This is a genomic window from Streptomyces sp. BoleA5 (assembly GCF_000373665.1).
Taxonomy (GTDB): domain Bacteria; phylum Actinomycetota; class Actinomycetes; order Streptomycetales; family Streptomycetaceae; genus Actinacidiphila.
Genome location: NZ_KB892117.1, coordinates 1 through 56,381 on the forward strand (window position 1 = coordinate 1; position 56,381 = coordinate 56,381).

Annotated in this window: 52 protein-coding genes, 2 pseudogenes and 1 riboswitch (1 of these 55 running past the window's edge); of the genes and pseudogenes, 14 read left to right on the forward strand and 40 right to left on the reverse strand. The window is 72.1% G+C overall.

The genetic code is table 11. The features are described 5' to 3' along the window. The 7 genes and pseudogenes from B085_RS0127540 to B085_RS0127570 form a co-directional block, all read right to left on the reverse strand. A pseudogene (locus tag B085_RS0127540) lies at nt 1–789 on the reverse strand (ATPase); the annotation flags it as partial. 35 nt (nt 790–824) lie between these two features. Beyond that, nucleotides 825–2,486, reverse strand: coding sequence for a potassium-transporting ATPase subunit KdpA (gene kdpA, locus B085_RS0127545; protein WP_018561839.1), 1,662 nt, complete (start codon nt 2,484–2,486; stop codon nt 825–827). A 9-nt stretch (nt 2,487–2,495) separates the two neighbouring features. Continuing rightward, a complete protein-coding gene (kdpF, locus tag B085_RS46285) occupies nt 2,496–2,585 on the reverse strand; it encodes a K(+)-transporting ATPase subunit F (RefSeq protein WP_018561840.1) in 90 nt (29 codons plus the stop codon). After that, a complete protein-coding gene (locus B085_RS48850; protein ID WP_106435051.1) occupies nt 2,582–2,791 on the reverse strand; it encodes a hypothetical protein in 210 nt (69 codons plus the stop codon). The genes kdpF and B085_RS48850 overlap by 4 nt, the downstream gene beginning before the upstream one ends. 91 nt (nt 2,792–2,882) lie before the next feature. Then, a complete protein-coding gene (locus tag B085_RS0127560; RefSeq protein WP_086020740.1) occupies nt 2,883–3,689 on the reverse strand; it encodes a DUF3710 domain-containing protein in 807 nt (268 codons plus the stop codon). After that, on the reverse strand, nt 3,649–4,182 hold the full coding sequence (gene dut, locus B085_RS0127565; RefSeq protein ID WP_018561843.1) for a dUTP diphosphatase: 534 nt from the start codon (nt 4,180–4,182) through the stop codon (nt 3,649–3,651). The genes B085_RS0127560 and dut overlap by 41 nt, the downstream gene beginning before the upstream one ends. Beyond that, nucleotides 4,179–4,784 (reverse strand): PaaI family thioesterase, encoded by a 606-nt coding sequence (locus B085_RS0127570; RefSeq protein ID WP_018561844.1) that lies wholly within the window; start codon nt 4,782–4,784, stop codon nt 4,179–4,181. The genes dut and B085_RS0127570 overlap by 4 nt, the downstream gene beginning before the upstream one ends. 105 nt (nt 4,785–4,889) lie before the next feature. Here B085_RS0127570 and B085_RS0127575 point away from each other — a divergent pair, with 105 nt between their 5' ends. Together B085_RS0127575 and B085_RS0127580 are read left to right on the forward strand one after the other, a co-directional pair. Next, nucleotides 4,890–5,774, forward strand: coding sequence for an SDR family oxidoreductase (locus B085_RS0127575; protein ID WP_018561845.1), 885 nt, complete (start codon nt 4,890–4,892; stop codon nt 5,772–5,774). 26 nt (nt 5,775–5,800) lie between these two features. Further along, complete coding sequence (locus B085_RS0127580; RefSeq protein WP_018561846.1) at nt 5,801–6,250, forward strand: DUF3093 domain-containing protein; 450 nt, start codon at nt 5,801–5,803, stop codon at nt 6,248–6,250. 42 nt (nt 6,251–6,292) lie between these two features. Here B085_RS0127580 and B085_RS0127585 read toward each other — a convergent pair whose 3' ends face one another. From B085_RS0127585 to B085_RS0127600, 4 genes are all read right to left on the reverse strand, one after another. Next, entirely contained in the window at nt 6,293–7,141 is an 849-nt protein-coding gene (locus B085_RS0127585; protein WP_086020741.1) for a hypothetical protein, read from the reverse strand. Continuing rightward, nucleotides 7,054–7,353, reverse strand: a complete 300-nt coding sequence (locus tag B085_RS0127590) for a DUF4193 domain-containing protein (RefSeq protein ID WP_018561848.1) — start codon at nt 7,351–7,353, stop codon at nt 7,054–7,056. The genes B085_RS0127585 and B085_RS0127590 overlap by 88 nt, the downstream gene beginning before the upstream one ends. A gap of 398 nt (nt 7,354–7,751) precedes the next feature. Further along, the gene (locus B085_RS0127595) at nt 7,752–9,014 is read right to left on the reverse strand and encodes a sensor histidine kinase (RefSeq protein ID WP_018561849.1); all 1,263 of its coding nucleotides are present in this window, start codon (nt 9,012–9,014) and stop codon (nt 7,752–7,754) included. A gap of 6 nt (nt 9,015–9,020) precedes the next feature. Beyond that, entirely contained in the window at nt 9,021–9,674 is a 654-nt protein-coding gene (locus tag B085_RS0127600; RefSeq protein WP_018561850.1) for a response regulator transcription factor, read from the reverse strand. Between the two features lie 331 nt (nt 9,675–10,005). Between B085_RS0127600 and B085_RS50160 the strand changes: the two genes are divergently transcribed. Then, nucleotides 10,006–10,179, forward strand: coding sequence for a hypothetical protein (locus B085_RS50160; RefSeq protein WP_018561851.1), 174 nt, complete (start codon nt 10,006–10,008; stop codon nt 10,177–10,179). A 135-nt stretch (nt 10,180–10,314) separates the two neighbouring features. On the opposite strand, the gene B085_RS0127610 is transcribed toward B085_RS50160, so the two are convergent. Next, a complete protein-coding gene (locus B085_RS0127610; protein WP_018561852.1) occupies nt 10,315–11,115 on the reverse strand; it encodes an inositol monophosphatase family protein in 801 nt (266 codons plus the stop codon). 37 nt (nt 11,116–11,152) lie between these two features. Next, nucleotides 11,153–12,286: a ferrochelatase gene (locus tag B085_RS0127615; protein ID WP_018561853.1), complete on the reverse strand. Its 1,134-nt coding sequence runs from the start codon at nt 12,284–12,286 to the stop codon at nt 11,153–11,155. Nucleotides 12,287–12,423: 137 nt separating this feature from the next. Between B085_RS0127615 and B085_RS0127620 the strand changes: the two genes are divergently transcribed. The 3 genes from B085_RS0127620 (at nt 12,424) to sepH (ending at nt 16,379) form a co-directional block, all read left to right on the forward strand. Continuing rightward, a complete protein-coding gene (locus B085_RS0127620; RefSeq protein WP_018561854.1) occupies nt 12,424–13,671 on the forward strand; it encodes an MFS transporter in 1,248 nt (415 codons plus the stop codon). Next, complete coding sequence (locus B085_RS0127625) at nt 13,628–14,950, forward strand: D-arabinono-1,4-lactone oxidase (protein WP_026251505.1); 1,323 nt, start codon at nt 13,628–13,630, stop codon at nt 14,948–14,950. The genes B085_RS0127620 and B085_RS0127625 overlap by 44 nt, the downstream gene beginning before the upstream one ends. A gap of 331 nt (nt 14,951–15,281) precedes the next feature. After that, complete coding sequence (sepH, locus tag B085_RS0127630; protein ID WP_026251506.1) at nt 15,282–16,379, forward strand: septation protein SepH; 1,098 nt, start codon at nt 15,282–15,284, stop codon at nt 16,377–16,379. A 73-nt stretch (nt 16,380–16,452) separates the two neighbouring features. On the opposite strand, the gene B085_RS0127635 is transcribed toward sepH, so the two are convergent. Next, nucleotides 16,453–17,292, reverse strand: coding sequence for a sulfurtransferase (locus B085_RS0127635; protein ID WP_026251507.1), 840 nt, complete (start codon nt 17,290–17,292; stop codon nt 16,453–16,455). 128 nt (nt 17,293–17,420) lie between these two features. On the opposite strand from B085_RS0127635, the gene B085_RS0127640 reads away from it, so the two are divergent. Next, on the forward strand, nt 17,421–18,215 hold the full coding sequence (locus tag B085_RS0127640) for a VOC family protein (protein ID WP_018561858.1): 795 nt from the start codon (nt 17,421–17,423) through the stop codon (nt 18,213–18,215). A 6-nt stretch (nt 18,216–18,221) separates the two neighbouring features. Here B085_RS0127640 and B085_RS0127645 read toward each other — a convergent pair whose 3' ends face one another. From B085_RS0127645 to B085_RS0127660, 4 genes are read right to left on the reverse strand one after another with little or no spacing between them, the layout of a single operon-like run. Further along, complete coding sequence (locus tag B085_RS0127645) at nt 18,222–18,866, reverse strand: thymidine kinase (protein WP_018561859.1); 645 nt, start codon at nt 18,864–18,866, stop codon at nt 18,222–18,224. A gap of 58 nt (nt 18,867–18,924) precedes the next feature. Further along, nucleotides 18,925–20,109: an alkaline phosphatase family protein gene (locus B085_RS0127650; RefSeq protein ID WP_018561860.1), complete on the reverse strand. Its 1,185-nt coding sequence runs from the start codon at nt 20,107–20,109 to the stop codon at nt 18,925–18,927. Continuing rightward, entirely contained in the window at nt 20,109–20,696 is a 588-nt protein-coding gene (locus B085_RS0127655) for a DUF5998 family protein (RefSeq protein ID WP_018561861.1), read from the reverse strand. The genes B085_RS0127650 and B085_RS0127655 overlap by 1 nt, the downstream gene beginning before the upstream one ends. 28 nt (nt 20,697–20,724) lie before the next feature. Further along, nucleotides 20,725–23,448, reverse strand: coding sequence for a bifunctional GNAT family N-acetyltransferase/acetate--CoA ligase family protein (locus tag B085_RS0127660; protein WP_018561862.1), 2,724 nt, complete (start codon nt 23,446–23,448; stop codon nt 20,725–20,727). A gap of 121 nt (nt 23,449–23,569) precedes the next feature. Between B085_RS0127660 and B085_RS0127665 the strand changes: the two genes are divergently transcribed. Further along, nucleotides 23,570–23,851: an HPr family phosphocarrier protein gene (locus tag B085_RS0127665; RefSeq protein ID WP_018561863.1), complete on the forward strand. Its 282-nt coding sequence runs from the start codon at nt 23,570–23,572 to the stop codon at nt 23,849–23,851. A gap of 217 nt (nt 23,852–24,068) precedes the next feature. Here the strand turns inward: B085_RS0127665 and B085_RS0127670 are convergent, their stop codons facing one another. From B085_RS0127670 to B085_RS0127685, 4 genes are all read right to left on the reverse strand, one after another. Further along, the gene (locus B085_RS0127670; RefSeq protein WP_018561864.1) at nt 24,069–24,761 is read right to left on the reverse strand and encodes a GntR family transcriptional regulator; all 693 of its coding nucleotides are present in this window, start codon (nt 24,759–24,761) and stop codon (nt 24,069–24,071) included. Nucleotides 24,762–24,991: 230 nt separating this feature from the next. Further along, nucleotides 24,992–25,756 (reverse strand): M23 family metallopeptidase, encoded by a 765-nt coding sequence (locus tag B085_RS0127675; RefSeq protein ID WP_018561865.1) that lies wholly within the window; start codon nt 25,754–25,756, stop codon nt 24,992–24,994. Nucleotides 25,757–25,771: 15 nt separating this feature from the next. After that, a riboswitch (cyclic di-AMP (ydaO/yuaA leader) is annotated at nt 25,772–25,928 on the reverse strand. Nucleotides 25,929–26,249: 321 nt separating this feature from the next. Next, entirely contained in the window at nt 26,250–27,617 is a 1,368-nt protein-coding gene (locus tag B085_RS0127680) for a M16 family metallopeptidase (protein ID WP_051102182.1), read from the reverse strand. 17 nt (nt 27,618–27,634) lie between these two features. Next, a complete protein-coding gene (locus B085_RS0127685) occupies nt 27,635–28,981 on the reverse strand; it encodes a M16 family metallopeptidase (protein WP_018561867.1) in 1,347 nt (448 codons plus the stop codon). Nucleotides 28,982–29,187: 206 nt separating this feature from the next. Between B085_RS0127685 and B085_RS0127690 the strand changes: the two genes are divergently transcribed. Continuing rightward, nucleotides 29,188–31,638, forward strand: a complete 2,451-nt coding sequence (locus B085_RS0127690) for a DNA gyrase/topoisomerase IV subunit A (protein WP_018561868.1) — start codon at nt 29,188–29,190, stop codon at nt 31,636–31,638. Nucleotides 31,639–31,731: 93 nt separating this feature from the next. Here the strand turns inward: B085_RS0127690 and B085_RS0127695 are convergent, their stop codons facing one another. From B085_RS0127695 to B085_RS0127715, 5 genes are all read right to left on the reverse strand, one after another. Further along, a complete protein-coding gene (locus B085_RS0127695) occupies nt 31,732–33,351 on the reverse strand; it encodes a glycoside hydrolase family 13 protein (RefSeq protein WP_018561869.1) in 1,620 nt (539 codons plus the stop codon). Nucleotides 33,352–33,449: 98 nt separating this feature from the next. Then, a complete protein-coding gene (locus B085_RS0127700; protein WP_018561870.1) occupies nt 33,450–34,331 on the reverse strand; it encodes a carbohydrate ABC transporter permease in 882 nt (293 codons plus the stop codon). A 14-nt stretch (nt 34,332–34,345) separates the two neighbouring features. Next, the gene (locus tag B085_RS0127705; protein WP_018561871.1) at nt 34,346–35,320 is read right to left on the reverse strand and encodes a carbohydrate ABC transporter permease; all 975 of its coding nucleotides are present in this window, start codon (nt 35,318–35,320) and stop codon (nt 34,346–34,348) included. A 38-nt stretch (nt 35,321–35,358) separates the two neighbouring features. Beyond that, nucleotides 35,359–36,771, reverse strand: coding sequence for an extracellular solute-binding protein (locus B085_RS0127710; RefSeq protein WP_018561872.1), 1,413 nt, complete (start codon nt 36,769–36,771; stop codon nt 35,359–35,361). 249 nt (nt 36,772–37,020) lie between these two features. Next, a complete protein-coding gene (locus tag B085_RS0127715; RefSeq protein WP_026251512.1) occupies nt 37,021–38,028 on the reverse strand; it encodes a LacI family DNA-binding transcriptional regulator in 1,008 nt (335 codons plus the stop codon). A gap of 244 nt (nt 38,029–38,272) precedes the next feature. Here B085_RS0127715 and B085_RS0127720 point away from each other — a divergent pair, with 244 nt between their 5' ends. After that, nucleotides 38,273–38,668 (forward strand): VOC family protein, encoded by a 396-nt coding sequence (locus B085_RS0127720; protein ID WP_018561874.1) that lies wholly within the window; start codon nt 38,273–38,275, stop codon nt 38,666–38,668. Nucleotides 38,669–38,780: 112 nt separating this feature from the next. After that, the gene (locus B085_RS0127725; protein ID WP_018561875.1) at nt 38,781–39,686 is read left to right on the forward strand and encodes a sucrase ferredoxin; all 906 of its coding nucleotides are present in this window, start codon (nt 38,781–38,783) and stop codon (nt 39,684–39,686) included. On the opposite strand, the gene B085_RS0127730 is transcribed toward B085_RS0127725, so the two are convergent. The 3 genes from B085_RS0127730 to B085_RS0127740 are packed head-to-tail and all read right to left on the reverse strand — an operon-like array spanning nt 39,653 to nt 42,426. Further along, the gene (locus tag B085_RS0127730; protein ID WP_018561876.1) at nt 39,653–40,684 is read right to left on the reverse strand and encodes an ABC transporter substrate-binding protein; all 1,032 of its coding nucleotides are present in this window, start codon (nt 40,682–40,684) and stop codon (nt 39,653–39,655) included. The two genes, B085_RS0127725 and B085_RS0127730, sit on opposite strands and share 34 nt — an antisense overlap. Nucleotides 40,685–40,730: 46 nt before the next feature. After that, nucleotides 40,731–41,621: an ABC transporter permease gene (locus B085_RS0127735; RefSeq protein WP_018561877.1), complete on the reverse strand. Its 891-nt coding sequence runs from the start codon at nt 41,619–41,621 to the stop codon at nt 40,731–40,733. After that, nucleotides 41,611–42,426 carry an ABC transporter ATP-binding protein gene (locus tag B085_RS0127740; protein WP_018561878.1) on the reverse strand — a complete coding sequence of 272 codons (816 nt, stop codon included), beginning with the start codon at nt 42,424–42,426 and terminating at the stop codon, nt 41,611–41,613. The genes B085_RS0127735 and B085_RS0127740 overlap by 11 nt, the downstream gene beginning before the upstream one ends. A gap of 231 nt (nt 42,427–42,657) precedes the next feature. On the opposite strand from B085_RS0127740, the gene B085_RS0127745 reads away from it, so the two are divergent. Next, nucleotides 42,658–44,295 (forward strand): ATP-binding protein, encoded by a 1,638-nt coding sequence (locus tag B085_RS0127745; protein WP_037732595.1) that lies wholly within the window; start codon nt 42,658–42,660, stop codon nt 44,293–44,295. Further along, nucleotides 44,292–44,984 (forward strand): response regulator, encoded by a 693-nt coding sequence (locus B085_RS0127750; protein ID WP_018561880.1) that lies wholly within the window; start codon nt 44,292–44,294, stop codon nt 44,982–44,984. Before B085_RS0127745 ends, B085_RS0127750 begins: the two co-directional genes overlap by 4 nt. On the opposite strand, the gene B085_RS43965 is transcribed toward B085_RS0127750, so the two are convergent. From B085_RS43965 to B085_RS0127780, 7 genes and pseudogenes are all read right to left on the reverse strand, one after another. Next, nucleotides 44,926–45,618: an IclR family transcriptional regulator gene (locus B085_RS43965; RefSeq protein WP_324603884.1), complete on the reverse strand. Its 693-nt coding sequence runs from the start codon at nt 45,616–45,618 to the stop codon at nt 44,926–44,928. The two genes, B085_RS0127750 and B085_RS43965, sit on opposite strands and share 59 nt — an antisense overlap. Further along, a pseudogene (locus B085_RS52005) lies at nt 45,619–45,666 on the reverse strand (hypothetical protein); the annotation flags it as partial. Nucleotides 45,667–45,756: 90 nt separating this feature from the next. Continuing rightward, nucleotides 45,757–47,394, reverse strand: coding sequence for a thiamine pyrophosphate-binding protein (locus tag B085_RS0127760; protein WP_018561881.1), 1,638 nt, complete (start codon nt 47,392–47,394; stop codon nt 45,757–45,759). Then, nucleotides 47,391–47,909 carry an SDR family oxidoreductase gene (locus B085_RS43970; RefSeq protein WP_018561882.1) on the reverse strand — a complete coding sequence of 173 codons (519 nt, stop codon included), beginning with the start codon at nt 47,907–47,909 and terminating at the stop codon, nt 47,391–47,393. The genes B085_RS0127760 and B085_RS43970 overlap by 4 nt, the downstream gene beginning before the upstream one ends. 108 nt (nt 47,910–48,017) lie before the next feature. Beyond that, nucleotides 48,018–49,625, reverse strand: a complete 1,608-nt coding sequence (locus tag B085_RS0127770) for a cation acetate symporter (RefSeq protein WP_018561883.1) — start codon at nt 49,623–49,625, stop codon at nt 48,018–48,020. Beyond that, complete coding sequence (locus B085_RS0127775; RefSeq protein ID WP_018561884.1) at nt 49,622–50,071, reverse strand: DUF485 domain-containing protein; 450 nt, start codon at nt 50,069–50,071, stop codon at nt 49,622–49,624. The genes B085_RS0127770 and B085_RS0127775 overlap by 4 nt, the downstream gene beginning before the upstream one ends. Nucleotides 50,072–50,263: 192 nt before the next feature. After that, nucleotides 50,264–52,393 (reverse strand): DNA gyrase/topoisomerase IV subunit B, encoded by a 2,130-nt coding sequence (locus B085_RS0127780; RefSeq protein WP_018561885.1) that lies wholly within the window; start codon nt 52,391–52,393, stop codon nt 50,264–50,266. A 423-nt stretch (nt 52,394–52,816) separates the two neighbouring features. Between B085_RS0127780 and B085_RS0127785 the strand changes: the two genes are divergently transcribed. Further along, nucleotides 52,817–53,047, forward strand: coding sequence for a DUF7455 domain-containing protein (locus B085_RS0127785; protein WP_018561886.1), 231 nt, complete (start codon nt 52,817–52,819; stop codon nt 53,045–53,047). A 75-nt stretch (nt 53,048–53,122) separates the two neighbouring features. On the opposite strand, the gene B085_RS0127790 is transcribed toward B085_RS0127785, so the two are convergent. The 3 genes from B085_RS0127790 to B085_RS0127800 all read right to left on the reverse strand — a co-directional run. Continuing rightward, complete coding sequence (locus B085_RS0127790) at nt 53,123–53,983, reverse strand: S1 family serine peptidase (RefSeq protein WP_018561887.1); 861 nt, start codon at nt 53,981–53,983, stop codon at nt 53,123–53,125. A gap of 142 nt (nt 53,984–54,125) precedes the next feature. Further along, on the reverse strand, nt 54,126–55,691 hold the full coding sequence (locus B085_RS0127795) for an RNA polymerase sigma factor (RefSeq protein WP_018561888.1): 1,566 nt from the start codon (nt 55,689–55,691) through the stop codon (nt 54,126–54,128). Nucleotides 55,692–56,014: 323 nt separating this feature from the next. Beyond that, nucleotides 56,015–56,381, reverse strand: the end of a protein-coding gene (locus B085_RS0127800) for a FadR/GntR family transcriptional regulator (protein WP_078620084.1). The gene runs 536 nt beyond the window's last position; only the last 367 of its 903 coding nucleotides appear in the window; its start codon lies beyond the right edge, outside the window; the stop codon is at nt 56,015–56,017.

Here is a 56,381-nt window from a genome sequence, read left to right on the forward strand (position 1 = left end):
CTGCTCGGCGCCCGCGTAGATCGCGAACGGCTGCAGGGTGACGACCGCCAGCAGGAAGACGATGGTCAGCGACGCCAGCAGGATGTTCAGCGCGATCTCGTTGGGCGTCTTCTGCCGGGCCGCGCCCTCCACCAGCGCGATCATGCGGTCGATGAACGTCTCACCCGGCCTGGNNGTGATGCGCACGACGATCCGGTCCGACAGCACCTTCGTGCCGCCCGTCACCGCGCTGCGGTCGCCACCGGACTCCCGGATGACCGGAGCCGACTCCCCCGTGATCGCCGACTCGTCGACCGACGCGACGCCCTCCACGACATCGCCGTCACCCGGGATGACATCGCCCGCCTCGCAGACCACGAGGTCGCCGACGCGCAGTCCGGTGCCGGGAACGCGCTCCTCGGCGCCGTCCACGAGCCGGCGGGCGACGGTGTCCGTCTTGGCCCGGCGCAGGGTCTCGGCCTGCGCCTTGCCGCGGCCCTCGGCGACGGCCTCCGCCAGGTTGGCGAAGACCACGGTGAGCCAGAGCCACGCGGTGATCGCCCAGCCGAACCAGTCGGCCGGGGAGAGCACCGCCAGCGCGGTCGTGAGCACCGAGCCGATCAGGACGACGAACATGACGGGCGTCCTGACCATCACCCGGGGGTCGAGCTTGCGCAGCGCGTCCGGGAGGGACCGCAGCAGCTGGCCCGGGTCGAAGAGCCCGCCCGAGATGCGGGCGCCGTGGCCCGCGTCGGGGGTGTGCGGTGCCGGTCCTCCCTCGCAGGCGCGCACCGGCGTGTCGGTGGACATGGTTCCCTCCGCGGGGGTGGGGGTGGTCGTGCGGCTCATGACAGGCCCTCCGCGAGCGGGCCGAGGGCGAGCGCCGGGAAGTAGGTCAGGGCGGTGATGATCAGGATCGCGCCGACGAGCAGACCGGCGAAGAGGGGCTTCTCGGTGCGCAGGGTGCCCGTGGTGGCGGGCACCGGCGTCTGCCGGGCGAGCGAGCCGGCCAGCGCCAGGACGAAGACCATCGGGACGAAGCGGCCGAGGAGCATCGCGAGGCCGAGCGTGGTGTTGTACCACTGCGTGTCCGCGTTCAGGCCGGCGAAGGCGGAGCCGTTGTTGTTGCCCGCCGAGGTGTAGGCGTACAGGACCTCGGAGAAGCCGTGCGGCCCGCTGTTGAGCATGGAGTGCGGCGGGGTAGGCAGCGCCATGGCCAGGGCGGTGAAGACCAGCACGACGGCCGGGGTGACCAGGATGTACAGGGCGGCGAGCTTGATCTCGCGGGTGCCGATCTTCTTGCCCAGGTACTCCGGGGTGCGCCCGACCATCAGGCCGGCGATGAACACCGCGATGACCGCCATGATCAGGATGCCGTAGAGACCGGAGCCGACGCCGCCGGGGGCGATCTCGCCCAGCATCATGCCCAGCAGGGCGATGCCTCCGCCGAGGCCGGTGAAGGAGGAGTGGAAGGAGTCCACCGCGCCGGTCGACGTCAGGGTGGTGCTCACCGCGAACAACGACGAGGCGCCGACGCCGAAACGCTGCTCCTTCCCCTCCAGGGCGGCGCCCGCGATCTGGTTCGCCGAGCCGGGGTGCGCGGTCTCGACCCAGGTCATCAGCGTCACGAAGCCGATCCAGATCAGGCCCATCGCGGAGAGGAGCGCGTAGCCCTGCTTGAGGTTGCCGGCCATCCTCCCGAAGGTGCGGGTGAGCGAGAACGGGACGACCAGGAGCAGGAAGACCTCGAAGAGGTTGGTGAACGCGTCCGGGTTCTCGAAGGGGTGGGCGGAGTTGGCGTTGTAGAAACCGCCTCCGTTGGTGCCGAGCTCCTTGATGGCCTCCTGGGACGCCACGGCGCCGCCGGTCAGCGTCTGGTGGCCGCCCGCGAGGGTGGTGATCTCGTGCCACCCGGCGAAGTTCTGGATCGCCCCGAAGCCCACCAGCACGATCGCGGCGACGAACGCGACGGGCAGCAGGATGCGAATGGTGCCGCGGACCATGTCGGCCCAGAAGTTGCCGAGCTCGCCGGTGCGGGAGCGGACGAAGCCGCGGACGAGCGCGATGGCCACGGCCATGCCGACCGCCGCCGAGACGAAGTTCTGCACGGCGAGGCCGGCGGTCTGGGCGGCGTGGCCCATGGTGTTCTCGCCCATGTAGGACTGCCAGTTCGTGTTGGTCACGAACGAGGCCGCCGTGTTGAACGCCTGGCCGGGCGGGATCGCGGCGAAGCCCAGGGAGAGCGGGAGATGGTTCTGGACCCGCAGGAACAGGTACAGGAACAGCACGCCCACCAGGGAGAAGGCCAGCACCGCCCTGAGGTAGGCCGGCCAGCGCATCCGGGCGTCCGGGTCGGCGCCGAGGCAGCGGTAGACCCACCGCTCGACCCGCAGGTGCCGGTCGGAGCTGTAGACGGCGGCCATGTAGTCGCCGAAGGGGCGGTACACCAGGGCCAGCGCCACGACGAGCGCGGTGACCTGGAGCACGTCAGCGGTGATGGGGCCCATGTCCGGACCTCAGAACCGCTCGGGCCGGACGAGCGCCGCGATCAGGTAGACCAGCAGGGCCGCGGCGACGACGAGGCCGGCGATGTTCTCGGCGCTCACAGCCTGGCCACCGCCTTGGCGATCAGGGCGACCAGTGCGAAGACCGCGATCGTGGTGACGACGAAGACGAGGTCGGTCATCGTGTGCTCCCAGCTCTGGACGACACGTCGACCAGGCCAGGGAAACTCCGTTCCAGCCGTGCGCGGACCCCGTTGACGGTTTCCGTACGGGCCCCGGCTGCGCCTTGACGGTCCTTTGACGTTCACCGGCGTGAGCTGCGAAAACGCCCGTGGGCCAACCTGTTCTCACAGGTCGGCCCACGGGCGTCGGGCGTGGTCGGGGCGCTGGGCCCCGGCTTCAGTGGACCTCGGTGATCTCCGGTCCGCGGCGCATCGGGTCGATGCCGTCGGAGAAGCGGCCGCTCTCGTCCTGGGCGATGCCCTCGGGCACCATCTGGGCGTCGTTGGGCAGCTTCAGCACGATCGGATCGCGCGGCGCCATCGGCGACTCGCCGCGGACGACGACGGTGTCGCGGAAGATCTGCTCCAGCAGGCCGGCGGTCTCGGGCTGGACGGCGCCCTGCCCGGAGATGACGCCCCGCAGGAACCAGCGCGGGCCGTCGCAGCCGACGAAGCGCACGACCTGGACGCCGTTGGCGCCGTTGGGCAGCTGCACCGGCACCTGAGCGCGCAGCTCCCAGCCCAGCGGACCCTCGACCTCGTCGACGATGCCGCCCTGCTTGGTGATGCCGGAGGCGATCTCGTCGCGGACCTCGCCCCAGATGCCCTCCGACTTGGGGGCGGCGAAGCCCTGCAACTGGACGGCGCTCTCCCGGAGCACCACGGTCGCGGCGACGATGGACTCCCCGGCCACCTCGACACGCAGTTCCATGCCCTGCACACCGGGTACGAAGATGCCGCCCAGGTCGACCCTGCCCTCGGCCGGGTCCCTGACCTCACTCACGTCCCACGGGCCGTCCGGCCTCGGGGCGGGCGGAAGGTTGTACCGACGGGACTCCATGGAGTCGTCCGACTCCTCGGCGTCTTCGGCCAGCTCGTCAGGGCCTTCGGCCGCGAGCTCGTCGAGGGCGTCTCCGCGCTCCTTGCGACGACGACGGAACACGTCACTGTCCTTCCCGGTCAGCGATGACCGATGCGTATCCATTGCCGGACGGACCGACCGGCGAGCCATCCACCGCGGCATGACCCCCCGTGGAGCCGAAGCCCCCTGCCGCCCGTACCGAACCGGGCAGTTCCGCCACCTCGTGGAAGCGGACCCGCTCGACCTGCTGGACGACCAGTTGGGCGATCCGGTCACCTGCTGCGAACCGTACGCTCTCGCGCGGGTCCAGGTTGACCACGATCACCTTGATCTCCCCACGGTACCCGGCATCAACCGTTCCCGGGGCATTCACGAGGGCCACTCCGCACCTCGCGGCGAGGCCCGAGCGCGGGTGCACGAAGGCCGCGTAGCCCTCCGGCAGCGCGATCGACACCCCCGTGGGCAGTACGGCGCGCTCACCGGGGGCCAGTTCGGCCGTCTCGGTGGTGACGAGGTCGGCTCCGGCGTCGCCCGGGTGCCCGTACGAAGGAATCGGGACGTCCTCGTGCAAACGGTGGATGAGGACGTCGACCGGGGGGCGAGCACCGCCGGTCACGGGTTCACCTCGAAGGCGCGCGCGACCTTGACCTGGTCGGGGTCGGACATCGCGGCGCGGATCTCCTCGGGGCGGCCGTTGTCGGTGAAGTGCTCCAGCTTGACCTCGATGAACAACGCGTCCGCGCGGACCGCGACCGGGCCGTCCGGGCCGCCGATCCGGCCCACCGCGGTGGAGTAGATCTTGCGCCCGGCCACGGCGGTGCAGCGGGCCTCCAGGTGGAGGGTGGCGCCGACCGGCACGGGCTGCACGAAGTCGGTCTCCAGGCGGCCGGTCACGGCGATGGTGCGCAGCAGCCAGGCGAGGGAGCCGAGCGTCTCGTCGAGCGCCGTGGCCAGCACACCGCCGTGCGCCAGGCCCGGGGCGCCCTGGTGAGCGGGCTGGACCGTGAACTCGGCGGTCACGCTGACGCCCTCACCGGCCGTGGCCTCCAGGTGCAGCCCGTGCGGCTGCGCCCCGCCACAGCCGAAGCAGTGGTCGTAGTGCGCGCCCAGCGGTTCACCGGGTGCGGGGGCGTCGGGGTGCCGCTCCGGCGCGACGGCGTCGCGCGGCGGTGTCAGGCCCGGGCGGTCCGGGCCGGCGTCGGTCGTAGCTCCACTCACGCGGGAGACCCTACCCTCCTGCGGGATCGATTCCCGCCGCCCGGCCGTTGTCCTTCCGGCCCCGCGGCCCGCCCATCACCGAAGCACCTTCCCTTGGAGCACCACATGACCCCCAGGTCCGTCGTCGTCACAGGAGCCGGGTGCGGGATCGGCCTCGCCACCACCCTCGAACTGGCCCACGCCGGCTTCGACGTCATCGGGACGGTACGGAGCGAGGAGAAGGCGCAGGCGCTGCGGGAGGCGGTGGACCGCACGGGCGCGTCGGTGCGCACCGTGCTCCTGGACGTCACGGACGCCACCTCGTCCGTCCGGGCGTTCACCGAGATCGCCACGATGACGGACGGCGGCCCCTGGGCGGTGGTGAACAACGCGGGGATCGCCCAGCCGGGCGCGATCGAGGACGTCGACGACGAGCAGGTGCGGCAGCAGCTGGAGACCAACCTGGTGGCCCCGGCGCGTATCGCCCGCCTGGTGCTGCCGACGATGCGCACCCGGCGGGCGGGGCGGATCGTCAACATCTCGTCGATCTCGGGGCGGGTGTCGATGCCGCTGCTCGGCTGGTACTGCGCCAGCAAGCAGGGCCTGGAGGCGGTGACGGACGCGCTGCGGATGGAGGCGGCCCCCTTCGGGGTCAAGGTCGTGCTGGTGGAGCCCGGCTCGTACGGCACGGACATCTGGCAGCGCGGCGCGAGCAGGCTGCCGCAGCGCCGCAACTCGGCCTACCGGCACCAGTACGAGGCCGCGGAGGAGATGATCAAGCGGGAGCTGCCCTCGCCGCGGCCGGTGGCGCGCACCGTCCTGAAGGCGCTCACGGCGCCACGGCCGCTCCCCCGCTACCTGGTGGGCACCGACGCGCGCTCCTCCGCGGTCCTGGACGCCGCCCTGCCGACCGCCGCGACCGACTGGGCCAAGCAGGTCGCCACGGGGCTGCGGCGCCCCCCTCGGGCCGCTCACGCGCTGAGCAGGCTGCGGTCCCGGGGCGGGCGCTGACGGTGCCGCATGACAAGCTTGGTGTCATGACCGTCATGAGCTATGAGGAGCGGCTGACCGCGCCGCGTTCCTGGTGGGGCCTCGCCGTCGGCGCGGGCGTCTCACTGGCGCTGATCCTGCTGCCCCTCGGGCCCCTGGCCCTGCTCGCGGGGCTGGTGGGCGGCACGGCCGCCGGTGCGGCCGTGGTCAGTGCGTACGGTTCGCCGCGGCTGCGGGTGGTCGCCGGCTCGCTGGTGGCCGGGGACGCGAAGATCCCGGTCGCGGCGCTCGGCGAAGCCACGGTGCTGGACCGGGACGAGGCCCTGGCCTGGCGGTCGTACAAGGCCGATCCGCGCGCCTTCATGCTGCTGCGCGCCTATGTGCCGACCGCCCTCAAGATCGAGGTCACCGACCCGGAGGACCCGACGCCGTACCTGTACCTGTCGACACGCTCGCCCGAGCGCCTCGCCGCGGTCCTGCGGGACGTACGCGTCTGAGCGGGCCGGCGCCCCGCCACGGGGCGCCCGGGGCCTGCCCGGTCACCCGCCGGGCCCGAGTGCGGGCGGAGGCTCCTCCTCGGCGGACAGCAGTCCCCAGGGCACCTGGCGGGCGCGCAGGTCCTTGCGGATCTGCTCCGCGAGCTTCTTGGTGTCCCGCCGGTTCATCACGGCGCCGACGGCCGCGCCGACCATGAACGGGGTCAGCGTCGGCAGATTGCGCATGGTGCGCTTCATCAGCTGCTGGCGCAGCTCGCGCTTCATCCTGCCGCCGAGGGCGATGTTCAGCGTGGACGGCTTGGAGAAGTCGATGCCGCGCCGCTCCGTCCACTCGGCGAGGTACATCGCCGACCGCTGCCGCAGCGTGCCCGGGGCGCGCAGCCCGTAGACCTCGTGCAGCTCGGCGATCAGCTTGTACTCGACCAGGGCGACCCCGAGGGTCTCCGAGGCCAGCTCCGCCGGCATGGCCGGCGGGGTGGGCAGCATGGCGGCGGCGCCGATGCCGGCGCCGACCGTCGCGGTGCCCATCGTGGCGGCGCTCACCAGCTTGTCGGCCAGCTCCTCGGGCCCGAGCCCGGGGAACTGGCGGCGAAGCGTCTCCAGGTCCCTGACGGGGACCCTCGGGGCCGTCTCGACGAGCCCGTCGACGAAGGTGTTCAGCGCCGCCTTGGCGCGTGCCCGTGCCCGTGAGGCACGGCCGGGGGGACGGGACGGGACGAGCTCGCCCGCCGGCCCCTCCGTCGCGCCCGCGAGCGAGGCCTCGTGGCCTCGCTCGTCGTCGCTCGCCACGGTCCGGCTGTCCGTCAGGCCGCGCAGTCGCGGCAGATCGGGTTGCCGTTCTTCTCCGTCGCCAGCTGGCTGCGGTGGTGCACGAGGAAGCAGCTCATGCAGGTGAACTCGTCCGCCTGCCGGGGCAGGACCCGGACCGACAGCTCCTCGTTGGAGAGGTCGGCTCCGGGCAGCTCGAGGGACTCGGCCTGGTCGAACTCGTCCACGTCGACCGTAGAAGTCGACTTGTCGTTCCGCCTGGCCTTCAGTTCTTCGATGCTGTCCTCGTTGACGTCATCGTCTGTCTTGCGTGGGGTGTCGTAATCAGTAGCCATGTATCGCTCTCCCCCTCTGGGTGTCTGCGGTGTCTCCAGCGCACGTAACGCATGGGAGGCCGGTCTTGTGCCCGGCCCGAAGCGGAGATTTTGCCTTACATCAAGTGCCGTTACTCAATCGACACCCAACCGCACCCCCGAAGAGGTGATCGCACCCGCTGCCGGTGATGACCGGAAACGGACCACTTGTCGCACCTTGCTCGCGCCTCCACGTGTACTTCCCGTGATCATGACCTGCGGAAACATGGATTTTTCCGCTCTTTTCCCGGAGGTCGCAATCACGGAGAGTACCCGGCGCCGGGATCGTATGTGTGATCGCTCACAGCATGCCCGCGAGGCGCGCAGACCGCAAAATTCAGCGCAAAGCGAACAAGCCCCCGGGGGTGTCGTGGTACAGGTCACACGGGGATGACAACCCGCATGACCAGGCCACCTCCCTCTCGGGGGACCGCGGAGATCGTGCCACCGTGGGCCCGGGCGACGGACTTGGCGATGGAGAGGCCGAGACCCGCTCCCTTGTCGCTGCCCGTGCGCTCGGTGCCCAGCCGGCGGAAGGGTTCGAACAGGTTGTCGATCTCATACGCGGGGACGACGGGCCCCGTGTTGGTGACCGTCAGGACCGCGGACCCCGGCTCCAGGGCCGTGCTGACCTCGACCCAGCCCGCCTCCGCGACGTTGTACCGGACGGCGTTCTGCACCAGGTTCAGCGCGATGCGCTCCAGCAGCACCCCGTTGCCCTGCACGACGGCCTCGCCCAGCGCGGCACGCAGCTCCACGCCCTTGGCGTCGGCCTCGTTGCGGGTCTGCTCCAGCGCCTGAGTGGCCGCCTCCGCGAGGTCCACCGGCTTGCGGTCGACGATCTCGTTGTCGCTGCGGGCGAGCAGCAGCAGGCCCTCCACCAGCTGCTCGCTGCGCGTGTTGGTGACGAGCAGGTTCTTGCCCAGCTGCTGCATGTCCGGGGAGGCGTTCGGATCGGCGAGCTGGACCTCCAGCAGCGTGCGGGTGATCGCCAGCGGCGTTCTCAGCTCGTGGGAGGCGTTGGAGACGAAGCGGCGCTGGGCGTCGAAGGACCGCTCCAGGCGCTCCAGCATGTCGTCGAAGGTGTCGGCCAGCTCCTTGAGCTCGTCGTCCGGGCCGGTCAGGTGGATCCGCTGGGTGAGGTCGGAGCTCGCCACGCCGCGCGCGGTGCGGGTGATCCGGCCGAGCGGCGCCAGCACACGGCCGGCCAGCAGGTAACCGAAGGCGAAGGCGAGCACGGCGAGGCCGACGAGCGCGAAGAGCGAGCGCTTGAGCAGGACGTTGAGGGCGGTCTCGCGCTGCACGGCCAGGCAGTGGACGTAGGCCTTGTTGAAGGCGTCCGGGTTGGTCGGGCCGGTGGGCAGCTCGGGGCACAGCCCGGTGAGCGAGAGCCGGCCCGCCTCGACGTGGAACTGCGCCTCGGTGCCCTGGCGGATGGCCTGGGCCGCCAGCATGTAGATGATCCACAGCAGTATCACCCCGGCGATCAGGAACATGCCGCCGTAGAGCAGGGTGAGCCTTATCCGGATCGTGGGGCGCAGCAGGGGCATCGGCCGCGCGGCGGGCTTGGGGTCCCAGGTGGGCTTGGGCGGGATGGCCTGCGACGCGGGCGGGGTCGTCGGCGAGGACGAGGGCGCGGGCACGGCGGATCAGATCCGGTATCCGGAGCCGGGGACGGTGACGATCACCGCGGGCTCCCCGAGCTTGCGGCGCAGGGTCATGACGGTGACCCGCACGACGTTGGTGAAGGGATCGGTGTTCTCGTCCCAGGCCTTCTCCAGCAGCTGCTCCGCGGACACCACGGCGCCCTCGCTGCGCAGCAGCACCTCCAGCACCGCGAACTCCTTCGGGGCCAGCTGGACCTGCCGGCCCTCCCTGGTCACCTCGCGGCGGTTGGGGTCGAGCTTGATCCCGGCACGCTCCAGCACGGGCGGCAGCGGCGCGGTCGTACGGCGGCCGAGGGCCCGTACGCGGGCGGTGAGTTCGGTGAAGGCGAAGGGCTTGGGGAGGTAGTCGTCGGCGCCCAGCTCCAGGCCCTCGACGCGGTCGCTGACGTCGCCGGCCGCGGTCAGCATCAGCACGCGGGTCGGCAGGCCCAGTTCCACCAGTTTGCGGCACACGTCGTCCCCGTGGACGACCGGCAGGTCGCGGTCGAGGACGACGACGTCGTAGTCGTTCACCCCGATCCGCTCCAGGGCGGCGCCGCCGTCGTAGACGACGTCGACCGCCATGGCCTCACGGCGCAGTCCGGTGGCTACCGCATCGGCGAGCAGTTGCTCGTCCTCGACGACCAGTACGCGCAAGGCGCTGTTCCTTCCCTAGGCACTTCTCAAAGAGCCGCGCCCAGCCCGCCTGTGCAGGCCGAACGCTCCTCCATCCTGCACCGGGCGGCCGTAAAACATGGGTAAGAGGACTCGGCGCCGAATTCCTCGCGTCCCGGAGGTTTCCCCTCCGGTGGGCCTGGGGAGGACGACTGCACACCCCCGATCACGCCCGCAGGGCGTCCGCAACTCCCGTGGCAGTAGCCGCTGTGCGGTCCGAGGGGTCCCCCGACAAGACCTGTGATCGACCCCGCACATCGCACGAAGACGAATATCCCTGTGTCAACCCACGACGACGAGGGGGCGCCACCTGATGGACGCATTCACCACTGGAATCCTGCAGCGCATACACAGCACCGAATCCGACCTACTGCGCGCCCGCGAGGACGGGGACGAGTTCCTGGCCGAGGTCGAGGAGGCCGAACTGGCCGATCTTCGCCGCCTCGCCGCAGAGCACGGCGTCCAGGTGCTGCCCAAGATCGCCTGAGATCGCCCAGGGCGGCACAGCCGAACGCCGCGCCCCGGAGACCTGGACAGGTGCCGGGGCGTTCGCGTGCCCGCCGCCGGTTCCGCACCGGGCGGCGGGCCTTCGCGTCGGGCGGCGGCGGTGGCGCCGGCGGCCTCAGTCGTGCCAGGCGCCGAGCTCGTCGAGCAGCCGCTGCAGGGGCTCGAACAGCCCCTGCGGGGCCGCGACGGTGAGCCCCGTGGACTCCGGCTCTCCCGGCCGGCCCCCGGTCAGGGCGCCGGCCTCCCGGGCGAACAGGGCACCCGCCGTGTAGTCCCACGGGTTGAGGCCGCGCTCGTAGTAGGCGTTCAGGCGGCCGCAGCCCACGTCGCACAGGTCGATGGCGGCGGATCCCCCGCGGCGTATGTCCCGCACCTGCGGCACCAGCTCGCGCAGCACCCTCGCCTGCCCCTCGCGGCGCTCCTTCAGGTAGCCGAAGCCGGTGCCGATCAGCGCCTGGTCAAGCGGCGGCGCAGGGCGCACGGCCGCCTCGCGCTCGTTGACCCAGGCACCCCGGCCCAGCACCGCGCGGTAGCTCTCGCCCCGCATCGGGGCCTCGACGACCCCGACGAGCGTCTCGCCGTCCAGCTCGGCCGCGATGCTCACGGCCCACGACGGCAGGCCGTAGAGATAGTTCACGGTGCCGTCCAGCGGGTCGATCACCCACCGGACCCCGCTGCTGCCCGGGATGCTGGCGCCCTCCTCGCCCAGGAGCCCGTCGTCGGGGCGGTGCTCGGTGATGAAGGAGGCGATCAGCTTCTCGGCGGCGATGTCCATCTCGGTGACGACGTCGATCGGGCTGCTCTTGGTGGCGGCCACTCCGAGGTCGGCCGGGCGGCCGTGTCGCAGCAGCTCGCCCGCCCTGCGGGCGGCCTCGAGGGCCACGGCCAGGAGTTCGTCCTTGAGGTGGTCGGTCATGGCACTCCTCGTGCGTTTCGGTGTCTCGGTCACTCGGTCACTCGGCGCCCGCGGCGGCCGGGCGGGGGCTGCGTGCCGGGCAGCAGCCCACGGGGCACACGTCGTGGCTGGGCCCGAGCGCGCCCAGCGCGCACCGCTCGGGGGCCAGGCCCCGCTCAGTGGCGGCGCGCTCCAGCACCAGCTCGCGGACGGCGGCGGCGAAGCGCGGGTCCGCGCCCACGGTGGCGGCGCGGGCGACGGGCAGGCCGAGTTCGGCGGCCTTGGCGGTCGCCTCGGTGTCGAGGTCGTACTTGACCTCCATGTGGTCGGAGACGAAGCCGATCGGCACCATGACGGCGGCGGGAACCCCGGAGTCGTGCAGCTCCTCCAGGTGGTCGCAGATGTCGGGCTCCAGCCACGGGATGTGGGGGGCGCCGCTGCGGGACTGGTAGACGAGCTTCCACGGGCGGTCGGTGCCGGTGGCCTCGCGCACCGCGTCGGCGATCAGCCGGGCGGTGTCCAGGTGCTCGGCGACGTAGGCCCCGCCGGCTCCGTCCTCGGTGTGGTCCTCGGGCCTGCCGGAGGTGTCGGCGGCCGCCGTGGGGATCGAGTGGGTGGTGAACGCCAGGTGCGCCCCCTCGCGGACGTCCTCGGGCAGCGTGGCGAGGGCGGTGAGCACCGCGTCGACCATGGGCCGGACGAAGCCGGGGTGGTTGAAGTAGTGCCGCAGCTTGTCCACGCGGGGGACGGTGCGGCCCTCGGCCTCCAGGGCGGCCAGGGAGTCGGCGAGGTTCTCCCGGTACTGCCGGCAGCCGGAGTAGGAGGCGTACGCGCTGGTGGCCAGGACCAGCACCCGGCGGTGGCCGTCCTCGGTCAGCTCGCGCAGGGTGTCCGTCAGGTAGGGCGCCCAGTTGCGGTTGCCCCAGTAGACGGGCAGGTCGAGACCGTGCCCGGCGAAGTCCTTGCGCAACGCCTCCAGCAGTTCGCGGTTCTGCGCGTTGATGGGGCTGACCCCGCCGAACAGGAAGTAGTGCTGCCCCACCTCCCTCAGGCGCTCACGGGGGATGCCGCGGCCGCGCGTGACGTTCTCCAGGAAGGGGACGACGTCATCGGGCCCCTCGGGCCCCCCGAAGGACAGCAGGAGCAGTGCGTCGTACGGAGCGGCGGTGCGGGCCTCGGTGTGATCGGACATGTTCCGATCCTGCCACCCGGCGGTGACGGCCGAGGAACCGGCGAAAATCGCTTGCGCTCCCTTTGTAAGCTGTGTGACACAGTCACATTCCTTACTTCAGCCCCTTGAGACGTCGGCGACGAAGCCGTGGAGCGCCCGTGTCCAGTCCCTATCGCGCGATCTTCTCCACTCCGGGGACCAGGGGTTTCTCGGCGGCGGGTTTCATCGGCCGGATGCCGCTGTCCATGCTCGGCATCGGCATCGTGACGATGATGTCCCAGGTCACCGGCCGCTACGGGATCGCCGGCGGGCTCGCGGCCACCCTGGCGCTGGCCGCGGCGGCCCTCGGCCCGCAGGTGTCGCGCCTGGTCGACCGGTACGGACAGCGCAGGGTGCTGCGCCCGGCCGCCGGGATCACGGTGCTGGCGGTCGCGGGCCTGCTGGTCTGCGTGCGGACCGGGGCCCCGGACTGGACGCTCTTCGCGTGCGTCGCGCTGGCGGGGACGACCCCGAGCCTGGGCGCCATGGTGCGGGCGCGCTGGACCATGATCCACCGGGGGTCGCCCGCGCTGCTGCACACCGCCTACTCCTTCGAGTCCGTCGTCGACGAGGTCTGCTTCATCGTGGGCCCGATCCTGTCGATCGGGCTCTGCACGATCTGGTTCCCGGAGGCGGGGCCGCTGCTGGCGGTGCTCTTCCTGGCGGCCGGGGTGGTGCTGCTGACCGCGCAGCGCGCCACCGAGCCGCCACCGCACCCGCGCGAGCAGCACACCCCGGGTTCCGCGCTGCGCTCCCGCGGGCTGCAGGTGCTGGTGCTGACCTTCGTCGCGACCGGGGCGATCTTCGGAGCCGTGGACGTGACCACCGTGGCCTTCGCCGAGGAGCAGGGCCAAAAGGCCGCGGCGAGCGTGGTGCTGGCGGTGTACGCGGCGGGATCCTGCCTCGCGGGGGTGCTTTTCGGCCTGATGAGGCCGAGGGGTACGGCCTCCCGCCGCTTCCTGCTGGGCGTGGCGGCCATGGGCGTGAGTATGATCCCGCCACTACTGGTCGGGAACTTGCCGTTCCTGGCCGTGGCGCTGTTCGTCGCGGGCCTGTCCATCGCACCGACGATGGTCACCACCATGGCGCTCGTCGAGCAGTTGGTACCGCGCGCGAAGCTGACCGAGGGCATGACGTGGACGAGCACGGGTCTCGCGGTCGGTGTGGCGCTCGGCGCCTCTCTGGCCGGGTGGGTCATCGACGCGGCGGGGGCCCGGGCCGCGTTCGCGGTGCCCGCCTCCGCCGCGGCGCTCGCCGTGGTGGCGGCGTTCCTGGGGTACCGCCGGCTGGAGCCGGCGCCGGACTTGGAGGGGACGCGAGCGCATGGCTACGACGAGCAGGACCGCCGGGAAGGCCACATGGCGTAACTGGGCGGGCAACGTACGGGCCCTGCCCGCGCGGACGGAGTCGCCCGCCTCGACGGACGAACTGGCGGCCGTGATCCGCAAGGCCGCGAAGGACGGCCTCCCGGCCAAGGCCGTGGGCACCGGGCACTCCTTCACCTCGGCGGCGGCCACCTCGGGCGTCCTGATCCGGCCCGAGCGGATGACCGCGGTGCGGGGCATCGACCGCGAGGCCGGCACGGTCACGGTGGAGGCGGGCGTCCAGCTCAAGCACCTCAACGCGCTGCTCGCCGCCGAGGGCCTGTCGCTCACGAACATGGGCGACATCATGGAGCAGACGGTGGCCGGTGCGACCAGCACCGGCACCCACGGCACGGGCCGGGACTCGGGCTCCATAGCCGCCCAGATCAAGGCGCTGGAACTGGTGCTCGCCGACGGGTCGGTGCTCACCTGCTCGGCGCAGGAGAACGCCGAGGTCTTCGCCGCCGCCAGGATCGGGCTCGGCGCGCTCGGCGTGGTCGGCTCGATCACCCTCGCGGTGGAGCCGCTCTTCCTGCTCACCGCGCGCGAGGAGCCCATGCGCTTCGACCGGGTGGTCGCGGAGTTCGACCAACTGGTCGAGGAGAACGAGCACTTCGAGTTCTACTGGTTCCCGCACACCGACGGCTGCAACACCAAGCGGAACAACCGCAGCCAGGGTCCCGCCGCCCCGGTCCCGGGGGTGCGCGGATGGATCGACGACGAGTTCCTGTCCAACGGGGTCTTCCAGGCGGCCTGCTCGGTGGGCCGGGCGGCGCCCTCCCTCATCCCGGGCATCGCCCAGGTCTCCAGCCGGGCGCTGTCGGCCCGCACCTACACCGACATCCCGTACCGGGTGTTCACCCACCCGCGCCGTGTGCGTTTCGTGGAGATGGAGTACGCGGTGCCGCGCGAGGCAGCGGTGGAGGTGCTGCGCGAACTGAAGTCCATGGTCGAGTCGTCGGAGTTCAGGATCAGTTTCCCCGTGGAGGTGCGGACCGCCCCGGCGGACGACATCGCCCTGTCGACGGCCTCGGGCCGGGACACCGCCTACGTCGCGGTGCACATGTACCGGGGCAGCCGGTACATGGAGTACTTCACCGCGGTGGAGCAGATCATGACCGCCCATCAGGGCCGCCCCCACTGGGGCAAGATCCACACCCGGGACGCGGACCACCTCGCCAAGGTCTACCCCCGCTTCGCGGAGTTCACCGCCCTGCGCGACCGGCTCGACCCGGACCGGCTGTTCCGGAACGACTACCTGCGGCGGGTGCTCGGGGAATAGTTCCACTTGTGGGGTTTTTGTGAAGATCCTGCCCCAACTCCCTTGGCGCGCGCGAAGTTCGACGGCGCGGCGCCCCACCGACGTGGCCCAAATGGAGTACTGTGACAAATCCTGGCTCCGGGGGGAGGCGGCGCACTCGTCCCGGGGTGCCGTCGATCGAACCGGAGACACTTGACGCCGAGTGGCGCGTTTGGTCACTCAGCGTTGCGAATAGGTAACCGTGCCATAACGGCGTGTCACGGCACATGCCCGACACGCCGGGAAACTCAGCAAGGTTGTGGCAGGCTGCACCCGGGCAGGTCACACTCGTCCATCGGGAGCAGCGACGCACGTGACGTCGGCAGGCACCACCCGGGAGGTAACCGTGCCCGAACTGCGTGTCGTGGCTGTCAGCAACGACGGCACACGACTGGTTCTCAAGGCTGCCGACAGCACCGAGTACACGCTTCCGATCGACGAGCGCCTTCGCGCCGCCATCCGCAACGACCGCGCGCGGCTGGGCCAGATCGAGATCGAGGTCGAGAGCCATCTGCGCCCGCGCGACATCCAGGCGCGGATACGAGCCGGTGCCACGGCGGAGGAGGTCGCGCAGCTCGCCGGGATCCCGGTGGAGCGCGTCCGGCGTTTCGAGGGCCCGGTGCTGGCCGAGCGCGCCTTCATGGCCGAAAGGGCCCGCAAGACCGCGGTGCGGCGCCAGGGCGAGAGCACCGGTCCGCAGCTCGGTGAGGCGGTCGCCGAGCGCCTGCTGCTGCGCGGCGCCGAGAAGGACAGCGTCCTGTGGGACTCCTGGCGCCGCGACGACGGCACCTGGGAGGTCCTCCTCGTCTACCGCGTAGCCGGCGAGCCGCATTCGGCGAGCTGGACGTACGACCCGCCGCGCCGCCTGGTCCAGGCCGTGGACGACGAGGCGCGCGCGCTCATCGGGGAGACGACCCAGGAGGCGGCGCAGGAGCCGAGCTACCCCTTCGTGCCCCGGATCGCCCGGCTCCCGCGCGACCGCGCGCTGGAGCGGCCCGACCGCGCCGAGCGGGCGGAACGCACGGCCGAGGAGCGGGCGGAGGAGGAGCGCGACTCCCTGACCAGCCTCCTGGAGGCGGTCCCCAGCTTCCGCGGCGACATGGTGGTGCCGGCCCAGGCGGGGCCGCCCTCCACCACGCCCGACACACCTGCCGCGGCGGCGGTCACCGAGGACGGCCCCGAAGTGCCCGTGGCCGAGGAGGAGGCACCGCCCGCCCCCGCCGCGAGCGCCGGCGCGGGATCCGCGTACGCCGACGTCCTGATGCCGCGTTCGGTCGGCGCCCACCGCGACCGGCTGGTCGGGTCCACCGACCGCCAGGCCGAGGCCGACGGGGTCCGCCCGGGGCGGCGGGCGACGGTGCCGAGCTGGGACGAGATCGTCTTCGGGAGCCGGCGCAAGAAGCAGGACTGACCGGGGCACGGCCCCTCGGGGGTGCCCCGGTGTCCTCCTCCGCGTGGGCCGGGCTCCGGGAGCCGGCGCCGCGTCAGCCCGGCTGTGGCCCGGTCGCCACGTCGCGGCCCGCCGCGGACCACTCGCTCCAGGAGCCGACGTAGAGCGCCGCGGGGATGCCGGCGACCGCCAGCGCCAGCACCTCGTGGGCGCCTGAGACGCCGGAGCCGCAGTAGACGCCGACCTCGCTCCCGGGCGTGGCCCCCGCCTTGGCGAAGCGCTCCGCCAGTTCGTCGGCGGCGAGGAGGACCCCGGTCCCCGGGACGACGTTCTCCGTGGTCGGGGCGTTGACCGCGCCGGGGATGTGACCGGCGACCGGGTCGATGGGCTCGGTGTCGCCCCGGTAGCGCTCCGCGGCCCGGGCGTCCAGGAGGACACCGCGGCGGGCCAGCGCCGCCGCCTCGTCGGCGGTGAGCACGCCGAGCGCGCCCGGAGCGGCGGTGAACTCGCCCTCCTCGTCGGCGGGGACGTCCGTGACGAGGGGCAGCCCCGCCGCCGTCCACGCGGCCAGCCCGCCGTCCAGGACGCGCACCCGCTCGTGCCCGGCCCACCGCAGCAGCCACCACGCGCGCGCCGCGCCCCAGCCGAGGCCGCCGTCGTAGACCACGACCTCGCGGTCCGGACCGACACCCGCGCGGCGCATGGCGGCCGTGAATACCGCGAGGTCCGGGAGGGGATGACGCCCCTGCGCACCGGGCGGCCCGGCGAGTTCGGTGTCCAGGTCGACGTAGTGCGCGCCGGGCAGGTGGCCGGCCTCGTAGGCGGGGCGGCCGGGCGGACCGCCCAGTTGCCACCGCACGTCCAGAAGTGCGGCGCCTGCGGGGACGCCCTTCGGCAATGCGGCCAATTCGGTTACGGTAATGACAGGATGCATAAGCCCATTGTGGTCACCGGCACGGAAAACCTGCGGCGCGGCCCCCGGTCCACGGCACACCCGGTGGTGCGAGCATCGCTGTGGCACTTCCCCTGCAAGCCCGAGCGCTGCTCCCCAGGAGAGAATCGATGACCGAGGTAGGGAACCGCCACCAGCACGGCAGCCCGTGCTGGGTCAGCCTGCTGGCCCACAGCGTCGAGGCCACGCAGGAGTTCTACAGCCGGCTGTTCGGCTGGGAGTTCCACCCCGGTCCGCATTCGCTGGGCCCGTACGTACGCGCCACACTGGGCGGGAAGAGCGTGGCGGGCATCGGCGAGCTGCCCGGGGACCGGCGCCTGCCGATCGCCTGGACGACCTACTTCGCCGCCGACGACGCCGACAAGACCGCCGAGCTGATCCGGATCTGCGGCGGCACGGTGGGCGTCGGCCCGCTGGACGCGGACGACGCGGGACGGCTGGCCGTCGCCTCGGACCCGATGGGCGCGGTGTTCGGGGTGTGGCAGGCACGGCACCACCGCGGGACCGAGGTCCGCGGCGAACCGGGCACGCCGGTGTGGAACGAGCTGATCACCCGCGACACGTCGCTGGTCGGCACCTTCTACTCGGTGGTCTTCGGGCTGGAGGCCGACGCGGTCGTCTCCACCGACATCGACTACGTCACGCTGAACCTCGCCGGCCGCCCGGTCGGCGGCGTCCACGGCGTCGGCCGGGCCGTGCCGCGCGACCGCGGGGCGCACTGGATGACGTACTTCGAGGTCTCCGACACCGACGCCGCCGCCCGCCGGGTGCTGGAGCTGGGCGGCAGCGTCATCCGCACACCGCGCGAGTCCGAGTACGGCCGGCTGGCGACCGTGGCGGACCCCGAGGGCGCGGTCTTCACCGTGATCCACTCCCGGCCGCAGCCGGTCGGCGGCACGCAGTAGCGCCGGCTAGTCGACCGGCAGGACGTCCGGCGAGATCGCCGCCGCACGGGCCGCGGCCGCGGTCATCCGCCGGATGTGGTGGCGGCGGCAGAGCACCTCGTAGCCGATCGCCGTGCCGGGACGGTTGACGTCGCCGACGACGACCTGCTCGCCCTCGACGACCATCTTCCCGTCCACCGTACGGGCGTTGTGGGTGGCCCGGGCACCGCACCAGCACAGGGCCTCGACCTGGAGCACCTCTATCCGGTCGGCCATCTCCACCAGACGCCGGGAGCCGGGGAAGAGCCTGGTGCGGAAGTCGGTGGTGATCCCGAAGGCGAAGACGTCCAGCCGCAGGTCGTCGACGATGCGCGCGAGCTGGTCGATCTGGTCGGGCGTGAAGAACTGCGCCTCGTCGACGATGACGTAGTCGGCGCGGGCGCCGCCCGACAGGTGTGTGACGAGGTAGCCGTAGAAGTCGAAGTCGTCGGCGGCCTCGACGGCCTTGGTCTCCAGGCCGAGCCGGGACGACAGGACGCCCTCGCCGGCCCGGTCGTTGCGGGTGAAGATCAGGCCCTCCAGGCCGCGTGCCGAGCGGTTGTGCTCGATCTGCAGGGCGAGGGTGCTCTTCCCGCAGTCCATCGTTCCGGAGAAGAACACGAGCTCAGGCATGAGGAGGCGGCGGCCTTTCGGGGGGCGGGGCGGAGGGCGGTGCGGTGGGCGCGGTGCGTCAGGTCCGTACTTCGAGCAGCGGCACCAGCTGCTCCACGGGGGTCATCGAGCCGTGCAGGCCGACCATGGTGGACTCCCCCGGCTCGGTGCGCGTGGCGACGATCGCGATGTCGTCCCGGGCGACGGCGACGACGTCGCCGATGCGGCCGCGCACCCGGTCCTCCACGACCGGGCCGAACCAGCCCGCGGCGATCGCCTCTTCGCGGGAGGCCACCCACATCTGCTCACCGAGCACCTCGCTCCACACCGCGTGGACGTCGGCTGCGGCGCCCGGCACGGCGTAGACGTGGCGGGCCCGGGCCTCGCCGCCGAGGACGGCGACGCCGGCGCGCAGCTCCCAGTCCTCGTCGAAGTCGATCCGGGACTCCGGGTCGAAGGGGATGTCGATCATGCCGTGGTCGGCGGTGACGTAGAGCGCGCTGCGCGGCGGCAGCTGTTCGGCCAGCCGCTGGGCGAGCCGGTCGGCCATCATCAGCTGGCCGCGCCAGGCGTCGGAGTCGACGCCGTGCCGGTGGCCCATGGAGTCCAGCTCGCTGTAGTACGTGTAGACCAGCGCGCGGTCGGACGCGGCGAGCCGCTCGGCGGTGAGGTCCATGCGCTCCTCGCCGGTGAGCCGTCCGAGGAAGGTGCCGCCGCTGAGGGCGATCTTGGTCAGCGGGGTGTGCTGGAAGGTGGGCGAGGTGACCTGGCAGGTCTCGATCCCGGCCTCCTGGGCGAGCCGGAAGACGGTGGGATACGGCTGCCACTCGGTCGGGGAGGTCCACGGCTGCCAGCGCAGCTGGTTCATCAGCTCGCCGGTGTCCGGGTTCAGCACGGTGTAGCCGGCCAGGCCGTGCGCGCCGGGCGGCAGCCCGGTGCCCACCGAGGCGAGCGAGGTCGCGGTGGTGGAGGGGAAGCCCGCGGTGATCGGACGGCCGCTGCCGGTGGCCGAGCCGGCCATCAGGGAGGTGAGGAACGGCGCCTCGTCGGGGTGCCGGCGGATCAGCTCCCAGCCCATGCCGTCGACGAGGAACACGCACACCCGGTCGGCCGGCGCGAGGTCGAGCGCGGTCCGTGCGACGCCGGGGATGCCGAGCCCCGCGGCGACCGCGGGCAGCAGGTCGCTCAGCGCGCCGGTGCCGTAGCGGGGGGCGGGCGCGGCGTACGGGTCGAGCGGTTCGTAGGACGGGGCGGGATGGACCATCAGGAGGCCGCGCCCGCGGTCGCCTCGGAGAGCGCCTGCGCGAAGGCGAGGGCCTGGCGGACGGTCTCGGGGCCGTCGCCGGCCTCGCTGACCCGCAGGCTGAGGTCGTCGGCGCTGGAGGAGCCGGTGTAGCCGTGGTCGGCGTCGCAGTTGGGGTCGCCGCAAGCGGCGGGCTCCAGGTCGATGCGGCTGACCGCGCCCCAGCCGATGGTCAGCACGACCTCGCGGGGCAGGGTGCCCGGGGTGTACGACTCGGGGTTGGCGACGACCCGGCTCATCACGACCGAAGAGATCCGCTCGAGCTTGACGGACTCGGTGGAGGTGGTGGCGTAGGGGCTCGGGGAGGTGTCGTCGGCGCTCTGCTCGTCGGTGTGGCTGACGATGAAGCGGGTGCTGGTCAGGACCAGGACGGTGACGTGCCGGCGGACCTCGTTGGCGTCGAAGGTGGTCTCCTGGTGGACCAGGTACGACGCGACCGGCTCCCCACCGACGGAGGCCTCCACGGCCTCGGCCACGAGGGCGGGGTAGTAGCCGCTGCGCTCGATCGCCGCGCGCAGCCCCTGGGTCGTCGTACCGGTCTTCGCCATGGCGACCATCCTAGTGCGGAGCATGTGTTCAGAAGGACGACAGTGCCCGAGGCCCGAGGTCCGTGCGGGCCGGGGGGCGCGCGAGGCGTACGGAGGCGCCGAGCACGGTGAGGCCGGCGGGGGCCACCACCACCGGTTCGAGGTCGACGCAGACCACCTCGGGCAGGGCGTCGACCAGCAGCGAGACCCGCAGCAGCAGCTCCTCCAGGGCGCCGGTGTCCACCGGCTCCGCGCCGCGCCAGCCGAACAGCAGCGGGGCCGCCTTGATGGAGCGCACCAGCTGGGCGACGTCCCGGTCGGTGGCCGGGACCAGCCGGTGAGCCATGTCGTCGAGCAGTTCGGAGGGGGCGCCGGCGATGCCGAAGGAGAGCACGGCGCCCGCGGCCGGGTCGACGGTGGCGCGTACGACCGTGTCGACCCCGCGCGGCGCCATGGCCTGCACGACCAGGTGCAGCTCCTCGGGCTTGCCCAGTCTGGCGGTCAGCTCAGCGAAGGCGCGGCTGAGGTCGTCGGGGTCGGCGATGTCCAGGCGTACGCCGCCGAGGTCGGCGCGGTGCCGCAGGTGCGGTGCGGTGGTCTTGAGGGCGACCGGGTAGCCGAGCCGGCGCGCGGCCTCCAGGGCCGCGTCGATCCCGGGGGCGGGCAGCGCGGGCCGCACCGCGATGCCGTAGCGGGCCAGCAGGTGGGCGGCCGCCGGGTCGTCGAGGGTGACGCCGTGGGTGACGACGGCGGGCTCGCCCGCCTCGTCGAGCAGCCGGGTGACGTCCTGGCAGGCGCCCGTCTCGTCGACGTCCTCGAATTCCGGCACCTTGCCCGGCACCTGGGCGTCCCTTCGCCACCGGGCGTAGGCGGCGGCGCGGGCCAGTGCCTTCACGGCGCGGTCGGCGGCGCCGTAGGCGGGGACGCGGACGGCCGCGAGGCGGGTGGCCATGGCCTCCAGGGCGGTGTGGACGACCACGACGGGCTTGCCGGATCCGCCCTCGTCCGCGGCGGCGTGGAGCGCCTCGGCCAGCGCGGGGTCGTCGCTGCTCGCGGGGGCCTCGGCGAGTTCCGTGCCGACGCGCGGGATGGCCGTGACGACGACGGCGTCGTGGGCCGGGTCGGCGAGGGCCGCGCTGAGGGCCGCCCCGAAGTCCGCCGGGCCGGCGGCGGTGGTGAGGTCGAGCGGGAGGCCGGGTTCCAGTCCCGCGGTCAGGCAGGCGTCGTAGGTGATCAGCCCGAGGGACTCGGAGTTGCCGAGGATCGCGACGCGCGGTCCCGCGGGCAGCGGGCGGCACGACAGGAGCAGTCCGGTGTCGAGGAGCTCGGTGACGGTGTCGGTGCGGATGACGCCGGCCTGCTGCAGCAGGGCGGAGACGGTGCTGTCGGGGATGCGGGCGGGGGGTACGGCGTGTCCGGGCGGGGCGGCCGCCGAGTGCCGGGCGCCCTTGACCGCGACGACCGGTTTGACGGCGGCGGTGCGCCGGGCCAGGCGGTAGAACTTCCGCGGGTTGCCGAGGGTTTCGAGATAGAGCAGGGCGACGTCGGTGGCCGGGTCGTCGTACCAGAACTGCAGGATGTCGTTGCCCGAGACGTCCGCCCGGTTGCCCGCGGAGACGAAGGACGACAGCCCGGCGCCGCGCCGCCGCAGTCCGGACAGCAGGGCGATGCCGATGGCTCCGGACTGGGTGAACAGCCCGAGCCGTCCGGCGTCCGGGGTCTCGGGCGACAGGGAGGCGTTGAGCCGGACGTCGTCCGCGGAGTTGAGCATGCCGAACGCGTTGGGGCCGATGACGCGCATGCCGTATGTGAGGGCCTGCCGGACCAGGGCGCGCTGCCTGCGGCGGCCCTCGGCGCCGGACTCGGCGTAGCCGGAGGAGATCACCAGCAGGCCGAGGACGCCGTGCCGGCCGCATGCGTCGACGGCCTCGGCGACGTCGTCGGCGGGCACGGCGATCACGGCGAGGTCGACGCTGTCGGGGATCTCGGCGACGGAGCGGTGGGCGGGGACGCCTTCGGGTTCGAGGGTGTGCAGGTCGGTGGGGAAGGAGCGGTTCACGGCGTGGACGCGGCCGGTGTAGCCGCCCGCGACGATGTTCCGGAGCACCCCGCGGCCGACGCCGCCCGGCCGGCGGCCGGCGCCGATGACGGCCACCGAGGCGGGCGCGAGCAGCCGCTGCACGGAGCGGGCCTCGGCGCGCTGTTCGCGGGCGCGCATGACGGCGAGGGACCGCTCGGTGGGCTCCAGGTCGAACTCGAGCCGGACGACGCCGTCGCTGAAGCTGCGCTGCTGGGTGTAGCCGGCGTCGGTGAAGACCTTGATCATCTTGCGGTTGGCGGGCAGCACCTCGGCGATGAAGCGGCGGATGCCCCGCTCCTGTGCCACGGCGGCGATGTGTTCCATCAGGGCGGAGGCCACGCCGCGGCCCTGGTGCGCGTCCTGGACGAGGAAGGCGACCTCGGCCTCGCCGTCGTCGGTGCGGTCGTAACGCACGGTCGCGATGAACTCGCCGCCGACCAGGGCCGCCAGGCCGACGCGGTCGCGGTAGTCGTGGTGGGTGAAGCGGTGCACGTCCCGGTCGGAGAGCCGGGGGTAGGGCGCGAAGAAGCGGTAGTACTTGGACTCGTCGGAGACCTTCTCGTAGAAGCTCACCAGCCGTCCCGCGTCGTCCGGCGCGATCGGCCGGACGTGCGCGATGCCCCCGTCGCGCAGGACCACGTCCGCCTCCCAGTGGACCGGGTAGTCGCGCTCTGCGTCGGACGGCGTCGTCATGGCCCAAGCGTACGGGCACCCGGCCGCCGTGGAAGCGGTGCGACGATGTGGGGACGGACCGGTGTCCGAGGCATGGCAGACTGGTCTAGACCTCTTTAGGAACGACCCGAAGGGCAACACCATGGCTGAGCGCCGCGTCACCATCGGCTGGGCCGAGGGCCTGCACGCACGTCCCGCTTCGATCTTCGTCCGCGCCGCCACCGCCTTGGGCGTCCCCGTCACCATCGCCAAGGCGGACGGTGCCCCCGTCAACGCCGCCTCGATGCTCGCCGTGCTGAGCCTGGGCGTGGCCGGCGGTGAGGAGGTCGTGCTCGCTTCGGACGCCGACGGTGCGGACGCCGCTCTGGACAGCCTGGCCAAGCTCGTCTCCGAGGGGCTGGACGAACTCCCCGAGACCGTCTGACGCCGCACGCGGCCGCCTTACGGCAAAAGGGGCGGGCCCCGGAACGAAATCCGGCCGGATTTCGCGGGGCCGCCCCTCTCTCCTTTTCCGCACGTTTTTCGGGCAGCGCGCAGCGCGATGCGGCACGGAAATATATCCGCGCACGATTACCCACTTTGTATACGGCCCTTTTGTTGCGCCCGGCCGCCCGAATTGTGTACGGCGTGTTTCCGTTTCCTCACCGCGCCGCGGCGCGGCGCCCCGTGCTCTCCGGACGGCGCAGCCGGTGCACCGCCGTCGCCCGCTCCACATGGGCCGCCATCAACTGCCGGGCCCGCTCCGCGTCTGCGCGCGCCACGGCGTCGACGACCGCGCCGTGCTCCTCCCAGGACTCCACCGCGCGCCCCGGGGTGTCCACCGCGTACACCCAGGCGATCTTGTGCCGCAGCTGGGTCAGCTGCGCCACCAGGGTCGGGCTGCCCGAGGCTTGGGCCAGCGTCTCGTGGAACCAGCCGTCCAGAGCGGGCAGATCCGACAACTGGCGCCGCAGGGAACGCTCCTGGCCCAGCCGGACGAGCCCGCGCAGCACCTTCACATGCGCCTCGGTGCGCCGCTGCGCCGCCCGCGCGGCGCCCAGCGGCTCCAGCAGGGCCCGGATGTCCAGCAGGTCGGCGGCCTCCTGCTCGGTGGGCTCGGCGACGGACGCCCCGGCGTGCCGGCGGGTCTGCACGAACCCCTCGGACTCCAGGGTGCGCAGCGCCTCGCGCACCGGAACCCTCGACACCCCGTAGCGCTTGGCGAGTTGCTCCTCGGTCAGCCGGCTCCCCGGCGCGAAGAACCCGCTGACGATGTCGTCGCGGATCGCCGTGCACACCGCCCGGGCCGAAATCCGCCGGCCGACGCCGCCGGCCCCGTTCACGTCCGACCCCACATCGCAGATTCCTTTCGGTGCGCGCCGACGTCCGCCCTTTCATCCCCGCGTAACGGAGAGTCGGCGTTTCTGGCGCGACTCTATTCCAGTACGGCGCCGATTCCGACGGCCGCCCTGAATTCATGGAGCGTTTTTGGACACACCGACGGCCGGTATGCGCGGCATGCCGAAGGCCCCGGCGGGGGAACCGGGGCCTTCGTGTGGGGGGAGGGAAATGGCTCGGATGCGGCTCAGATGCGGACGCCCTTGGAGCGCAGGTACCCCAGCGGGTCCACGTCGCTGCCGTAGGACGGGGCCGTACGGGCCTCGAAGTGCAGGTGCGGGCCGGTCACGTTGCCGGTGGCGCCCGACAGGCCGATCCGCTGGCCCGCGGAGACGGTCTGGCCGACGGACACGCCCAGCGACGACAGGTGGCCGTACTGGGTGTACATGCCGTCCGCGTGGCGGATCACGATGTTGTTGCCGTACGAGCCGCCCCAGCCCGACTCGACGACGGTGCCGGCGCCCGCGGCGTGCACCGGGGTGCCCACGGAGGCCACGAAGTCCACACCGGTGTGGTAGCCGGAGGACCACAGGCCGCTGGTCGCGTGGTACGGCGTGCCGATGGAGCCGGCGACGGGCAGCGCCCAGCCGCCGATCGCGGCGCGGCCGGCCGCGGCGCTGCGCGACGCGTGCGCGGTACCGCTCTCCCGGGCCGCCTTGGCCTTGGCGGCCTGGGCAGCGGCCACCTCGGCGGCGCGCTCACGGGCGGCGCGCTCGGCCCGCGCGACGCGGGCGGCGTGGTGCTTGCGGGCGATGGCGGCGGCCCGGTGCTGCGCGGACGCCTGGTCGGCGAGGCGGGTGGCCAGGTCCCCGGCCACGGCGGCGCAGCGGGCGAAGGCGGAACCCTCGGTCCGGGCGTCGGCGGCCGCGGCGGGCACGACGAACGCGCCGGTGGTGACGGTGGTCAGCGCGGCGGCCCCGGCCAGGGCGGAGCGTATGGAGAACGACGCCATGGGCAGGCGGAGATCCTTTCCTTCCTTCTCGCCTACCGGGTTAGCTGACGGGTTCGGAGCAGGAAGGTCTCCTACGGGCGGCGGCACGCCGCCCGATTCACCCCAGGGACATCCCAGGTGGGTCCCCGGCTCCCCAGGCTCACGCCCGACGGGGACTCGGCGATCGTTGCTCCGGTGCCGCGGGTGGCGGCTGATTCCGCCGGGCAACCCGAGGACGCTAACCGCGCGTTGCTCCCGGCTCCAAAAAAATCCGGCAATATGTGCGGGATGCCACACCCGCCGCCAACCGGTCCCAACCGTCCGCAATAGCGCGACACCGCAGCTCACCGGCGGTGCATGCCCCCGCGGAAGGGCCCCGGCGCGGCCCGCGGACGGCTTCCGTACGGCCTGCGGAGCCTCGTGGCACGGCCCCGCCCGGGCGGCCGCACGGGCGCGTACGCGCCGCGGCCCCGGGCGCCGCGAGGGCGCTCGGGGCCGCGGTGGGAGGTACCGGTCAGCCGCTGACGACCTCGACCGGGCCGATGCCCAGCTCGCGGATCGGGTCCGCGATGACGGAGGCGTCGCCGACGAGGACGACCACGAGCCGGTCCAGGGGGAAGGCGTTGACGGCGGCGGCCGTCGCCTCGACCGTGCCGGTGACGGCCAGCCGCTCGTAGAGCCGGGCCTGGAAGTCGTCCGGCAGGGACTGCTCGACCTGGTCGGCGAAGGTCCCCGCCACCGCCGAGGCCGTCTCGTAGCGCAGCGGGGCGACGCCCACGAGGTTCTGCACGGCGGCGTCGCGCTCGTCGTCGGTGAGCCCCTCCGCCGCCAGGGTGCGCAGCACCTGCCAGGTGTCGGCCAGCGCGGGCGCGGTGACGTCGGTCGCCACGGAACCGCTGATGCCGAGCAGGGAGACGCCGGTGCCCTCCGGAGTGGAGAGCAGCACCTGCCCGAAGGCCCGCACGCCGTAGGTGTAGCCCTTCTCCTCGCGCAGGACGCGGTCCAGGCGCGAAGTCAGCGTGCCGCCGAGGCAGTACGTGCCGAGCACCTGGGCGGCCCAGACGGGGTCGTGGCGGTCGGCGCCGGCACGGCCGATGAGCACCTGGGTCTGGACGGACCCGGGCCGGTCGACGATCACGACGCGTCCGGTGTCGTCCGCGGTGATCGCGGGCAGCGGGCGGCGCTCGGCGGGCTTGCCGCTCCACTCCCCCAGCGTGCTCTCCAGCAGCGCCTCCAGGTCGATCCCCGCGAGGTCCCCGACCACGACGACCGTCGAGGTGAACGGCCGAACGTACGTGTCGTAGAAGGCGCGGACCGCTGCCGCGTCGATGCGCGCCACCGTCTCCTCGGTGCCCTGGCGCGGCCGGGAGCAGCGCAGGTCGGCGGCGAAGAGCTCCTTGGACAGCGCCATGGCGGCACGTCGCGCGGGGTTGGCCAGCTCGTGCGGGATCTCGTCGAGGCGGTTGCGCACCAGCCGCTCGACCTCGCCGTCCGGGAACGCCGGGGCGCGCAGCGCGTCGGCGAGCAGCCCGAGGCCCTTGTCGAGCCGGGAGACGGGGACCTCCAGGGAGACCCGGACCCCGGGGTGGTCGGCGTGGGCGTCGAGGGTGGCCCCGCAGCGCTCCAGCTCGGCGGCGAACTCCTCGGCGCTGTGCTTGTCGGTGCCCTCGGACAGGGCCCGCGCCATGATCGTGGCGACACCGTCCAGGCCCTCGGGCTCGGCGTCGAGCGGCGCCGCGAGCAGCACCTCGACGGCGACGACCTTCTGCCCGGGCCGCCGGCTGCTCAGCACCGTCAGTCCGTTGGGCAGCGTGGAGCGCTCGGGGGCCGGGAAGGCCCAGGGCCTGGGCTGACCCGGCCGGGGCTGCGGGTGGAACGTCATGGTGGTGTGGACGTCGGTCACTGGTCCGCGCCCTCCTCGTCCTCGTCGGAGTCCTCGCCGGCCGCGGAGCCGGTGGGCTCGTAGACCAGCGCGGCGCGGTTGTCCGGCCGCAGGGTGGCCGCCGCGACGGCCCGCACCTCGTCGGCCGTGATGTCCAGGATGCGCTTGACGGCGGTCAGGGCCAGCTGCGGGTCGCCGAACAGCACGGCGTACCGGCACAGTTCGTCGGCGCGGCCGCCGACGGTGGCGAGCCGGTCCAGCCACTCGCGCTCGAGCTGGGCCTGGGCCCGCTCCATCTCCTCCGGGGTCGGGCCCTCCTCGGCGAAGCGGGCCAGTTCCTCGTCGACGGCCGCCTCGACGTCGGGCACCTCGACGCCGCTGGACGTCTTCACGTCGAGCCAGCCGAGCGACGGCGCCCCGGCCAGCCGCAGCAGGCCGAAACCGGCCGCGACGGCGCTGCGGTCCCGGCGCACCAGGCGGTTGTGCAGCCGCGAGGACTCCCCGCCGCCGAGCACGGTCAGCGCCAGGTCCGCGGCGTCGGCCTCGCGGGTGCCGTCGTGCGGCAGCCGGTAGGCGGCCATCAGCGCGCGCGAGGGGACGTCCTCCTCGACGACCTCGCGGAGCTGCCCGCCCATCACCCCGGGGAGTGAACCGTCACGGGGCGCCGGCTTGCCGTCGTGGGCCGGGATGGTGCCGAAGTACTTCTCGATCCAGGCCAGGGTCTGTTCCGGGTCGATGTCGCCGACGACCGCGAGGACTGCGTTGTTCGGCGCGTAGTACGTCCGGAAGAAGGCCCGGGCGTCCTCCAGGGAGGCGGCGTCCAGGTCCGCCATCGAGCCGATGGGGGTGTGGTGGTACGGGTGGCCGTCCGGGTACGCCATCGCCGTCAGGCGCTCGAAGGCGGTGCCGTAGGGAACGTTGTCGTACCGCTGGCGGCGCTCGTTCTTGACCACGTCGCGCTGGTTGTCCAGGCTCTGCAGATCCAGTGCGGACAGCAGACTGCCCATGCGGTCGGCCTCCAGCCAGAGCGCGAGCTCCAACTGGTGGGCCGGCATGGTCTCGAAGTAGTTGGTGCGCTCGAAGCTGGTGGTGCCGTTGAGGGAGCCGCCGGCGGACTGGACCAGTTCGAAGTGGCCGTTGCCCGTGACGTTCGCGGAGCCCTGGAACATCAAGTGCTCGAAGAGGTGGGCGAGTCCGGTACGGCCCTTCACCTCGTGGCGGGAACCGACGTCGTACCAGAGGCAGACCGCGGCGACCGGGGTGAGGTGGTCCTCGGAGAGCACGACGCGCAGGCCGTTGGCCAGGCGGTGCTCGGTCGCGGTGAGGCCGCCGGATTCTGCCTCCGGCGTGGCCGTGTGACCCATGGGCAAGCTGTCCTTCCGGTCGCGTACTCGTTGTTTTGTGCTGAGACCTGCCACTCTAGGCAGCGGACAAACGGCCCGCGAAGTTCCCGTCACCGCCAGGTATGAGCCGGGGGGGTGGTCCGGGCTGTCGGTGGGGCGGTCCACAATGGTCCGCGTCAGTCCCGTGTCCTTATCCGATGAGGTCCAGCCGAAGGAGCAGCGCCCTGATGGCCCGCCGCACCACGAAGACCCCGCCGCCGGACGATTTCGAGGAGCGCATCCTCGACATCGACGTCGTCGACGAGATGCAGGGGTCCTTCCTCGAGTACGCCTACTCGGTCATCTACTCGCGCGCGCTCCCGGACGCCCGCGACGGGCTCAAGCCGGTGCACCGCCGGATCGTGTACCAGATGAACGAGATGGGGCTGCGCCCCGAGCGCGGCTTCGTGAAGTGCGCCCGCGTCGTCGGCGAGGTGATGGGCAAGCTCCACCCGCACGGCGACGCCTCGATCTACGACGCGCTGGTGCGCATGGCCCAGCCGTTCTCGATGCGTGTGCCGCTGGTCGACGGCCACGGCAACTTCGGCTCGCTCGGCAACGACGACCCTCCGGCCGCGATGCGTTACACGGAGTGCCGCACCACTCCCGCCGCGGCGCTGATGGTCGAGTCGATCGACGAGGACACCGTCGACTTCACGCCGAACTACGACGGCCAGGAGCGGGAGCCGGTGGCCCTGCCGGCCGCCTACCCGAACCTGCTGGTCAACGGCGCCTCCGGCATCGCGGTCGGCATGGCCACCAACATGCCGCCGCACAACCTCGGCGAGGTCATCGCCGCCGCCCGCCACCTGATCCGCTACCCGAACGCGGACCTCGAGGCCCTGATGCGCCACGTCCCCGGCCCGGACCTGCCGACCGGCGGCCGGATCGTGGGCATGGACGGCGTCCGGGACGCGTACGAGACCGGCCGCGGCACCTTCAAGATCCGCGCCACGGTCTCCGTGGAGGACGTGACGGCCCGCCGCAAGGGCCTGGTGGTGACCGAGCTGCCGTTCACGGTCGGCCCGGAGAAGGTCATCTCCAAGATCAAGGACCTGGTCGGCTCGAAGAAGCTGCAGGGCATCGCGGACGTCAAGGACCTGACCGACCGCGAGCACGGGCTGCGGCTGGTGATCGAGGTGAAGAACGGCTTCCACCCCGAGGCCGTCCTGGAGCAGCTCTACAAGCTGACCCCCATGGAGGAGTCCTTCGGCATCAACAACGTGGCGCTGGTCGACGGCCAGCCGCTCACGCTGGGCCTGAAGGAACTGCTGGAGGTCTACCTCGACCACCGCTTCGAGGTCGTCCGGCGGCGCAGTGAGTTCCGCCGCGGCAAGCGCCGCGACCGCCTCCACCTGGTGGAGGGCCTGCTGGTCGCCCTGGTCGACATCGACGAGGTCATCTCGATCATCCGCTCCAGCGACAACGCCGCCCAGGCCAAGGAGCGGCTCATCGAGCGCTTCGCGCTGTCGGAGATCCAGACCCAGTACATCCTCGACACCCCGCTGCGCCGGCTGACCCGCTTCGACCGGATGGAACTGGAGTCCGAGCGGGACCGGCTGACCGCGGAGATCGAGGAGCTGACGCGGATCCTGGAGTCCGACGCCGAGCTGCGCAAGCTGGTCAGCGCCGAGCTGGCGGTGGTCGCCAAGAAGTACGCGACCGAGCGCCGCACCCTGCTGATGGAACCGGGTGTGGCGCCCGTCGCGGCCGTGCCGCTGGAGGTCGCCGACGACCCGTGCCGTGTGCTGATCTCCTCGACCGGGCTGCTGGCCCGTACGGCGAACGGCGAGGCCCTGACGCCGGGCGACGGCAAGCGGGTCAAGCACGACGTGATCGTCTCGGCGGTCCCGACGACGGCCCGGGCCGACGTCGGCCTGGTCACCTCGACCGGGCGCCTGCTGCGGATCGCCGTCATCGACCTGCCGATCCTGCCGGAGGCCTCCGGCGCGCCGAACCTGGCGGGCGGGGCGCCGCTCGCGGAGTTCCTGACGCTGGAGCCGGACGAGCAGGTGCTCTGCCTGACCACGCTCGACGAGTCCTCCCCGGGCCTGGCGCTCGGCACCGAGCAGGGTGTGGTCAAGCGCGTCGTGCCGGACTACCCGGCGAACAAGGACGACCTGGAGGTCATCGCGCTCAAGGAGGGCGACCGCATCGTCGGCGCCGTCGAGCTGCGCACCGGTGAGGAGGACCTGGTCTTCATCACCGACGACGCCCAGCTGCTGCGCTACCCGGCGGGCCAGGTGCGCCCGCAGGGCCGCCCGGCGGGCGGTATGGCCGGCGTCAAGCTGACGGACGGCGCGAAGGTGATCTCCTTCACCGCGGTCGACCCGTCGGCCGACGCGGTGGTGTTCACCCTCGCCGGGGCCCGGGAGACGCTCGCCGGGGCCGAGGAGGGCACGGCCAAGCTCACGCCGTTCGACCAGTACCCGCGCAAGGGACGGGCGACCGGCGGTGTGCGCTGCCAGCGCTTCCTGAAGGGCGAGGACATGCTGCTGCTCGCCTGGGCCGGTGGCACCCCCGCACGTGCCGCCACCTCGACGGGCGCGCCGGCCGACCTCCCGCCGAAGGACCCGCGCCGCGACGGCTCTGGCGTGGCCCTCACCAAGCGGGTCTCGGTGGTCGCCGGCCCGGTGTGACCGGCGGGCCCACAGCGATGAGGGGCGCGGCACCCGGTGCGGGTGCCGCGCCCCTCGGCGTACGCGGGACGCCTACGTCTGCGTCCCGCCGGATCAGGCCGGGTCCTCCAGGCGCAGCCACACGCAGGTGTCCCCGGGCAGCCGGCCGTCCTCGGCGAGCGGGCCGCTGGCCAGCAGGAGCCGCAGGTGCGCGGGGAGGGCGACGGGGTCCGCGGACAGGTTGAGCACGCAGCCGAAGCCGCCCTCACGGCGGAAGGCGAGCACGTCCCCGGGGCCGTCGAGCCAGTCCATCGGGCCCTCGCCGAGGCCGGGTTCGGCGCGGCGGAGCTCCAGCGCCGTCCGGTACAGGCTCAGCATGGAGCCGGGGTCGCTCTCCTGCGTCTCGGCGGTGTAGCGCGCCCAGTCCGCCGGCTGCGGCAGCCAGGGACGGTCGCCCCCGAAGCCGTACGGCGGCGCCTCCCCCGACCAGGGCAGCGGCACCCTGCAGCCGTCACGGCCCGGGTCGGTGCCGCCGGAGCGGAAGTACATCGGGTCCTGCAGCCGCTCGGCCGGGATGTCCTCGACCTCGGGCAGCCCCAGCTCCTCGCCCTGGAAGAGGTAGACCGAACCGGGCAGGGCCAGGGTCAGCAGGGCGGCGGCGCGGGCCCGCCGGGTGCCGAGCTCCAGGTCCGTGGGGATGCCGTGCGCCTTGGCGGCGAAGGCGAAGCCGGTGTCGCTGCGTCCGTAGCGGGTGACGGTCCGGGTGACGTCGTGGTTGGCCAGCACCCAGGTGGCCGGCGCGCCGACCGGGGCGTGCGCGGCGAGGGTCCCGTCGATGGAGGCGCGCAGCCGCTCCGGTTCCCAGGGGCAGGCCAGGAAGTCGAAGTTGAAGGCGGTGTGCAGCTCGTCGGGACGCAGGTAGCGGGCGAAGCGCTCGGTGTCCGGCAGCCACACCTCGCCGATCAGCACGCCGTCGTACGGGTCGGCGACGGCCCGCCACGAGCGGTAGATGTCGTGCAGTTCGTCGCGGTCGATGTAGGGATGCGGGTCGGTGCCCTCCACGAAGTCGGGCAGGTCCGGGTCCTTGGCGACCATGGCGGCGGAGTCGATGCGCACCCCCGCCACGCCGCGGTCGAACCAGAATCGCAGCACGTCCTCGTGCTCCTGCCGCACAGCGGGGTGCGACCAGTTGAGGTCGGGCTGCTCCGGGGCGAACAGGTGCAGGTACCAGTCGCCGTCCGGGAGCCGGGTCCAGGCGGAGCCGCCGAACTGCGAACGCCAGCCGTTGGGCGGCAGTTCACCGTCCTCGCCGCGGCCGGTGCGGAAGTGGAACAGCTTGCGCTCGGCGCTGCCCGGCCCGGCTTCCAGCGCCGCCCGGAACCAGACGTGCCGGTCGGAGACGTGGTTGGGGACGATGTCGACGATGGTGCGGATGCCCAGGGCGCGTGCCTCGGCGATGAGCTTCTCGGCATCGGCCAGGGTGCCGAACGCCGGGTCGATGGCCCGGTAGTCGGCGACGTCGTAGCCGCCGTCGGCCATCGGCGAGGGGTACCAGGGGTTGAACCAGAGCGCGTCCACGCCCAGCGCGGCCAGGTACGGCAGTCTGGACCGCACCCCGGCGAGGTCGCCGGTGCCGTCCGCGTCTCCGTCGGCGAAGCTGCGTGCGTACACCTGGTAGATGGCGGCGCCGCGCCACCACGCGTCGGTGTCCTCGGCCGGGTGGGTGTCTGCCACGTGACTGGTCCTTTCGGGCAGCTGGGACCGCGCCGCCCGCCCCGTGGCGGGCGGCGTGGTACTGGACGGGTGCGGCCGGAGGCCGCCGGGGCCGGGTCTCAGCCCTTGAGGCCGCCGGCGGTGAGGCCGCTCATGATGTTGCGCTGGAAGATCAGGAAGATCAGCAGGGTGGGCACCGAGGCCATCGCGATGGCCGCGAGGAGCCAGTTCTCCGGCACCCCGCTGGCGAGCGAGTAGATGCCGACGTTGAGCGTCTGCTTCGTCGGGTCGGGCAGGGTGAGCATCGGCCAGAGGAAGTCCTTCCAGACCCCGACGATCGCGAAGATGGAGACCACTCCGAGGATCGGGCGGGAGATCGGCAGGACGATCGACCACAGGGTGCGCAGCGGGGAGGCTCCGTCGATGGCGGAGGCGTCCAGCAGTTCCTGCGGGACCGAGTCGAAGAACCGCTTCAGGAGGAAGATGTTGAAGGCGTTGGTGACCGACGGCAGCCAGATCACCCAGGGCGAGTTGAGCAGGTTGCGCTCAAAGATCGGCACGTCGTACACCGTCAGGTACTGCGGTACGACCAGGACAGTGGCCGGGATCATCAGCGTGGCCAGCATCATCCCCAGGATCACGTTGCCCAGCACCGGACGGAGTTTGGACAGCGAGTAGGCGGCCGCCACGTCGAACAGGAGCTGGAAGGCGAGCGCCCCGAAGGCGTACCAGAGGGTGTTGAGCAGCAGGTGGGACAGGTCCATCACGTCCCACGCGCTCTTGTAGTTCTCGGGGTGGATCGCGTGCGGGAAGGCGGTGGGCGGGATCTGCGCGAACTCCTGGGTGGACTTCAAGCCGTTGGAGGCCATCCAGTACAGCGGGCCGAGGAAGACGAGCGTGAAGCCGACCAGAACCAGGGCGAGGACGGTCCGGTAGACGATCTTGCCGCGGCGGCTCGCCAGCTGCGTCGGCGATATCAGCGTTCGGGTGCTGCTGCTCATCGGTGTGTCCCGTCCTACTCGTCCGCGGCGCGGCTGAGCCGCACGTAGCCGGCGGAGAAGATCGCCAGCAGTACGAGCAGCACCAGGCCGAGCGCCGCGGCACCGCCGTAGTTGTTGAAGCTGAAGGCGTACTGGTAGATCAGGTAGACGACGGTGGTCGTGGATCCCTCCGGGCCCGAGCCGCCGGTCAGCAGGAAGGGTTCGGTGAAGACCTGCATCGTGGCGATGATCTGCATCAGCAGCATCAGCGACAGGATGAGCCGGGTCTGCGGGATCGTCACGTGCCAGATCTTGCGCAGCAGTCCGGCGCCGTCGAGCTCGGCGGCCTCGTACAGCTCGCCGGGGATGCCCTGGAGGGCGGCCAGGTAGATCAGGGTGGCGCCGCCCATGTTCATCCAGGTGGAGGCGATGACCACCGAGAGCATGGCGGTGTCGGTGGACTGCAGCCACTGCTGGGTGGGCAGGTGCAGCGTCTCCAGGATGCGGTTGAACAGGCCGTACTCGGGGTTGTAGAAGTTCTTGAAGAGCAGCACCGAGGCCACCGGCGGCAGCATGACCGGCAGGTACACCAGCAGCCGCAGATAACCCCGCGTGTGCCGCATCTCGTTGAGCAGCAGTGCCACGAAGAAGGGCACCGCGAAGCCGAGCAGCAGGGCCAGGCCGGTGAAGAGCAGGGTGTTGCGCCAGGCCTGCCAGAACGCGGGGTCGTGGAGGACGTAGTTCAGGTTGGACCAGCCGACCCAGGTGGTCTGCCCGCCCTCGGTCTTCTGGAAGGCCAGCAGGAACTCCCGCACCATCGGGTACCACGAGAAGAACGCGAAGCACAGCACGGCGCCGATCAGGAACGCGTGCGCGGTGAGGTTGCGGCGCAGGGCGCGGCCGGCCCGCCCCGGACGTCGGCCGTCCGGGGCGGGGCGGCGCACCGTACGGCGCGACCGGCTCTTCGCGGGAGTGCTGGCGGGCAGGGTGGGGGCGCTGGGGGCCGACATCGTCGCTCCTGGGTGCCGGGGGGCCGAGGGGGCCTGGGCTACTGGTTGGCGAGGACCTGGTTGACCTGGGTCTCCGCGGTGGACAGCAGCTTGGCGGCGTCCGCGTTCTTGTTCGTCAGGACTCCGGACATCACGTTGTCCAGGACCTTGTAGATCTCCTGCGCCTTCGGCGGCTCGGCCTTGCCGGGGACCGGGTTGTCCATGAAGGCGCGGAAGTTCTCGACCGGCATGGTGGCGCTGGCGGCCTTCAGCTGGTCGTCCTTCGTCTTGCTGGCGCCGGTGAAGAAGGCCGGCTGCGGCAGGCCGACGGGGAGGCCGTCCGTCTTGCTGCGGGCGTAGTCGAACTGGCCCTTGCCGGGGGTGAGGGTCTTGAAGTTCAGCCAGGCGATGGCGGCCTTGATCTTGTCGGGCGAGCTGCCCTTCTTGATCATGTAGTCATTGCCGCCGAAGAGGGTGGCCTTGCCGCCGGGGATCGGGCCCATGCCGAAGTTGGCGTAGTCGGCGCCGAGCTGCTGGACCATGTACGTGATGTCGTCGGGCGCCGCCAGGAACATGCCGAGCTTGTCGGTGGCCATCTGCTTCTGCAGGTCGCCCCACTTCAGCAGCTGGGTCTGGCCCATGCTGTTGTCGGTCCAGCGCATGTCGTGCAGGTTCTGCACGATCTCCTTGCCGAGGTCGGTGTTGAAGGCCGCCTTGGTGCCGTCGGCGGACACGACGTCGCCGCCCAGGCCGTACATCGTCGCGGTGTAGTGCCAGCCGCCGGTGTTCTGCGCGCTGTACTCGCCGTAGCCCGACACGCCCTTGCCGACGCCCGCGACGGCCTTGGCCGCGGTACGCACATCGTCCCAGGTGGTCGGGGGCTTGTTGGGGTCCAGGCCGGCCTGGGTGAAGAGCTTGCGGTTGATCAGCAGGCCCATCCGGTAGTTGCTGGTGGGCAGGCCGTAGAGCTTGCCGTCCTTCTTCAGCACGTCGAGCACGTTGGAGTCGATGTCCGCCAGCGCCGGGACGGTCTTGTCGGTGACGTACGCGCTGATGTCCGCGGCGCCGTCGTTGTCGAGCACCTGCTGCAGGTCGGTGAAGTACGTGTAGAACACGTCCGGTTGCGACTTGGCCTTCAGCGCGGCCGTGAACCGGGCCGGCTCCTCGCACTGACCGGGCGTCGACTTACCGTCGATCGTCACGTTCGGGTACTTCTTGTTGAAGGTGGCGACGTCCTCCTTCCACTCCTTGAGCTCCGCCTTCTTCGCGGCCGGCGGCATGCAGTCGATGGTCAGCGTGACCTTGGCCTTGGGGTCCAGCGGGGCGGTGGGGTCGGACGAACCGCCGCCCGCGTTGTTGTCGTTGTCCGCGCTGCTGCTGGTACCGCAGGCGGTCAGGGCGGCCAGGGCCAGCGCGGAGACGAGCGTGGCCGCGGTGGCACGGCGGGCGGGGCGGAACCAGGAGCTTCTCATCGGTGGTCCCCTTCGGGCATGAGCGTGGAAGACCCCCGACCACACGCAGCGGGGGCGTCGCACACTCAAGCACCACAAACAGATGTCCGCAATATCTCGCGCAGATTTCGCAAAACATTGACCGCCTTGCGCAGCTCACCAACGAAGGCCGCGAACACCGGGCACGCGGCGGGAACCCCGAGGCCGCAAACGCGGACCGGGCGGTTCCGACGATGTCGGAACCGCCCGGTCCGCCGGACGCGGCGACGCTCAGCCGCGCACGGGCCCCGTCGTCCCGCGGACGACCAGCTCCGGCTCGTAGAGCAGTTCGTCGGAGGCCACCTGCTTGCCCGCGATCTTCAGCGCGAGCAGCTCCACGGCGGTACGGCCCATCGCCTCGATCGGCTGCCGCACCGTGGTCAGCGGCGGGTCCGTGCAGGTCATGAACGCCGAGTCGTCGTAGCCGACAACGGACACGTCACCGGGGACGGACAGCCCCAGCCGGCGCGCCGCCCGCACGGCGCCCAGCGCCATCGGGTCGTTGGCGCAGATGATCCCGGTGACCCCGCGCTCCCAGAGCTTGGCGGCCGCGGCCTGGCCGCCCTCCAGGGTGAACATCGCCCGCCCCACGTGCTCGTCCGGCAGCGACCCGCCGCCCGCGGCCGCGGCCGCGCGCGCCGCGATCAGCTTGCGCCGCGAGGGCATGTGGTCGGTGGGCCCGAGCAGCAGCCCGATCCGCTCGTGGCCGAGCGAGGACAGGTGCCGCCAGGCCTGCTCCACGGCGACCGCGTCGTCGCACGACACCCTGGGGAAGCCGAGGTCCTCGATGGCGGCGTTGATCAGCACCACCGGCAGGTTCCGCTCCGCCAGCAGGCGGTAGTGGTCGTGCGGCGCGTCCGCCTGCGCGTACAGGCCGCCGGCGAAGACCACGCCGGAGACGTGCTGCTGGAGCAGGAGCGAGACGTAGTCCGCCTCCGACACCCCGCCCGCGGTCTGGGTGCACAGCACCGGCGTCAGCCCCTGCTGGGCGAGGGCGGCGCCGACGATGTCGGCGAAGGCCGGGAAGATCGGGTTCTGCAGCTCCGGCAGCACCAGCCCGACCAGCCGGGCGCGGTTCCCCCGCAACTGCGTCGGCCGCTCGTACCCCAGCACGTCGAGGGCCGTGAGCACCGCCTGCCGGGTGCCCTCGGACACCCCCGGCTTCCCGTTCAGCACACGGCTGACGGTGGCCTCACTGACCCCGACCTTCTTCGCTACTTCGGCAAGCCGTCGCGTCATGAGCGCAAGCATACGACATGACCTGCAAGTGGTTTGCGCTCTTGCGCAAGTCCAGCGAGACGCAGGAGACGGGGCCGTACCGCCGGTGCCGGCGGGGCGAAAGCGCCGCTCCGCTGGTCGTCGGGGTCACCGCCGCCCTCGGGGCGGGTGGCACCGGCCTGCCGCGAACTTGCCAGTACGCCTGCCCGGTTGCACCGGCGGTGGACCATACTCTGTGGTCCCGTCCGAACGTTCTGGGAGAGTCATGACGAGCAGGTTCACGGAGCTCACCGTCGACTGCCACCATCCGGAGAGGCTCGCGGCCTTCTGGTGCGAGGTCCTGGGCTTCGAGGTCATCGACCGGAGCGAGGGCAAGGTCGAGATCGGCTCCTGGGTGCCGACCGTCGAGGAGGTCCGGGCCCGTCAGATGCCGCCGACCCTGCTGTTCGTCCGGGTGCCCGAGGGCAAGGCCGTGAAGAACCGCCTCCACCTCGACGTCAGCCCGATCGACGGCAGTACCGAGGACGAGGTGACCAGACTGCTCGGCCTGGGCGCCACCAGGACGGATGTGGGGCAGGGCCCGGACCGGAGCTGGGTGGTCATGGCGGACCCCGAGGGCAACGAGTTCGACGTCCTGCGCACCCTGGCACCGCAGCACTAGTCCGCGACCGGGCACTGGCACCCGCGCACCGGACCGCCTTCCGCACCACGCCTCGCGCAGTACGGGAGGGGCCGGAGGACCGCGGGCGATGCAGAAGGTTAGGCTTACCTTCATGAGCACCTGCACCTCCGCGTCCAGCTCGCTGGCGGAGCCCGTCGCCGCCACCGCGGCCACCGCGCGGACCTGGCTGCTGCTGGAGCAGCCGGGGCCGTGGGGCCCCAAGGCACTGACCGGGAGCCATCTGGATCCGCGGGTGGGCCGGGCGCTGGAACGCGCCGCGGCCGGCACCGGGGTGCGGGTCGGCCTGATCCGGCGGCCCGGGCGGCACGCGGACCGGCACGACGTACGGCGGCGCACCGCGTACGTGGCGCACACCGTGCCGGGCGGCACGTGGGTGCGGGAGGCGGTCGTCGAGGACCCGGGCGCGCTGCTGGGCCTCGACTTCGGGGCGCTGGGCCGCGGCGACCACCGCGGCTTCGGGATGCCGTACGAGGGGGACCCGCTCGCCCTCGTCTGCACCAACGGCAAGCGGGACCGCTGCTGCGCCCTCAAGGGCCGGCCGCTCGCCGCGGAGCTGGCCGCCTCGGGGCTCGGCGAGGTCTGGGAGGTGACCCACCTGGGCGGGCACCGGTTCTCGCCGACGATGCTGGTGCTGCCGTACGGCTACGCCTACGGCCGCGTCGACGCCGAGTTGGCCCGCCAGGTGCTGGCGGCCGCCCGCGAGGGCGACATGGTGCTGGAGGGCTGCCGCGGGCGTTCCGCGTGGGAGCGTCCGGGCCAGGCCGCCGAACTGGCGGTGCGGCGGCTGACCGGCGAAGTGCGCACCGAGGCGCTGACCGTGGACGGCGAGCACGGCACCCGCGTGCGTCACCTCGACGGCCGGGCCTGGGACGTCGAGGTCACCGCGGTCGCGGCGGAGCCGCCCCGGCCCGAGAGCTGCGGGGCGGCCCTGGGAGCGCCGCTGCGCATGGAGGTCAGCGGCATTCAGCCGGCGCTCTTGACGAACTCCGTGGTGTAGGTCCTGCCGAGGTCCACCTCGGCGTTCTGCAGGTTGGGGTTGAAAGCCTTGAGGACCCGCTCCACCGTCTCGGGTCCGCCCTCGGGCATCACTCCGTCCTTGGTGAACATCGGCAGCGTGCTCTCGATCGCCTTGACGTAGAGGTCCTGCCCGCCTCCCTGCGCGTAGTCGGAGGGCATCTTCGCGGCGATCTCCGCGGCGCTGTGCGTGGACATCCAGCGCAGCGTCTTCACGAAGGCGTTGGCGAGCTTCTGGACGGTCTCCTTGTGGCCGTTCACCCACTCCGTCTGCATGTAGAGGCTGGAGGACGGGTACAGCCCGCCGAGCGCTTGCCGGGAGCCCTCCGGGGTGCGCATGTCGATGAGCACCTTGCCGAGTCCCTTGTCCAGGATCGTGGCCACGGTCGGGTCCGTGGTCATGCCGCCCTGGATCGAGCCCTGCTCCATCGCGGAGATGAAGGTCTGGCCGGCGCCGACCGCGACCGGGGTGAACTCGCTGGTCTTCACGCCGTTGCTGACGGCGAGGTACTTGGTCAGGAAGTCCGTGGACGAGCCGATGCCGGTCACGCCCAACTTCCTGCCCTTGAAGTCCTTGGCGCTCGTGAGGTCGCCGGCCGCCGCGTCGGAGACGATCTCCACCTCGCCGGGCGCCTGCGAGAACTGCACGACGGACTCCACCTGCTTGCCCTTCACCTGAAGGTCGAGCGTGTGGTCGTAGAAGCCCACGGTGCCCTGCACGTCGCCGGAGACGAGCGCGGTCTCGGCCTGTACGCCGGCCGGCTCGGTGAGCAGTTCGACGTCCAGGCCCTCGGCCTTGAAGTAGCCGAGCCGCTCGGTGAGCATCGCGGGCAGGTAGATGACCTTGTCCAGGCCGCCGACCATGATCTTGACCTTGTCGCCGCCCGAGCCGGAGGCGGAGTCCCCGCCGCAGGCGGTGAGCGTGGTGAGGGCGAGGGCGGAGGCGGCGACCGCGGCCGCGGCCTTGAGGGGCGTGCGCATCTGGTTCACGTCCTTGTGAAGGGGAGGGAACGGCGGTGGGGGTGGGTCAGCGGTCGGAACCGGCCTCGGCCGGCTTCCAGCGGAACAGCCGCTTCTCCAGGAAGGTCAGCAGGCCCTCGGCGAGCAGCGCGACGACCGCGAGGATCGCCATCGCGGCGTACACGCCGGCGGAGTTGAAGGTGCCCTGCGAGGCGGCGACCAGCAGGCCGAGGCCCTTGGTGGCGCCGATGTACTCGCCGACGATGGCGCCGATGAGGGCGAACCCGAAGCTCACATGGAGGCTGGTGAAGATCCAGGAGGTGGCCGAGGGGATGACGACCTGGAAGGTGACCTGCCGGTCGCGGGCGCCCAGGATCCGGGAGTTGGCGACCAGGTTGCGGTCGACCTCGCGGGCGCCCTGGAAGGCGTTGAAGAAGACCGGGAAGAAGACCAGGACGACGGCGGAGGCCACCTTGGAGGCCGGACCGAGTCCGAACCAGATCAGGAAGATCGGCGCGAGCACGATCCGCGGCAGCGCGTTGAGCACCTTGATGTACGGGCCGAGCACATCGGCGAGGAAGCGGATCCGCCCGAGGGCGATGCCGAGCACCACGCCCGCGACGACGCCGATGACCCAGCCGAGCAGGGCCTCGTAGAGCGTGTACCAGATCTGCTCCCACAAGGTGCCCTGCGCGGTGCCGTCCACGGCCCAGGTGCGGATCTGCTCCCAGATCCTCGACGGCATCGAGAAGTGGAAGGGGTCGACGGCCCCGGCCCTGGCCAGCCACTCCCACAGCCCGAGGACGGCGACCAGCAGCAGCACGCGGCTGCCGTGGACGAGATGGCTCCGGTTGCGGGCGGCGCGGGCGCGGGTGCGCGCGCGGTCGGTGCTCGCGGGGTTTGTGGTGGCGGGGTCTGTGGTGGCGGCCGAGCCGGCCGCCACGGTCTCAGGCGACATCGGCCGCGCTCCTCTCGCGGGTGATACGGACCTCTTCGCCGAGCGAGGCCCAGATCTCCCGGTAGATCTCGATGAACCGCGGCTCCAGCCGCACGGACTCGACCCGGCGCGGGCGCGGCAGGTCGATCTCGAAGACCTCCTTGACCGTGGCGGGCCCGGCGGTCATGACGACGACCTTGTCGGCGAGCGCGATGGACTCCTCCAGGTCGTGGGTGACGAAGACGACCGAGGCGCCCGTGCCGGACCACAGCTCCAGCAGTTCGTCCGACATCAGCGCGCGGGTCTGCACGTCGAGCGCGGAGAAGGGCTCGTCCATGAGCAGGATCTCGGGGTCGTTGACGAAGGTGGCGGCGAGCGCGACGCGCTTGCGCTGGCCGCCCGACAGCTGGTGCGGATAGCGGTCCTCGAAGGCGGACAGGCCGACGCGGGCGAGCCACTCGCGGGCCCGCTCCCTGGCCTCGGTCTTGGGCACGCCGCGGAAGCGGGGGCCGGCCATCACGTTGGACAGCACCGTCCGCCAGGGGAAGACGGCGTCCTGCTGGAAGACGAAGCCGACCTTGTCGCCGATGCCGCGCACCGGCTCGCCGGCGACCAGCACCTCGCCCTCGGTGGGCTCCTCCAGCCCGCTGACCAGGGTCAGCGTCGTGGACTTGCCGCAACCGGTCGGGCCCACGACGGCCACGAACTCCCCGCGCCCGATGGTCAGGTCGAGGTCGCGGACGGCCGTGTGCAGGGCCCCGGACGGGGTCCGGAAGGCTTTGCCCGCACCCCGCAGTTCGATGGCGGGGCTGGTGTGTGTGCTCATGCGCCGGGACGGTAGGTGCGGCCCGGGTCACGACGGGACCCTTGCGGTCACAACTCCGCCTTGTGCCCACAACCGGCTGTTCTGCTCGTTTTGCTCGCGCTACAGCAACGAAAGGGCCACGGGGGCTGGGCAGCGGGCCCCGGCCGCGTTTACGTTGCGTTCACAGCCGGGCAAACGGACGAGCGAATTCCGCAAGGGCGCGGAACACCGGGAAGGGCGGGGGTGACGTCGATGCGGATCCGCTGGCCCCGCCGTGTCTTCGCCCAGGTGCTGCTCGTCCAGGTCGTCCTCACCACCGGTGTGATCACCCTGGCGACCGTGCTGTTCCTCGCCCCGCTCAGCTCCCAGCTCGACCAGCAGGCGATGCGGCAGGCGCTGTCGATCGCCCAGACCACCGCCGCGACCCCGGGGCTGGCCCAGGACCTGGTCAGCACCCGGCCGAGCGTCACCGGCCCGGTGCAGGAGGAGGCCGAGCGGATCCGCCGTGCCACCGGCGCCCTCTACATCGTCGTCATGGACACCCGCGGTGTCCGCTGGTCGCACACGGACGTCACCCAGATCGGCCGGCACGTCTCCACCGACCCCAGCGTGGCCCTCGCGGGGCGCGAGATCATGCAGATCGACCGGGGCACCCTCGGGCGCTCCGCGCGGGCCAAGGTGCCGCTGCACGGGCCCGACGGCAGGATCGTGGGCGCCGTGTCGGTGGGCATCGCGTACGACAGCGTGCGGGAGCGGCTGCTGGCCACGGTGCCCGTGCTGCTGCTGTCGGCGGGCGCCGCCCTCGGGGTCGGCGTCGTCGCGGCGCTGCTGGTGTCGCGGCGGCTGCAGCGCAGGACGCACGGTCTCGCCTTCGCCGACATCTCCGCGCTGCTCGACGAGCGCGAGGCGATGCTGCACGGCATCCGGGAGGGCGTCATCGCCCTGGACGCCCTGGGCAGGGTGCGGCTGCTCAACGACGAGGCGCAGCGGCTGCTGGGCCTCGGCCCGGACGCCTCGGGCCGCGCGCTGGACGAGGTGCTGCCGCCCGGGCGGACGACCGACGTGCTGACCGGGCGGGTCGCGGGCACCGACCTGCTCACCGTCAGCGGGTCGCGGGTGCTGGTCGCCAACCGTATGCCCACCGGGGACGGCGGGGCGGTGGCCACCCTGCGGGACCGCACCGAACTGGAGCGGCTGGGGCGCGAACTGGACAGTACGCACGGGCTGCTGGACGCGCTGCGCGCCCAGGACCACGAGCACGCCAACAGGCTGCACACCCTGCTCGGGCTGCTCGAACTCGGCCTGTACGACGAGGCGGTGGACTTCGTCGGCGAGGTCGCCGACGCCCATCGGGCCTCCGCGGAACAGGTCGCGGAACGGGTCAGGGACCCGCTGGTGTCCGCCCTGCTGGTCGGCAAGTCGGCGATCGCCGCGGAGCGGGGCGCGAGCCTGTCGGTCTCCGCCGCCACCTTGCTGCCCGACCGGGTCGTGGACCCGCGCGACCTGGTCACCGTGCTCGGCAACCTCATCGACAACGCCCTGGACGCGGCCCGTTCGCTCGTCGAGGTCGAGCTGCGCGCCGAGGGCACGACCGTCGTGCTGCGGGTGTCCGACGACGGTCCCGGGGTGCCGCCCGAGGCCCGTGAGCGGATCTTCGCCGAGGGCTGGACGACGAAGCGGTCCCCCGCGCACCGCGGCCGCGGGCTCGGTCTCGCCCTCGTACGGCGGCTCGCCGAACGGTACGGCGGCATGGCCCGGGTGACCGCCCGCGCGGGCGGCGGCGCGGTCTTCACCGTCGTCCTGCCGGAGGCGCTGGCGGGGGCGGAACTGACCACGGCGGTGTCCGCGGCCTCCGCGGCGTCCGCAGGATCCGCGGGGGGAGCACGATGATCGACGTCATGGTCGTGGACGACGATTTCCGCGTCGTCGAGATCAACGCGGCGTACGTCGCCAAGGTCCCCGGATTCCGGGTGACCGCCCGAGCCCACACCGCGGCCCAGGCGCTGGCGACGCTGGAGCGTATGCACGTCGACCTCGTCCTGCTCGACCACTACCTGCCGGACGAGACCGGCCTCACCCTGGTGCGGCGCATGCGCCAGCTCGGCCACACCGCGGACGTCATCATGGTGACGGCCGCCCGCGACGTGGCGACCGTGCAGGCGGCGATGCGCTTCGGCGCGCTGCAGTACCTGGTCAAGCCGTTCAGCTTCGCCGGTCTGCGGGGCAAGCTGGACGCCTACGCGGCGCTGCGCCGCACGCTCGACGGCGTCGGCGGGCGCGGCGAAGCCGGCCAGGAACAGGTGGACCGCATCTTCGGCGCGCTGCGCACCGCCGGTGCGGCGCCGGCGGAACTGCCCAAGGGGCACTCGGCGCCCACCGCCGACCTGGTGCGCAAGGTCCTCACCGAGGCCGCGCGGCCGCTCTCGGCCCACGAGGTCGCCGAACGCGCGGGCATCAGCCGCTCCACCGCGCAGCGCTACCTGAAGTTCCTGGAGCGCGAGGGCAGGATCAGCCTGACCCTCAAGTACGGCGACACCGGCCGCCCCGAGCACCGCTACGCGTGGGCGCGGAGCGGCTGATCGCCTTCACCGGCGGGCGAGTTCTAGGCTCAGCGCCCGTGCCGCCGCGCACACCACCGGCGCGACGCGGTCCGGCAGCACGCCCGCGTGGCGCCCGTGACGGAGACAGCGGCGACGGGGAAGCGGCGCGGGCCGAGCCGCGGCCCGTAGACGGGGCGGCGACGGCGGACACGCCGACCTCGGCCTCCTCCCAGTTCACGGCGTATCCGCGGGCGCGGGTGCGCACGAGGTCCGGCCGGAGCAGCCGCGGCACGACGATGGTGCGCGGGGTGCGGCGGCGCAGCCCCACACCGAGCACCGCGGCCAGGCCGGGCGGGGTCCGGTGGGCGAGCAGCGCCTTGCCGGTGGCGGTGCAGTACGAGGAAAGGCGGCCTCCGGCCCGGGCGGTGATCCGCGTCGAGCGGCGGCCGGTGAGCTTCTCCAGGACGACGGTGTCGGCGCCGTCGACGACGGCGAGGTGCACGTTCTCGTGGGTGGCCTCGTACAACTCCTCGATGAACGGCGGCGCCGCCTCGCACAGCCCCCGGTGCGGCACGCGCCGGCCCAGTTCGAAGAGGGCGAGGCCGAGCCGGTAGTCGTCCGTCCCCCGCTCGACGAGGCCGACGGCGGTCAGTTCGGCGAGCAGCAGGTGCACGGTCGACTTGGGCAGGCCCGTGCGGGCGGCGAGTTCGCCGAGCGGGATCCCGTCCTCGCCCCGCGCCGAAGGTGCCGAGCAGCGCGGCCCCGCGGGCCCGCATCGACCGGCTCCCCGGCACGGCGGCGTCCTCGGCGCTCACGAGTGCCCCCGCAGGGGCACCTCGACCAGCAGCGGACCGTCGAGGCCGCGTACCGCCGCGACGGTCCGCGCCAGTTCCTCCGTGCCGTCCACGCGGACGGCGGGGATGCCGAAGAACCGGGCGGCAAGGCGCCAGTCGAGCTCGCCGAGGTCGAGGCCGGGACGGGGGACGTCAGGGCCGCCGCCGCGGGCGCCGAGGGTGTCCTTCAGGGTGCGGTACTCACCGTTGGCCATCACGACGAACAGGACGGGCACCCGGTGGTGCGCCGCGCTCCACAGCCCCTGCAGCCCGAACATCGCGCAGCCGTCCCCCAGCACGGCCACCACCGGGCGTTCGGGCGCGCCGAGCCGGTGGCCGACGGCGGCACCGATCCCCCAGCCGAGGCCCCCGCCGACCGTGTGGACGAAACCGCCCGGCCGGTCCCGGCGCAGCACGCCGCGCAGGTGCACCCCGACGGTGATCGACTCCTCGACGAGCACCGCCTCGTCCGGCAGCGCACCGGCCAGGGCGTGCGCGGCGGCGAGCGCGTCCAGCGGGGCGCCGGCCCGGGCGGACCGCGCCCTCAGCTCCAGCCGCTCCCGTGCCTCGGCGTGCCGTGCGCCCGCCTCCCGTGTCCGTTCGCGTGCGGTCTCCTCGGGTACCAGCCGCGTCAGATGCCCGGCGAGCGCGGCCAGTGAGGAGTCCAATGCGCCGGTGAGGCCCAGGGCGACGGGGAAGTTGCGGCCCGGCTCGGCGGGATCGGTGTCGATCTGCACGACCGTCAGGTGTCCGGGCACGGGCGGGCCGGGGCTGTAGTGGTGCGGGGTGAAGGCGCGGCAGCCGGCTATGAGCAGCGCGTCGTGGCCCTTCAACCGCTCGTGGATGCGGGCGTTGACGGGCGGCAGCGGCCCCGCGTACAGCGGGTGGGAGCCGGGGAAGTCCAGATGGTCGTTCATCGGCTGGTGGTACGTGACCGCGCCGAGCGCCTCGGCGACCCGCACCAGCGCCGCCACCGCCCCGTCCCTGCCGACCCCGTCTCCGGCGACGACCGCGGGCCTTTCGGCGGCCCCGAGCAGGGCCGCCGCCCGGTCGAGCCCGCCGGCCGGTCCGGGCGGCGCGAGCGGCGAGCGCGCCGGGACCTCGACGGGCGCGGTGTCCTCGAGGACGTCCATCGGCACGGAGACGAACACCGGCCCCTGCGGCGGCTGCCGGGCCAGCGCGAAGGCGCGGCGCAGCACGAGCGGCAGATCCTCGGGGCGCTGCACCTCCTCGGCCCGTTTGGCCGCACCGGAGGCGAGGGCGACCAGGTCCCCGGCGAGCATGGGGTCCTGGAGCAGGTGGCGCCGGTCCTGCTGGCCCGCCATGACGACCAGCGGGGTGCGCGAGCGCCGGGCGTTGAGCATCCCGATCAGGCCGTTGGCGGTGCCCGCGGCGATGTGCAGGCTGGCGAAGGCCGGACGGCGGGTGGCCCGGGCGTAGCCGTCGGCCATGGCGACGACCGATCCCTCCTGGACGCCGAGGACGTACTCGGGCGCGGCTCCCGGTCCGGACAGCGCCTCGATGAGAGGCAGTTCGGTGGTGCCGGGGTTGCCGAAGACCCGGTCGACCCCCTCGTCGGCGAGGATCTCCAGCAGGGCCCGCAGGGCGGTCGTCATGACGGGGACGCCTCTCGTACGCTCGTGCCGCCGTCGACCGCGACGGTGGCTCCGGTGGTGGAGCTCGCGTCGTCGCCCGCGAGGTGGAGCACGGTGCGGGCGATCTCCTCGGGTGCCGCGTGCCGGCCGAGGGGGATCATCGCGTCGAACGCCCTGGCCGCGTGCTGGGAAGGCTGCCCGGTGGAGGCGGTCTCGATGCGCCGCGTGAACGGGGTGTCGGTGGGGCCCGGGTGGAGGGTGTTGACGCGGATGCCGGGATCGGCGGTGAGCCCGGCGACGCTGTAGTCGATGGACACGGAGGCACCGGCTCCCAGGTGCGGCAGCGTGTGCTCGACCAGGAGGAAGTCACCGACGACCCGGAAGACGGCGTGGTCCTGGGGCATCCCGCTGATCTGCCCGCCGTCGGCCAGGGCCAGGCCGATGCCGCGGCACAGCAAGGCGGTGGCGAGGGTGACGACGAACGTCGGCTCGGCGATGCCCACGCCGAGCACCGGCGGGACCAGGACCGCTGCCACGCCCGTCGTCGCGCAGCAGCCGACGCATACGGCTCGACGGTATGCCGCACAGCCTGGAGGCGCCGTGGGCCTGCGGCAGTCAGAGCGTTCCGCCAGACGGAACGGGTGTCACACCGCCCCGGCCCCGGTGAGCGAGCGGACCTCGACCTCGGCGAACTTGTCCTCGTCGGCACGCTCGCGGGACAGGACCGTGCCCAGCCAGCCCGCGGCGAAGCCCAGCGGGATGGAGACCAGGCCCGGGTTCTCCAGCGGGAAGTACTGGAAGTCCACCCCCGGGAAGAGCGACTGCGGGCTGCCCGACACCACCGGGGACAGCACCACCAGCGCGATCGCGGGGACGAGGCCGCCGTAGATCGCCCACACCGTGCCGCGGGTCGTGAACCTCCGCCAGAACAGCGTGAAGAGCAGCGCGGGCAGGTTGGCGGACGCCGCCACCGCGAACGCGAGCCCGACGAGGAAGGCCACGTTCTGGCCCTGCGCGAACAGGCTCAGCGCGATGGCCACGCCGCCGATGCAGACCGCGGCCACCCGGGCCACCCGTACGTCCTGGTTCTCCCGTCGTTTGCCGCCGGGTGCGTCCTTGCGACGGAGGAGTGTCGCGTGGAGGTCGTGCGCGACGGAGGCGGACGAGGCGAGGGTGATCCCGGCGACGACGGCCAGGATGGTGGCGAAGGCGACCGCCCCGACGACCGCGAACAGGACCGTTCCACCGGTGGAGCCCGCTCCGCCGCCCAGATCGAGGGCGAGCAGCGGCACCGCCGTGTTCCCGGCGGCGTTGGAGTCGCGCACGGTGTGGGAGCCGACCAACGCCGCGGCACCGAAGCCGAGCACGATCGTCATCAGGTAGAAGCCGCCGATGAGGCCGATCGCCCAGACCACCGACCGCCGCGCCGACCGCGCGGTGGGCACCGTGTAGAAGCGCGACAGGATGTGCGGCAGTCCGGCGGTGCCCAGGACGAGGGCCAGGCCGAGGCTGATGAAGTCCAGCCGGTCGGTCCAGCTCTGCCCGTAGAGCATGCCGGGGCCGAGGAACTCGCGGCCGTGGCCGCTGCCGTCGGCCGCCGAGCGCAGCAGTGCCCCGAGGTCGCCGTGGAATCGGACGAGCACCAGCACGGTCAGGGTGATGGTGCCGCCCATGAGCAGCACGGTCTTGACGATCTGGATCCAGGTCGTGGCGCGCATGCCGCCGAAGGCGACGTAGAAGACCATGAGCGCGCCGACGCCGATGACGGTCCAGGTGCGCGCGGCCGATCCCTGGCCGCCGAGCAGGAGGGAGACCAGGCTTCCGGCACCGACCATCTGCGCGACGAGGTAGAGCACGGAGACGATGACCGAGGAGGTGCCCGCCGCGATCCGGACCGGGCGCCGGCGCATGCGTGCGGTGAGGACGTCGGCGAGTGTGTAGCGGCCGCAGTTGCGGACCAGCTCGGCGACGAGCAGCAGCACGAGGAGCCAGGCGACGAGGAAGCCGACGGAGTAGAGCATGCCGTCGTAGCCGAAGAGCGCGATGAGCCCCGAGATGCCGAGGAAGGAGGCGGCGGACATGTAGTCGCCGGCGATGGCGAATCCGTTCTCCAGGGGGGAGAAGAGACGGCCGCCCGCGAAGAACTCCACGGACGAGCTGCGCCGCCGGCCCGCCCAGGCGGTGATCGCCAGGGTGACGGAGACGAAGAGGGTGAAGAGGACCAGCGCCAGGCCCTGGTGGTTGCCGGTCACCGCATCCGCTCCTGGGTGTCCCAGCGCAGGTCGAGGGCGGCCCGGTCCCGGCGGAGCCGGGCGTGCCGGGCGTAGGCCCAGGTCAGGAGGAAGGTCGAGGCGAACTGGGCGAGGCCGAGGACCATGGCCACGTTGAGCTCGCCGACCAGCGGCCGGGCCATCAGCCGCGGCGCGGCCGTCGCCAGGACGACGTAGAGCAGGTACCAGGCGAGGAAGGCGGCGGCCGCCGGGAAGACGAACCGCCGGTACCGGGAACGCACTTCCTGGAAGGGGCCGCTGGCCTGCACCTCCCGGTAGACCCGGGCGTGGTCGTCGGCCGGGCGGGCCTGCGACGGGAGGGAGACGGGCGGTGGCTCGGGACCCTCCCACTCCCCCGCGGCCAGGACGTCGTACCAGGGGTCGTCCACCCGCAGCCCTCCGGTTTCCGCCTGGTCGTGCTCGTTCACGAACTCTCCTCGCTTCACGGGCCGATCGGCCGTGCGCCCAAGCATGGACATTGCGGGAAGATCCGGGAGCCTCCAAGCAGAAACCTTCACCTCATCGGGTGATGGTGCCCCACTCCTGGGGGTGGGGAAGCGCCGGCGCCCTCCACGGGCGGGTGAGACCGCGGGAGGGCGCCGGTGCGGGAGCCCGGTCCGTCAGGCGTCGATCCGCGAACGGTCGAGCGTGGCGGCGGAGTTGGCGATGAACTCGCGGCGCGGCGCGACCTCGTTGCCCATCAGCAGGTCGAAGGCGAGCTCCGCGCCCTCCAGGTCGCTGATGTTGATCCGGCGCAGGGTGCGGTGGCGCGGGTCCATCGTGGTCTCGGCCAGCTGGTCGGCGTCCATCTCACCGAGGCCCTTGTAGCGCTGGATGGACTCCTTGTAGCGGATGCCCTTGCGCTCGAATTCCAGCAGAGTCTCACGCAGCTCCCGGTCGGAGTACGTGTAGACGTACTTGTCCTGGCCCTTGCGCGGGTTGCTGAGTTCGACCCGGTGCAGCGGCGGAACGGCGGCGAAGACCCGGCCGGCCTCGACCATGGGCCGCATGTAGCGCTGGAAGAGCGTCAGCAGCAGACAGCGGATGTGGCTGCCGTCGACGTCGGCGTCCGTCATCATGATGATCTTGCCGTAGCGGGCCTGGTCGATGTCGAAGGTGCGACCCGAGCCGGCTCCTATGACCTGGATGATGGCGCCGCACTCGGCGTTCTTCAGCATGTCCGTGACCGAGGACTTCTGGACGTTGAGGATCTTGCCCCGGATCGGGAGCAGCGCCTGGAACTCCGAGTTGCGCGCGAGCTTCGCGGTGCCCAGCGCCGAGTCGCCCTCGACGATGAAGAGTTCGCTGCGGTCGACGTCGTCGCTGCGGCAGTCGGCCAGCTTGGCGGGCAGCGACGACGACTCCAGCGCGGTCTTGCGGCGCTGCGCGTCCTTGTGCTGCCGGGCGGCGATCCGTGTGCGGGCCGCGGCGACGGCCTTCTCCAGGACGGCGCGGGCCTGCTGCTTGTCGTCCCGCTTGGTGGAGGTGAGGAACGCCTTGAGCTCGCGGGACACCACGTTGGCCACGATGCGGTTGGCCGCCGAGGTGCCCAGCACCTCCTTGGTCTGGCCCTCGAACTGCGGTTCGGCGAGCCGGACCGTGACGACCGCCGTCAGCCCCTCCAGGGCGTCGTCCTTGACGATGTCGTCCTCGGCGACGCGCAGCAGCTTGGTGGCGCGCAGCACCTCGTTGAACGTCCTTGTGACGGCGCCCTCGAACCCGCGCACATGGGTGCCGCCCTTGGGGGTGGCGATGATGTTCACGAAGGAGCGCAGCGTGCTGTCGTAGCCGGTGCCCCAGCGCAGGGCGACGTCGACACCGAGCTCACGGGTGACCTCGGTGGGGGTCATGTGGCCGCGGTCGTCGAGGACCGGGACGGTCTCCTTGAAGGTGCCGGTGCCGGTCAGCCGCAGCACGTCGCAGATCGGCTTGTCCGGGGTGAGGTACTCGGCGAACTCGCTGATGCCGCCGTCGAAGTGGAAGGTCTCCTCGACCGGCTTCCCGTCCTCGGAGCCGTTGTCCGGCCGCTCGTCGCGGACGACGATCGTCAGACCGGGCACCAGGAACGCGGTCTGACGGGCGCGCTGGTGCAGCGTCTCCAGGGCGAGCTTGGCGTCCTTGAGGAAGATCTGACGGTCCGCCCAGTAGCGGACGCGGGTGCCGGTGCGGGCCCGCGGCACCTTCTTGACCTTGTCCAGCCCGTTGCCCGGCTCGAACGGCGCCTCGGCGCCGGCCTTGGCGAAGCTGCCGGGAACGCCGCGGCGGAAGCTGATCGCGTGCGTGTGGCCGCCGCGGTCGACCTCGACGTCCAGCCGGGCGGAGAGCGCGTTGACGACGGAGGCGCCGACGCCGTGCAGACCGCCGGAGGCCGCGTAGGAGCCGCCGCCGAACTTGCCGCCGGCGTGCAGCTTGGTCATGACGACCTCGACGCCGGACAGGCCGGTCTTGGGCTCGACGTCGACGGGGATGCCGCGGCCGTTGTCCCGCACCTCGACGGAGGCGTCGTCGTGGAGGACGACCTCGATGTGGTCGCAGTGCCCGCCCAGGGCCTCGTCCACCGAGTTGTCGATGATCTCCCACAGGCAGTGCATGAGGCCGCGGCTGTCGGTGGAACCGATGTACATGCCGGGGCGCTTGCGGACCGCTTCGAGGCCCTCGAGCACCAGCAGGTGTCGCGCGGTGTAGTTGGAGCCGTCACGATCTGCACCGGTCAGCAACGCGGTGGACGGCACGGATGTTTCGGCGGTCACGCGAACGTCTCCTCATGAAGTTCTTCAGCCGTATCGGTGAGAGGGTACCGAGGTCACGCACGGCCGTTTCGCCGCGACCCGATATGGGCACCATGCTAGCCCGATTTCGAAGGCGTGTTCGATCCCTCGTTTGAGTGATACACATGTCACGTTCCCCTGGAGGCATGAACCATTTAGGCTCGGGGCACGTCCTCCTCAACAACCGGCCGCAGGGCCGGGGGGACACAACCGAACAATCTGACCAGATCTGCCAGAACGACCCGAAGCCGACAGATTAGACGCCAGAGGATCATTCGCCGCCAATCGGTAGCATCCGGCCGCTACAACGACAGTTTCCAAGGAAAAGACCTGCGCGGGAACAGTTTGGGCCTGGTTGGATGTTGACCCTGGTACGACAGCTCGTCGAGCTAGAGAAGAGGCGACGTGACTACAGTTCTGACCCCCGCGAGCCCGCTGACGGCGGCGGACCGCTGCGACCGTTGCGGCGCCCAGGCCTACCTGCGCGTCGTACTCATCAGTGGCGGCGAGCTGCTCTTCTGCGCGCACCACGGGCGTAAGTTCGAGCCCGAATTGAAGAAGATCGCTGCGGAAATACAGGACGAGACCGGTCGGCTCACCGCCGCCCCGACCGTCGCGGCCGATGACGAACGCTGACGCGTAGCACTGCGACGAGCTCACGACGGGCGGCCTCCCGCAGGGGACGCCGCCCGTCGGCTTGTCCGCGGCGCGTCACGAAGCGTGCTGGCCGACCAGTCCCGCGACCGCCGAGACCCGGGTGTACACACCGGGATGTCCCGCCTGGGCGCATCCCGCGCCCCATGACACCAGCCCTATCAGCCGCCCCTCCGCCACCAGCGGACCGCCGCTGTCCCCCTGGCACGAGTCGTGCCCGCCGGCGAGGTCGCCGGCACAGACCATGCCGTTCTTCTGGTACTTGCCTTCCGTACTGCCCGGATACGCCTGCTCACAGACCGAGTCGGCGAGCACCGAGACGTTCGCGGCCATGAGGACGTTCGAGTAGGTCCCCAGACCCGCCGTGTCCCCCCAGCCGAACACCTGCGCCGGCGTGCCCGCCTCGTAGGAGTTCACGTCCCCCGGTGCCGCCATGCGTATCGCGCTTCCCGCGGGAAACGGCTCCGCGGTCGTGACGACGGCCACGTCGCCGCTGTTCGTCGTGGGGTCGTACGCGGGGTTGACCCAGACCTTGCGAACCGCCACCTCCTTGCCGGCGGAACCGGCGAGATCCGTCCGCCCGGCGATGATGCGCAGGTCGGGCACCTGGTTCCAGTCCCCGCCGAGTGCGGTCGGACTGAAGCAGTGCGCCGCGCTGACCACGGTGTTCGGCCCGACCAGCGCTCCACCGCAGAACTGCCCCGAGCGGCCCGTTCCGTACCGGGACCGGCTCGACAGGACCACCGCCCACGGGTACTGCTCCGTGGTGACCGGCGTGCCCCCTATGACACCGTTGTCGGCGCCCGGGGCGCCGGGGGCGTACCCCACCGCGACGGCGGTGGTGGAAGCCGGCAGCGACAGCGCGAGCGCGGACCCGGCTATGAGCCCGCCGATCAGCGTGCGGATCGAGGAACGCATGCATTCTCCTCACCATCCGGAATGCCCTGAGCACCCACAGTGACCTGACGGGACCGGGGCCGCATCCGGAGAACTGTCCGGAAACGCCGACAGGCCCGCAGCCGCCGTGGCGGTCGCGGGCCCGTCGGGGCGTCCTGCCGGATCAGTCCAGGTAGTCGCGGAGCACCTGGGAACGCGACGGGTGACGCAGCTTGGACATGGTCTTGGACTCGATCTGGCGGATGCGCTCACGGGTGACCCCGTACACCTTGCCGATCTCGTCCAGCGTCTTCGGCTGGCCGTCGGTGAGGCCGAAGCGCATGGAGACCACGCCCGCCTCGCGCTCACTGAGCGTGTCGAGCACCGAGTGCAGCTGCTCCTGCAGCAGCGTGAAGCTGACCGCGTCGGCGGGCACGACCGCCTCGGAGTCCTCGATGAGGTCACCGAACTCGCTGTCGCCGTCCTCGCCGAGCGGGGTGTGCAGCGAGATGGGCTCGCGGCCGTACTTCTGGACCTCGATGACCTTCTCGGGGGTCATGTCGAGTTCCTTGGCCAGCTCCTCCGGGGTGGGCTCGCGGCCCAGGTCCTGGAGCATCTGGCGCTGGACGCGGGCCAGCTTGTTGATGACCTCGACCATGTGCACCGGGATGCGGATGGTGCGGGCCTGGTCGGCCATCGCGCGGGTGATCGCCTGGCGGATCCACCAGGTCGCGTACGTCGAGAACTTGAAGCCCTTGGTGTAGTCGAACTTCTCGACGGCACGGATCAGACCGAGGTTGCCCTCCTGGATCAGGTCCAGGAAGAGCATGCCGCGGCCGGTGTAGCGCTTGGCCAGCGAGACCACCAGACGGAGGTTGGCCTCCAGGAGGTGGTTCTTGGCCCAGCGGCCGTCCTCGGCGATGATCTCCAGCTCGCGCTTGAGCTTGGGGGCGAGCTTGTCGGCCTGGGCCAGCTTGTCCTCGGCGAACAGACCGGCCTCGATGCGCTTGGCGAGCTCCACCTCCTGCTCGGCGTTGAGCAGCGGGACCTTGCCGATCTGCTTGAGGTAGTCCTTCACCGGGTCGGCGGTGGCACCGGCCGCGGCGACCTGCTGCGCGGGCGCGTCGTCCTCGTCCTCGTCGGACAGCACAAAGCTCTCCGCCTCGGTCTCGGCGGCGGGGACGTCCTCGTCCTTGCCGGGGGCGGCGTCCTCGAGGAGCTCCTCGCCCTCGGCGAGTTCGTCGTCCTTCTTGCCCTTGGTGGCGGTGGTCTTCTTGGCGGCGGTCTTCTTGGCGGTCGCGGTGGTCTTCTTCGCCGCAGTCTTCTTGGCGACGGCCTTCTTCGCGGGTGCCACGACCTCGTCCTCCGACTCCGCCACGGGCTCCCCCCCGGTGGGGGCGGGGGCCGCGGTGGCCTTGGCGGCGACGGTCTTCTTGACCGGGGCGGCCTTGGTGGCGACGGTCTTGGTGGCAGTACGCTTCGCCGGGCTCTTGGCTGCGACGCTCTTACGGGTGCGCTTGGGCGCCTCGGCGGCACTCACCATCAGCGTCACACCCTCCTCGTCGAGGACCTGGTTGAGGCTGCGCAGAACGTTCTTCCACTGGGTTGCCGGGATCTGGTCCGCTTCGAAGGCTCGGCGCACGTCGTCGCCGGCGATCTGACCCTGAGCCTTACCCCGCTCGATGAGCGCCATCAGAGACTCGGACTCGGCGATCTCCGGCGGGAGCGTACGGGATGTGCTGGCCGACACGAACAACCTCTCGGAACGATGGAAAACGACTACGGTGGGACCCGCTCGGCAACTCAGCGTCATGTTCGTCGCGGATATTCCTCGCACGGCCGCCACCTCTAAGCACATCGCGCTGCCGCCGAGAGCGTTACGCCCGGCCGTACGTGGTCCGAGTCACACCCCGGATCGGCGCCAAACCGTCGATAGCGGGACATTCCCCGTGCACGCCTCGACCATGCCCGGTCGGGAGCGTGCGCCAAACATCGCGGACGGCTCCGCCGCCGGGCCCGGAGGGTGTGGGCCGGCGGCGGAAGTCGGTGCCGTCTCGTGCCGTGCGGGACCGGTCAGTGCTCGCGCGGGGCGGGGACGACGTGGTCCGGCGAGCCGCCGGTGTCCGCGTGGACGGCGAGGAGCTGACGCATCGCGGTCTCCGCCTCGGCACCGTCGGAGGCGGCCAGCGCCTCGACGACCCGCGTGTGCAGGGCCACCGAGTGCTCACCGGGGCGCTCGCAGCCGGTGACGGGGCCGCCGGAGACCTGCAGGGCGGAGGTGACGATGCCGGACAGGTGCTCCAGCATCCGGTTGCCCGCGACCTGCAGCAGCAGGGCGTGGAACTCCGCGTCCGCCCGGGAGAAGGTGAGGCCGTCACCCTGGCCCACGGCGTGGGTCATGATGTCGGTCATGTCGATGAGCCGCTGCTGGACGTCCTCG

Excerpts from the sequence above, each read along its gene's own strand:
- B085_RS0127720 (WP_018561874.1), top strand. The coding sequence starts at position 38,273 with ATGACGAGCAGGTTCACGGAGCTCACCGTCGACTGCCACCATCCGGAG.
- B085_RS0127725 (WP_018561875.1), top strand. The coding sequence starts at position 38,781 with ATGAGCACCTGCACCTCCGCGTCCAGCTCGCTGGCGGAGCCCGTCGCC.
- B085_RS0127645 (WP_018561859.1), bottom strand. The coding sequence starts at position 18,866 with ATGCCTGAGCTCGTGTTCTTCTCCGGAACGATGGACTGCGGGAAGAGC.
- B085_RS0127760 (WP_018561881.1), bottom strand. The coding sequence starts at position 47,394 with ATGACGACCGCCCTGCGGGCCCTGCTGGAGATCCTCGCCGACGAGGGG.
- B085_RS0127685 (WP_018561867.1), bottom strand. The coding sequence starts at position 28,981 with ATGGGTCACACGGCCACGCCGGAGGCAGAATCCGGCGGCCTCACCGCG.
- B085_RS0127735 (WP_018561877.1), bottom strand. The coding sequence starts at position 41,621 with ATGTCGCCTGAGACCGTGGCGGCCGGCTCGGCCGCCACCACAGACCCC.
- B085_RS0127615 (WP_018561853.1), bottom strand. The coding sequence starts at position 12,286 with ATGTCCGATCACACCGAGGCCCGCACCGCCGCTCCGTACGACGCACTG.
- B085_RS0127575 (WP_018561845.1), top strand. The coding sequence starts at position 4,890 with ATGACCCCCAGGTCCGTCGTCGTCACAGGAGCCGGGTGCGGGATCGGC.
- B085_RS0127715 (WP_026251512.1), bottom strand. The coding sequence starts at position 38,028 with ATGACGCGACGGCTTGCCGAAGTAGCGAAGAAGGTCGGGGTCAGTGAG.
- B085_RS0127700 (WP_018561870.1), bottom strand. The coding sequence starts at position 34,331 with ATGAGCAGCAGCACCCGAACGCTGATATCGCCGACGCAGCTGGCGAGC.
- B085_RS0127730 (WP_018561876.1), bottom strand. The coding sequence starts at position 40,684 with ATGCGCACGCCCCTCAAGGCCGCGGCCGCGGTCGCCGCCTCCGCCCTC.
- B085_RS0127560 (WP_086020740.1), bottom strand. The coding sequence starts at position 3,689 with ATGGATACGCATCGGTCATCGCTGACCGGGAAGGACAGTGACGTGTTC.
- B085_RS0127680 (WP_051102182.1), bottom strand. The coding sequence starts at position 27,617 with ATGACGTTCCACCCGCAGCCCCGGCCGGGTCAGCCCAGGCCCTGGGCC.
- B085_RS0127665 (WP_018561863.1), top strand. The coding sequence starts at position 23,570 with ATGGCTGAGCGCCGCGTCACCATCGGCTGGGCCGAGGGCCTGCACGCA.
- B085_RS0127650 (WP_018561860.1), bottom strand. The coding sequence starts at position 20,109 with ATGGTCCATCCCGCCCCGTCCTACGAACCGCTCGACCCGTACGCCGCG.
- B085_RS0127590 (WP_018561848.1), bottom strand. The coding sequence starts at position 7,353 with ATGGCTACTGATTACGACACCCCACGCAAGACAGACGATGACGTCAAC.
- B085_RS0127690 (WP_018561868.1), top strand. The coding sequence starts at position 29,188 with ATGGCCCGCCGCACCACGAAGACCCCGCCGCCGGACGATTTCGAGGAG.
- kdpA (WP_018561839.1), bottom strand. The coding sequence starts at position 2,486 with ATGGGCCCCATCACCGCTGACGTGCTCCAGGTCACCGCGCTCGTCGTG.
- B085_RS0127675 (WP_018561865.1), bottom strand. The coding sequence starts at position 25,756 with ATGGCGTCGTTCTCCATACGCTCCGCCCTGGCCGGGGCCGCCGCGCTG.
- B085_RS0127790 (WP_018561887.1), bottom strand. The coding sequence starts at position 53,983 with ATGCGTTCCTCGATCCGCACGCTGATCGGCGGGCTCATAGCCGGGTCC.
- B085_RS0127740 (WP_018561878.1), bottom strand. The coding sequence starts at position 42,426 with ATGAGCACACACACCAGCCCCGCCATCGAACTGCGGGGTGCGGGCAAA.
- B085_RS0127635 (WP_026251507.1), bottom strand. The coding sequence starts at position 17,292 with ATGCATCCTGTCATTACCGTAACCGAATTGGCCGCATTGCCGAAGGGC.
- B085_RS0127710 (WP_018561872.1), bottom strand. The coding sequence starts at position 36,771 with ATGAGAAGCTCCTGGTTCCGCCCCGCCCGCCGTGCCACCGCGGCCACG.
- B085_RS0127705 (WP_018561871.1), bottom strand. The coding sequence starts at position 35,320 with ATGTCGGCCCCCAGCGCCCCCACCCTGCCCGCCAGCACTCCCGCGAAG.
- B085_RS0127580 (WP_018561846.1), top strand. The coding sequence starts at position 5,801 with ATGACCGTCATGAGCTATGAGGAGCGGCTGACCGCGCCGCGTTCCTGG.
- B085_RS0127640 (WP_018561858.1), top strand. The coding sequence starts at position 17,421 with ATGACCGAGGTAGGGAACCGCCACCAGCACGGCAGCCCGTGCTGGGTC.
- B085_RS0127745 (WP_037732595.1), top strand. The coding sequence starts at position 42,658 with ATGCGGATCCGCTGGCCCCGCCGTGTCTTCGCCCAGGTGCTGCTCGTC.
- B085_RS0127625 (WP_026251505.1), top strand. The coding sequence starts at position 13,628 with ATGGCTACGACGAGCAGGACCGCCGGGAAGGCCACATGGCGTAACTGG.
- B085_RS0127750 (WP_018561880.1), top strand. The coding sequence starts at position 44,292 with ATGATCGACGTCATGGTCGTGGACGACGATTTCCGCGTCGTCGAGATC.
- B085_RS0127660 (WP_018561862.1), bottom strand. The coding sequence starts at position 23,448 with ATGACGACGCCGTCCGACGCAGAGCGCGACTACCCGGTCCACTGGGAG.
- B085_RS50160 (WP_018561851.1), top strand. The coding sequence starts at position 10,006 with ATGGACGCATTCACCACTGGAATCCTGCAGCGCATACACAGCACCGAA.
- B085_RS0127610 (WP_018561852.1), bottom strand. The coding sequence starts at position 11,115 with ATGACCGACCACCTCAAGGACGAACTCCTGGCCGTGGCCCTCGAGGCC.
- B085_RS0127655 (WP_018561861.1), bottom strand. The coding sequence starts at position 20,696 with ATGGCGAAGACCGGTACGACGACCCAGGGGCTGCGCGCGGCGATCGAG.